The organism is Haloarchaeobius amylolyticus (assembly GCF_042678045.1).
GTDB lineage: Archaea > Halobacteriota > Halobacteria > Halobacteriales > Natrialbaceae > Natrinema > Natrinema amylolyticus_A.
Genome location: NZ_JBHUDI010000005.1, coordinates 221117 through 277938, shown reverse-complemented (window position 1 = coordinate 277938; position 56822 = coordinate 221117). Strand labels below are relative to the sequence as shown.

Annotated in this window: 50 protein-coding genes and 1 tRNA gene (1 of these 51 cut by a window edge); 20 read left to right on the top strand and 31 right to left on the bottom strand. The window is 63.6% G+C overall.

The window, feature by feature from the left end; genetic code table 11:
• Nucleotides 1–73: 73 nt before the first annotated feature.
• Nucleotides 74–1138, top strand: a complete 1065-nt coding sequence (locus tag ACFR99_RS10180; RefSeq protein ID WP_390286925.1) for a polyprenyl synthetase family protein — start codon at nucleotides 74–76, stop codon at nucleotides 1136–1138.
• A gap of 21 nt (nucleotides 1139–1159) precedes the next feature.
• On the opposite strand, the gene ACFR99_RS10175 is transcribed toward ACFR99_RS10180, so the two are convergent.
• The 17 genes from ACFR99_RS10175 to ACFR99_RS10095 all read right to left on the bottom strand — a co-directional run bounded on the left by ACFR99_RS10175 (nucleotide 1160) and on the right by ACFR99_RS10095 (nucleotide 18149).
• Nucleotides 1160–1867, bottom strand: a complete 708-nt coding sequence (locus ACFR99_RS10175; protein ID WP_390286923.1) for a DUF2270 domain-containing protein — start codon at nucleotides 1865–1867, stop codon at nucleotides 1160–1162.
• Between the two features lie 297 nt (nucleotides 1868–2164).
• Complete coding sequence (locus ACFR99_RS10170) at nucleotides 2165–2905, bottom strand: NAD(P)-binding oxidoreductase (protein ID WP_390286921.1); 741 nt, start codon at nucleotides 2903–2905, stop codon at nucleotides 2165–2167.
• A gap of 111 nt (nucleotides 2906–3016) precedes the next feature.
• A complete protein-coding gene (locus ACFR99_RS10165; protein ID WP_390286919.1) occupies nucleotides 3017–3844 on the bottom strand; it encodes a CBS domain-containing protein in 828 nt (275 codons plus the stop codon).
• Nucleotides 3845–3913: 69 nt separating this feature from the next.
• Nucleotides 3914–5407, bottom strand: a complete 1494-nt coding sequence (locus ACFR99_RS10160) for a DHH family phosphoesterase (RefSeq protein WP_390286917.1) — start codon at nucleotides 5405–5407, stop codon at nucleotides 3914–3916.
• Between the two features lie 45 nt (nucleotides 5408–5452).
• Nucleotides 5453–6979, bottom strand: coding sequence for an NADH-quinone oxidoreductase subunit N (locus ACFR99_RS10155; RefSeq protein ID WP_390286916.1), 1527 nt, complete (start codon nucleotides 6977–6979; stop codon nucleotides 5453–5455).
• Nucleotides 6979–8505, bottom strand: a complete 1527-nt coding sequence (locus ACFR99_RS10150) for a complex I subunit 4 family protein (RefSeq protein WP_390286914.1) — start codon at nucleotides 8503–8505, stop codon at nucleotides 6979–6981. Before ACFR99_RS10150 ends, ACFR99_RS10155 begins: the two co-directional genes overlap by 1 nt.
• The gene (gene nuoL / locus ACFR99_RS10145) at nucleotides 8502–10553 is read right to left on the bottom strand and encodes an NADH-quinone oxidoreductase subunit L (protein ID WP_390286912.1); all 2052 of its coding nucleotides are present in this window, start codon (nucleotides 10551–10553) and stop codon (nucleotides 8502–8504) included. Before nuoL ends, ACFR99_RS10150 begins: the two co-directional genes overlap by 4 nt.
• Before the next feature lies 1 nt (nucleotide 10554).
• Nucleotides 10555–10860, bottom strand: a complete 306-nt coding sequence (gene nuoK, locus ACFR99_RS10140) for an NADH-quinone oxidoreductase subunit NuoK (RefSeq protein ID WP_226005706.1) — start codon at nucleotides 10858–10860, stop codon at nucleotides 10555–10557.
• Nucleotides 10857–11309 carry a hypothetical protein gene (locus ACFR99_RS10135; protein WP_390286909.1) on the bottom strand — a complete coding sequence of 151 codons (453 nt, stop codon included), beginning with the start codon at nucleotides 11307–11309 and terminating at the stop codon, nucleotides 10857–10859. The genes nuoK and ACFR99_RS10135 overlap by 4 nt, the downstream gene beginning before the upstream one ends.
• Complete coding sequence (locus ACFR99_RS10130; RefSeq protein ID WP_092929210.1) at nucleotides 11306–11578, bottom strand: NADH-quinone oxidoreductase subunit J; 273 nt, start codon at nucleotides 11576–11578, stop codon at nucleotides 11306–11308. Before ACFR99_RS10130 ends, ACFR99_RS10135 begins: the two co-directional genes overlap by 4 nt.
• Before the next feature lie 41 nt (nucleotides 11579–11619).
• A complete protein-coding gene (locus tag ACFR99_RS10125) occupies nucleotides 11620–12081 on the bottom strand; it encodes a NuoI/complex I 23 kDa subunit family protein (RefSeq protein ID WP_390286907.1) in 462 nt (153 codons plus the stop codon).
• Nucleotides 12078–13193: a complex I subunit 1/NuoH family protein gene (locus ACFR99_RS10120; RefSeq protein WP_390286905.1), complete on the bottom strand. Its 1116-nt coding sequence runs from the start codon at nucleotides 13191–13193 to the stop codon at nucleotides 12078–12080. Before ACFR99_RS10120 ends, ACFR99_RS10125 begins: the two co-directional genes overlap by 4 nt.
• A gap of 1 nt (nucleotide 13194) precedes the next feature.
• Nucleotides 13195–14850: an NADH-quinone oxidoreductase subunit D gene (locus ACFR99_RS10115; RefSeq protein ID WP_390286903.1), complete on the bottom strand. Its 1656-nt coding sequence runs from the start codon at nucleotides 14848–14850 to the stop codon at nucleotides 13195–13197.
• Nucleotides 14847–15554, bottom strand: coding sequence for an NADH-quinone oxidoreductase subunit B (locus ACFR99_RS10110; protein WP_390286901.1), 708 nt, complete (start codon nucleotides 15552–15554; stop codon nucleotides 14847–14849). Before ACFR99_RS10110 ends, ACFR99_RS10115 begins: the two co-directional genes overlap by 4 nt.
• Nucleotides 15551–15955 carry an NADH-quinone oxidoreductase subunit A gene (locus ACFR99_RS10105; protein ID WP_390286899.1) on the bottom strand — a complete coding sequence of 135 codons (405 nt, stop codon included), beginning with the start codon at nucleotides 15953–15955 and terminating at the stop codon, nucleotides 15551–15553. Before ACFR99_RS10105 ends, ACFR99_RS10110 begins: the two co-directional genes overlap by 4 nt.
• 316 nt (nucleotides 15956–16271) lie before the next feature.
• Nucleotides 16272–16910 (bottom strand): AIR carboxylase family protein, encoded by a 639-nt coding sequence (locus tag ACFR99_RS10100; protein ID WP_390286897.1) that lies wholly within the window; start codon nucleotides 16908–16910, stop codon nucleotides 16272–16274.
• 75 nt (nucleotides 16911–16985) lie between these two features.
• Nucleotides 16986–18149, bottom strand: coding sequence for a 5-(carboxyamino)imidazole ribonucleotide synthase (locus ACFR99_RS10095; protein ID WP_390286895.1), 1164 nt, complete (start codon nucleotides 18147–18149; stop codon nucleotides 16986–16988).
• A gap of 227 nt (nucleotides 18150–18376) precedes the next feature.
• On the opposite strand from ACFR99_RS10095, the gene ACFR99_RS10090 reads away from it, so the two are divergent.
• The 10 genes from ACFR99_RS10090 (at nucleotide 18377) to ACFR99_RS10045 (ending at nucleotide 29774) form a co-directional block, all read left to right on the top strand.
• Nucleotides 18377–19204, top strand: coding sequence for a DUF4097 family beta strand repeat-containing protein (locus ACFR99_RS10090; protein WP_390286893.1), 828 nt, complete (start codon nucleotides 18377–18379; stop codon nucleotides 19202–19204).
• Nucleotides 19205–19319: 115 nt separating this feature from the next.
• Nucleotides 19320–19754: a 6,7-dimethyl-8-ribityllumazine synthase gene (ribH, locus tag ACFR99_RS10085; RefSeq protein ID WP_390286891.1), complete on the top strand. Its 435-nt coding sequence runs from the start codon at nucleotides 19320–19322 to the stop codon at nucleotides 19752–19754.
• Nucleotides 19751–20899, top strand: coding sequence for a pyridoxal phosphate-dependent aminotransferase (locus tag ACFR99_RS10080; protein ID WP_390286889.1), 1149 nt, complete (start codon nucleotides 19751–19753; stop codon nucleotides 20897–20899). Before ribH ends, ACFR99_RS10080 begins: the two co-directional genes overlap by 4 nt.
• Before the next feature lie 119 nt (nucleotides 20900–21018).
• Nucleotides 21019–21759 (top strand): HNH endonuclease, encoded by a 741-nt coding sequence (locus tag ACFR99_RS10075; protein WP_390286887.1) that lies wholly within the window; start codon nucleotides 21019–21021, stop codon nucleotides 21757–21759.
• A gap of 39 nt (nucleotides 21760–21798) precedes the next feature.
• Nucleotides 21799–21871 (top strand) — tRNA-Gln (locus tag ACFR99_RS10070).
• A 162-nt stretch (nucleotides 21872–22033) separates the two neighbouring features.
• On the top strand, nucleotides 22034–23371 hold the full coding sequence (gene glmM, locus ACFR99_RS10065) for a phosphoglucosamine mutase (RefSeq protein ID WP_390286885.1): 1338 nt from the start codon (nucleotides 22034–22036) through the stop codon (nucleotides 23369–23371).
• A gap of 174 nt (nucleotides 23372–23545) precedes the next feature.
• The gene (locus ACFR99_RS10060; RefSeq protein WP_390286883.1) at nucleotides 23546–25231 is read left to right on the top strand and encodes an alkaline phosphatase family protein; all 1686 of its coding nucleotides are present in this window, start codon (nucleotides 23546–23548) and stop codon (nucleotides 25229–25231) included.
• Nucleotides 25232–25415: 184 nt separating this feature from the next.
• The gene (locus ACFR99_RS10055; protein ID WP_390286881.1) at nucleotides 25416–26078 is read left to right on the top strand and encodes a helix-turn-helix domain-containing protein; all 663 of its coding nucleotides are present in this window, start codon (nucleotides 25416–25418) and stop codon (nucleotides 26076–26078) included.
• Nucleotides 26079–26489: 411 nt separating this feature from the next.
• The gene (locus ACFR99_RS10050; protein WP_390286879.1) at nucleotides 26490–27995 is read left to right on the top strand and encodes a right-handed parallel beta-helix repeat-containing protein; all 1506 of its coding nucleotides are present in this window, start codon (nucleotides 26490–26492) and stop codon (nucleotides 27993–27995) included.
• Between the two features lie 141 nt (nucleotides 27996–28136).
• Nucleotides 28137–29774: a flippase gene (locus tag ACFR99_RS10045; protein ID WP_390286877.1), complete on the top strand. Its 1638-nt coding sequence runs from the start codon at nucleotides 28137–28139 to the stop codon at nucleotides 29772–29774.
• A 158-nt stretch (nucleotides 29775–29932) separates the two neighbouring features.
• On the opposite strand, the gene ACFR99_RS20360 is transcribed toward ACFR99_RS10045, so the two are convergent.
• The 3 genes from ACFR99_RS20360 to ACFR99_RS10035 form a co-directional block, all read right to left on the bottom strand.
• Nucleotides 29933–30310, bottom strand: a complete 378-nt coding sequence (locus tag ACFR99_RS20360) for a DUF7344 domain-containing protein (RefSeq protein WP_465260897.1) — start codon at nucleotides 30308–30310, stop codon at nucleotides 29933–29935.
• Between the two features lie 220 nt (nucleotides 30311–30530).
• Entirely contained in the window at nucleotides 30531–31589 is a 1059-nt protein-coding gene (locus ACFR99_RS10040; protein ID WP_390286875.1) for a glycosyltransferase family 2 protein, read from the bottom strand.
• Nucleotides 31589–32854, bottom strand: coding sequence for a polysaccharide deacetylase family protein (locus ACFR99_RS10035; protein WP_390286873.1), 1266 nt, complete (start codon nucleotides 32852–32854; stop codon nucleotides 31589–31591). Before ACFR99_RS10035 ends, ACFR99_RS10040 begins: the two co-directional genes overlap by 1 nt.
• A 182-nt stretch (nucleotides 32855–33036) precedes the next feature.
• Here ACFR99_RS10035 and ACFR99_RS10030 point away from each other — a divergent pair, with 182 nt between their 5' ends.
• Complete coding sequence (locus ACFR99_RS10030; protein WP_390286871.1) at nucleotides 33037–34011, top strand: glycosyltransferase family 2 protein; 975 nt, start codon at nucleotides 33037–33039, stop codon at nucleotides 34009–34011.
• Between the two features lie 150 nt (nucleotides 34012–34161).
• On the top strand, nucleotides 34162–35337 hold the full coding sequence (locus ACFR99_RS10025; protein ID WP_390286869.1) for a PKD domain-containing protein: 1176 nt from the start codon (nucleotides 34162–34164) through the stop codon (nucleotides 35335–35337).
• Nucleotides 35338–35460: 123 nt separating this feature from the next.
• Here ACFR99_RS10025 and ACFR99_RS10020 read toward each other — a convergent pair whose 3' ends face one another.
• Complete coding sequence (locus tag ACFR99_RS10020) at nucleotides 35461–36789, bottom strand: polysaccharide deacetylase family protein (RefSeq protein ID WP_390286867.1); 1329 nt, start codon at nucleotides 36787–36789, stop codon at nucleotides 35461–35463.
• A 222-nt stretch (nucleotides 36790–37011) separates the two neighbouring features.
• Between ACFR99_RS10020 and ACFR99_RS10015 the strand changes: the two genes are divergently transcribed.
• Nucleotides 37012–38715: an asparagine synthetase B family protein gene (locus ACFR99_RS10015; RefSeq protein ID WP_390286865.1), complete on the top strand. Its 1704-nt coding sequence runs from the start codon at nucleotides 37012–37014 to the stop codon at nucleotides 38713–38715.
• A gap of 240 nt (nucleotides 38716–38955) precedes the next feature.
• Entirely contained in the window at nucleotides 38956–39351 is a 396-nt protein-coding gene (locus ACFR99_RS10010) for a hypothetical protein (protein WP_390286863.1), read from the top strand.
• A 56-nt stretch (nucleotides 39352–39407) separates the two neighbouring features.
• On the opposite strand, the gene ACFR99_RS10005 is transcribed toward ACFR99_RS10010, so the two are convergent.
• Complete coding sequence (locus tag ACFR99_RS10005) at nucleotides 39408–40019, bottom strand: DUF7344 domain-containing protein (RefSeq protein ID WP_390286861.1); 612 nt, start codon at nucleotides 40017–40019, stop codon at nucleotides 39408–39410.
• Nucleotides 40020–40408: 389 nt separating this feature from the next.
• On the opposite strand from ACFR99_RS10005, the gene ACFR99_RS10000 reads away from it, so the two are divergent.
• Nucleotides 40409–41398 (top strand): DUF1616 domain-containing protein, encoded by a 990-nt coding sequence (locus ACFR99_RS10000; protein WP_390286859.1) that lies wholly within the window; start codon nucleotides 40409–40411, stop codon nucleotides 41396–41398.
• Nucleotides 41399–41977 (top strand): metal-dependent hydrolase, encoded by a 579-nt coding sequence (locus tag ACFR99_RS09995; RefSeq protein ID WP_390286857.1) that lies wholly within the window; start codon nucleotides 41399–41401, stop codon nucleotides 41975–41977.
• Nucleotides 41978–42352: 375 nt separating this feature from the next.
• Here the strand turns inward: ACFR99_RS09995 and ACFR99_RS09990 are convergent, their stop codons facing one another.
• The 4 genes from ACFR99_RS09990 to ACFR99_RS09975 are packed head-to-tail and all read right to left on the bottom strand — an operon-like array spanning nucleotide 42353 to nucleotide 47806.
• The gene (locus ACFR99_RS09990; protein ID WP_390286855.1) at nucleotides 42353–44326 is read right to left on the bottom strand and encodes a hypothetical protein; all 1974 of its coding nucleotides are present in this window, start codon (nucleotides 44324–44326) and stop codon (nucleotides 42353–42355) included.
• Entirely contained in the window at nucleotides 44316–45278 is a 963-nt protein-coding gene (locus ACFR99_RS09985) for a glycosyltransferase (protein WP_390286853.1), read from the bottom strand. The genes ACFR99_RS09990 and ACFR99_RS09985 overlap by 11 nt, the downstream gene beginning before the upstream one ends.
• Nucleotides 45275–46348, bottom strand: coding sequence for a DUF354 domain-containing protein (locus ACFR99_RS09980; protein ID WP_390286851.1), 1074 nt, complete (start codon nucleotides 46346–46348; stop codon nucleotides 45275–45277). The genes ACFR99_RS09985 and ACFR99_RS09980 overlap by 4 nt, the downstream gene beginning before the upstream one ends.
• A gap of 57 nt (nucleotides 46349–46405) precedes the next feature.
• A complete protein-coding gene (locus ACFR99_RS09975; protein WP_390286849.1) occupies nucleotides 46406–47806 on the bottom strand; it encodes a nucleotide sugar dehydrogenase in 1401 nt (466 codons plus the stop codon).
• 358 nt (nucleotides 47807–48164) lie between these two features.
• On the opposite strand from ACFR99_RS09975, the gene ACFR99_RS09970 reads away from it, so the two are divergent.
• The 3 genes from ACFR99_RS09970 (at nucleotide 48165) to glmS (ending at nucleotide 51190) form a co-directional block, all read left to right on the top strand.
• On the top strand, nucleotides 48165–48797 hold the full coding sequence (locus ACFR99_RS09970; RefSeq protein ID WP_417398435.1) for a helix-turn-helix transcriptional regulator: 633 nt from the start codon (nucleotides 48165–48167) through the stop codon (nucleotides 48795–48797).
• A 444-nt stretch (nucleotides 48798–49241) separates the two neighbouring features.
• On the top strand, nucleotides 49242–49382 hold the full coding sequence (locus ACFR99_RS09965; RefSeq protein WP_390286845.1) for a hypothetical protein: 141 nt from the start codon (nucleotides 49242–49244) through the stop codon (nucleotides 49380–49382).
• Nucleotides 49382–51190: a glutamine--fructose-6-phosphate transaminase (isomerizing) gene (gene glmS, locus ACFR99_RS09960; protein ID WP_390286843.1), complete on the top strand. Its 1809-nt coding sequence runs from the start codon at nucleotides 49382–49384 to the stop codon at nucleotides 51188–51190. The genes ACFR99_RS09965 and glmS overlap by 1 nt, the downstream gene beginning before the upstream one ends.
• Nucleotides 51191–51966: 776 nt before the next feature.
• On the opposite strand, the gene ACFR99_RS09955 is transcribed toward glmS, so the two are convergent.
• From ACFR99_RS09955 to ACFR99_RS09935, 5 genes are all read right to left on the bottom strand, one after another.
• Nucleotides 51967–52899, bottom strand: coding sequence for a carboxypeptidase regulatory-like domain-containing protein (locus tag ACFR99_RS09955; protein WP_390286841.1), 933 nt, complete (start codon nucleotides 52897–52899; stop codon nucleotides 51967–51969).
• Nucleotides 52900–53462: 563 nt separating this feature from the next.
• Nucleotides 53463–53858: a helix-turn-helix transcriptional regulator gene (locus ACFR99_RS09950; protein ID WP_390286839.1), complete on the bottom strand. Its 396-nt coding sequence runs from the start codon at nucleotides 53856–53858 to the stop codon at nucleotides 53463–53465.
• A gap of 231 nt (nucleotides 53859–54089) precedes the next feature.
• Nucleotides 54090–54887 carry a 5'/3'-nucleotidase SurE gene (surE, locus tag ACFR99_RS09945; RefSeq protein WP_390286837.1) on the bottom strand — a complete coding sequence of 266 codons (798 nt, stop codon included), beginning with the start codon at nucleotides 54885–54887 and terminating at the stop codon, nucleotides 54090–54092.
• A 127-nt stretch (nucleotides 54888–55014) separates the two neighbouring features.
• The gene (locus ACFR99_RS09940; RefSeq protein ID WP_390286835.1) at nucleotides 55015–56571 is read right to left on the bottom strand and encodes a small ribosomal subunit Rsm22 family protein; all 1557 of its coding nucleotides are present in this window, start codon (nucleotides 56569–56571) and stop codon (nucleotides 55015–55017) included.
• Nucleotides 56568–56822 carry the end of a prephenate dehydrogenase/arogenate dehydrogenase family protein gene (locus ACFR99_RS09935; protein ID WP_390286833.1) on the bottom strand. It continues 513 nt past the right edge of the window, so only the last 255 of its 768 coding nucleotides appear in the window; the start codon falls outside the window, past its right edge; it ends in the stop codon at nucleotides 56568–56570. The genes ACFR99_RS09940 and ACFR99_RS09935 overlap by 4 nt, the downstream gene beginning before the upstream one ends.

Below are 56822 nucleotides of genomic sequence, written 5' to 3'. Positions count from 1 at the left end.
CTCGGCAGTTGTTCGCTGTTGCTAACAGGTCTAACTACGAATCTTTTTTACGCCGCTCCTGCTCGAAACTGGTATGCGGGAGACGCTTGCCGACTGGCGGCCGGCCATCGACGAGGCGATCGCCGACCTGGTCCCACGCGAAATCGACACGGACTATCTCGAGACGTTCTTCGGCCCGCCGACCTACGAGTACGATCCCACTGGTATCGAGTGTGCGCTGTCGACGCCGCTGTGGGACTTACTCGACCGTGGTGGGAAGCGGTGGCGTGCGATCCTCTTTCTGGTCTTCATCGAGGGCTTTGGCGAAGACCCGGCCGAGTACCTCCCCTATGCCTGCATTCCCGAACTCCTGCACAACGGGACGATCATCGTCGACGACATCGAGGACGGGGCGACGATCCGGCGAGGCGAGCCAGCACTGCACCACGTCTACGGACACGATATCGCGCTCAACGTCGGGAACGCGATGTACTTCCTGCCGCTGAAAGTCATCACACGAAATCCGGCCGCCCTGCCGGCCGATCGGCGGCTTGCCGCCTACGAGATGCTGATGGACGAACTCAACCGGACCCATCTCGGGCAAGGGATGGACATCTGCTGGCACAACGACCACGACCTTCAGGTCAGCACCGACGAGTACCTCGAGATGTGTGCGTGCAAGACCGGCTGTCTCGGGCGGATCGTCGCTCAGCTCGCCGCGATCATCACCGACCAGCCCGCCGCGATCGAAGAAGCCGTCGCCACGTACGCGGAGCTGACCGCCGTCGCCTTCCAGATCGGCGACGACATCCTGGACGTCGAACACTCGCTGGGTCGGGCCGGCGAGTTCGGCAAGGAGTTCGGCAACGACATCCGCGAAGGCAAACGGACGCTGCTGGTCATCCACGCACTCGAGGAAAGCGACCCGGAGCGTGCCCGACGGCTCCAAGCGATTCTCGAGGCCGATGAAAACACGGACGACGAGATCACCGAGGCCCTCACGATCCTCGAGGAAACCGGCAGCATCGAGTACGCCCGCGACTGTGCCCTCGAGCTGGCCGCCGACGCGCGGGCGGCGATCGACGGGCTGGCGTTCGACGCCGAGACGATCCGGAAGCTCGAGGAGTTCACGGAGTTCGTCATCGAGCGCGACGTGTAGTCGAGACCATCGTCGGTCCGCTTACTGCTTCCAGCTGCCGGACTCCTCCCCGTGGAACTCGCCTTTTGCCTCCCGCTGCTGTGGCCAGATCATGAACGCGGTCGCGACGAGGAAGAACACGGTGACGACGCTCGCGACGACGACACCCGGAACTCCGGGGACGGAAGCAGTTTGGGTCCACGGCTCCCCCGGCTCGTAGAGCGTGATCCGAAAGAGCCACGCGACACCCAAAAGCAGGTAGAGGGGATAGTAGATGCGGTGTAGTCGGCGTGAAAGCGCTTCCCAGTAGGACACCTTGAACGTCGGCATCCGTAGGTCGTCGCCGAGTTCGACGCGCCACGCTTCGAGTGGCGCGTCACTCGGCTCCAAGGCGTTCGCAAACAGGTTCTCCTCTAGAAGGCGAATCCTGGCTCGACTCGCGTCGTAGGCTCGGTACCGCCGAACGTCGAACAGGAGGAACAGCGAGACGCCGACGATACCGATCAGTAACAGATACGCGGAGACGTCACCGCCCTGAAACGCGAGCGCGAGGACGGCCGTAACGACGACGATAGCCCAGTCGGTCGTCAGATCGAGCCGCGAGAGGAGATTACCCGACTGGGACATCTCGCCGCGATAGTAGTGTGGTAGCAACGAGAGGAACTCTTCGTGGTCGGTCGCCGCGGCGGTGGCGACGTTGCGCTCGTCGGACGCAGTCGAGTCGAACCTCTCGGGGTCCGCCGCTTCCATTATCCGCTCCCTCCACCGTCCGCCGAACGCATCGGGTGTCGGCCTCGAGACCGGCAGGTATCGTCTCCAGTGAACACTGCATCCCGCATCAGCTCGTTATACGCAGCGGCCCTCACGAGCGGCGTCTCTGTACGGTGAGTGTCCAGCACGACGGACAAACGCGTTATCCAAAACATGTGGCTCATAGTCGCGCCACAAGGATGACCCTGTCGTCGCTGCGGGTCGACCGTTGATGCGATCCAGGTCGCGATCGTGCCCCTCATCGTGGCTCGAGCCTCGAGCGACCGATCCCGCCGATCAGATTCGGCTGTGTTCGCGTTCGATCGCAAGGTGGTCTTCGGCCCAGTCGATGTCGACAGGGTTGGTCGGCGCGCTCGTCAGGCCATCGCGGCTGACGATCTCGAGGGTTCGATTACGCGCATCTGGTGTGAACGGCGACACCGCCATCACCCGTGCGACGTCAGCCCGTGAAATCGACCCTGAAAAGGAGCCACCGCCCTCGTTGACCACGACCGCACCGCTCGGGAGGTCGTTCGTGAGTCTGCCAGGACGGATAATTGTATGCTCCAGGCCCGACCGGCGCAGCGCCGTTTCGGCGTCCTGCTTGGCCGACAGCGAGCCCCGAATCAAGAGCCGCGCTGGAAGCGACAACCCCGCTTTCGAGTTGCCGACGCCGATCGCACTCTCGAGAACGAAGTAGGAGACGCCGGCGCCGACGGCGGCGGTGATGAGATTGATCACGCCGGTTCGATCGACCAGTTTGGTGCCGATCGTGTGGCGAATCCCCGATGGCGTTCCGAGTGCACAGTAGACGATATCGCAGTCGTCGACCGCTGCGACGGCGTCGGCCGACTCGAAGAAATCGGCGACGAGCACGTCGTCCGCCCCGTGTCGCTCGAGCATGTCGACGTTCGCGTACGACCGCGTGGTCGCGCGTACCGAGAGGTCGGTCGGCCGCAGGACCGACAGGAGTTCCTGTCCGGTCTCCCCGCTGGCACCGGCAACGAGGGCTCGATCGAAAGTGCGTGAGCGAGTCATCGAGCGAGTTACTGCACGGACACTGAAAACGCTCACCAGCAGTTGCCGATCACGACTGTCCACGCACCGAATACGAACGGCTGTCGGCCGCTCGTGTAATCGATGTGGGTCCTATGCGTCTTTGTCGTCGTCACCGCCGTCGGACTGGAGTCGCTTCGTCGTCTGGACTAACGGATGTCGTGCGTAGTCGACGACGTCGATGTCGTCGATCTCCTCTAACTCCTCTTTTTCCGCCGTGCGTGCCATCCCGAGGTCGATCTCGTGGTCGATGACGATGACGTAGGCGTCCATCTCGTCGATCCCGAGCCGATCGGCCGCGAGCACGCGGTGGTGGCCGTCGGCCAGCAGCAGCGTCCCGCCGTTGTCGATGACGACCAGCGGCTCGGCCAGCCCGCGCTCGAGTTCGTAGCGCCGCCCCTCGAGCTCGTCGGCGTACACCCGGCCCTGCGTGGGTGTCAGATCCGAGAGGGGGACGGTTCGGCGCTCCTCGGTCAGCTCGATTTCGTGGATCTGTTCCAAGGTTCGAGTCAGTTTGCCTACCTTTTCGGGGGTCGCGCGTTCGATCTGACTGCGGATGACGTCGGCGTTCGAGATGATTCCCACGAGGTTGCCGGCGTCGTCGACGACGGGGAGTTTCTGGATGCCGGATCGGAGGATGACTCGGGCGGCATCGTTGACCTTCATATCGGGATGGGCGACCAGCAGATCCGTTGCCATGATCTTGAAGATCGGATCGTCGTCGTCCGCAAGCAGCAGATCGCGGGCGCTGATGAACCCCTCGACGCGGCGGCGTTCGCAGACTGGAAAGCCACTGTGTTCGTCGCTCTCGGCGATCCGCCGCGCGACCTCGCCGACGGTTTCGTCGGGCGATACCGTCGCGACATCGCGCGTCATGTAGTCTTTGACCCGGGGTTTGGTCCGGTCCGACACGACATCCATATCGGGATAGACGGGTGCCGCGCGCAAAAGCACTGTCACTGACGTCGATCGGGACGCCTCGCAGACCGCTTATATCGATTCGCCGTCGGGTTCACCGTGCTGGGTGAACAGCCACTCGCTGGTCTGCGTGTACGCGCCAACCGGAATCCCCGGCCGCGTCTCGAGCGCCTCGAAAAAGCGGTTGGTGATCACTTCCTCGACGATGCTGACGATCGATTCGACCTCCTCTTCGTCGTCTGCACTGCCCAGAATGCCGATCTCGAGTTGTGCACCGGCCATGTCGGCGTGGCCGCCGGCGCTGCCGATTCGATCGAACGCGTCTCGAAGCGTCTCGCCGAGATCGACATCCGCTGCTCGCGAGCGGGCCGACAGATACACCATCTCGTCGTCGAACCCGAAGACGAGCGTCGTCTCGATGCCTTTCATCGCCAGCAACTGGTCTGCCGCCTGTGGTAACGCGTCCCGGTTCCCGATCCGGCCGACGCTGGCGACGGCAACCGACTCCCGCTCGATCCGGTTTTTGATCGCCCGTGCGATCGTCTCGAGGGTCTCGCCCTCGAGCGAGGGCTGTTCGATCTGTCGCAGAGTCGAGTCGTCGACGTACGGAGAGAGCACCGACGCGGCCCGAAAATCGGCCGGCGAGACTTCCCGCGTGAAATCGCTCGTATCGACGCGAATGCCGTACAACAGCGCCGTCGCCGTCCGCGGATCGAACGCGAGATCGAAGTGCTCGAGGTATTCGGTCAGGACGGTGCTGGTCGCACCCGCACCCTGCCGGAGGTCGACGAACTCGCCGGGGACCGGCCCACGGGGCGGATGGTGGTCGATGACGACGTCGACGTGGAGGTCCGGCGGGAGCTGGTCGTTGACGCCGGGACGGGAGTGGTCGACCAGCGCGAACGCCGAATAGTCCGTCAGCGGGTCGTCGGGTGCCATGTTCCGCAGGTCCAACTCGAGCAAGTTGACCATCGCCCGGTTCTCCTGGTGGGAAATGGCTCCGAAGTAGCAGGCATCGGCGTCGACGCCGACGGACTCGGCGATGTCGACGAGTGCGACCGCGCTCGCGATCGCGTCCGGATCCGGGTTGTCGTGGGTCATGACTGCCAGCCGACCGTCGATCTCCGTGAGCTGCTCGCGCAGTTCGATCGCCGCTTCGGCCGACGGACTCGCCGTTCCCTCGAGTGCGTGCTCGGCCAGCGCCTCCGTCGGGTCGACGACGTGATCTGCAAGCTCCGTAAACCGGCTGCAGTCCGCAGCCGTCGCGTTCCCGCCCAGATAGGCTACGATCATCGTGTCAGGGAACCGCTCGCGCGCGGCCTCGAGCGTGGCCAGGTTGACGTCGGTCCGGTCGCCGGCGACGAACAGCACGTCCGGCTGATCGACGGTGGCGATAGCGTCGGGATCGGTCGGATCCGCGTGTCGAGCTGGCACGCTCTCGTCGCGCAACGTCTCGACAGCGCTCGCATCGTCGGTGATGACGAGCACGCGGCCGTCGCGCTCGGCGACCCGGTCGGTCACCTGTCGACAGACGGTCCCGCAGCCGAGCACGAGCCGGAAAACCATGTATCGCGGCTTGCGACCCCGAGCGGTAAAAACTACCGGCTCACCTCAGCCCACGATCGCGGTTGCCGCATCGAGTGCGGCAGATGCGATCGGATCGAACGCCGGCAGGATGACGACCGTCATCACGGCAGCGGCGATGATCGCCGCGTAGAGACCGGCCGGCTGGGCGAGACGATCCCGGTCGAGAATCGGCTCCTCGATCCAGAGGGCCTTGACCAGCCGTGAGTAATAGTACAGCGAGAGCGCGCTGTTGACGACGAGCGCGGCGGCAAGGACGAGCAATACCGTGTTGTCCGCGGCCGCGTTGAGCGTCTCAGTGTAGAGCAGGTACTTGCTCCAGAAGCCACCGAACGGTGGGACGCCGGCCAGGCTGAACATGAACACGGCCATCGCCGCCGAGGCGAAGGGTGCCTGTTTCGCGAGGCCATTGTAGTCTTCGAACGTGCGGCCGACGCCCCAGTACTCGGCCAGGCCGACGAACAGGAACGCGCCCGTGTTCATGAAGCCGTAGACCAGCAGGTGCATCATGGCCGCGCCCATGACGAGGTCACCGGCGTCGGTCGAGAGAGCCGCCAGCCCGATCAGCACGTAGCCAGCGTGGCCGATCGAGGAATAGGCGAGCATCCGCTTGACGTTCTCCTGGGTCGCCGCCGCGAAGTTACCAAGCGTCATCGTGATGATCGCGAGAACGACGAACGCCACCGTCCAGTCGACGCCGATGACGGCGGTCGTCGCCTCGAGCGGGAACGCCGTCGTGAACACACGGAACGCGAGCACGAAGCCGGCAGCCTTCGAAGCCGAGGAGAGGAACGCCGAGATCGGTGCTGGCGCGCCCTCGTAGGCCTCCGGCGCCCAGAAGTGGAAGGGCACGCTCGCCGTCTTGAACGCGACGCCGCCGATCAACATGAGGATGCCCAGTCCGAGCAGGCCACCCATCTCACTGGCTGCACCGAGGTTCGTCGCGACGGCCTCGAGTTGCAACGAGCCGGTCGCGCCGTAGACCAGCGAGACGCCGTAGACGAAGATCGCCGACGACAGCGCACCGATCAGGAAGTACTTGAGGCCCGCTTCGACGCTGCCGCGGTTGTCCTTCAGGATCGCGACCAGCGCGTACGACGGCAGGCTCGTCAGCTCGAGAGCGATGAAGATCGTCACGAGGCTGTTCGAGACCGCCATCATCGACATACCCGTCGCCGCGAGGATGACCAGCGAGTAGTACTCGGCCTGGTAGGTGTGATCGCGCAGGTAGTCGTAGCTCGCCACCGCGACGAGGGCGGTGACGATCGAGATGATGATCATGAAGTACAGCGCCAACTGGTCGACGATGAACTGGCCGTTCATGACGTCGACGACGCCGTAGTTTTCGATCCCGGTTGCACCGACGCCAGCGGCGGTAAACCAGACGGCGACGGCGAGCGAGGCCAGCGAGCCGGCGACGGCGGTGCCAGCAAGCAGCGCGCGGTTCGTCGACCCCGGATTGATGCTATCGAACAGGAACAGGACGAGTGCCGTCCCTGCCAGAAGCAACGCCGGGGCGAGTGCCGCCCACTCGGGAAGCTGGACGAGTGCCATCAGAGCCCACCTCCCTGGATGATCGGATCGATCGCATCTGTTATCATGGTGAAGATCAGGTCAGGGGCCACGCCGAGGGTGATGATCAGTCCCAGCAGGACGATCATCGACGCGACGTCGTGGACGGGGGCGCGGCCGACCTCGTAGTCGGTCTCGAGTCGATACGGCCCGAACACCGTCCGCTGGAGCGCGAACAGCAGGTAGCCCGCGACGATGACGATGCCGAACATCGCCAGCGAGGTAAACAGCGGCGCGTAATCGAGCAACTCGGAGCCGAAGGCCCCGAAGAAAATGAAGTACTCGGCGGCGAAGCCGGACATGAGCGGCAGCCCCATGTAGCCGAACGCGCCGGCGATCAACACGCCGACGGCGATCGGCATCCGGTCTGCCATCCCGGACATGTCGGTGACCATCCGGGTGTGGGTCGCGTTGTAGATGACGCCGACCGCCATGAACATCAGCCCGGAGATCAGCCCGTGAGAGACCATCTGGAACGTCGCGCCGCCGACCCCGAACTGGGTGTAGGCGACCAGTCCGAGGATGACGTAGCCCATCGACGACACGGACGAATACGCGACGATTCGTTTGAGGTCGGTCTGAGCCAGCGCCAACATCGCGCCGTAGATGACGCTGATGACGGCGATCGCCGCGATCGGGATCGCGTAGGCCTCGACCTGGTCAGGGAACATCGTGAAGTTGAACCGCAACAGGGCGTAGGTCCCCATCTTCAGCAGCACGCCGGCCAGCAGAATCGACGCCGGCGTGGGGGCCTCGACGTGGGCGTCCGGCAGCCACGTGTGGAACGGCACCACGGGCACCTTCACGGCAAAGCCGAGGAACATTCCAATGAACGCCAGCGACGCGAGCGTCGTTCCGCCCAGGCCGAAGAACCCTTCGGGGCCGCCGGCGAGCATCGCGGTCGCGATCTCGGGCAGCCCGAAGGATGTCACGGAGTCACCGAGCCCGAAGACGAGCGTGATGAACGACCCGAACATCACCAGCGACGCCACGTTCGTGTAGACGAAGAACTTGATCGCGGCGTACTTGCGACGTGGGCCGCCCCAGATCCCGATCAACAGGTACATCGGAATCAGGACTGCCTCCCAGAAGACGAACCACAGGAAGAAGTCGAGCGCCGAGAAGACGCCGATCAGCATCGCCTCGATAAAGAGGATCAGCCCGTAGAACTGCGACTCGCGCTCGTCGATCGGCGTCCACGAGCTGACGATCGCCAGCGTACAGAGGATCGTCGTCAGGACGACCAGTGGCAGGCTGATCCCGTCGAGCCCGACGAACCACGAGATCGAGTAGTCGCCGATCTCGAGCCACGCCGCCTGTGATTCGAACGCCAGTTCGCCGTCGAGTAAGGCGTTGCCGCTGCCGTCGAAGGCGGCGAACAGCCACAGCGACAGTGCCGCCGGCACGAGGCTGATAGCGAAGGCGAGTTTGCCAGCGATGCGATTCGGCGCGACGAACGTTACCAACGCGCCGACCAGTGCGACTGCGATAAGCGCTTCTAGCATCATGCGAACCACCCTCCGAGAGCGCCGAGAATCAGCAGTAAGCCGATGAACCCGGCCACCAGCAACGCCGCATAGTTAGTTACGATACCCGTCTGGATGCGTTTCACCCAGTTGCTACTGAACAGACTCACCGTCGACGTGCCGTTGACGAGCCCGTCGATGACCGTCTGGTCGAACCGGTCGGCGGCTCGAGCCAGCGGCAGCGTCAGGCCCTCCGCGAGCCAGACCTGGTACTCGTCCTGGTAGTAGTTCTTCCGCAGGAGGCTGTACGCGCCGCCCAGTTTCTGCGTGTGGCGGGTCGGCTCGGGCACGTTGTATAGCGTGTGTGCCGTGAGCGCGCCGGCCAGTGCGAGTCCAAGCGATAGCCCCGCACTCAACAGCATCGTGGTCGTCTCGGAGCCGCCGATGACGCCCTCTTCGAAGGCGACCGTCTCGTGGTACGCGTGGTAGGTCAGCCCCTCGACGGCGCCGTACTCGCCGTCGAGCCAGAACTCGAGATAGGTGATCTCGGCTCCGGTGAGCTTCGCGACGGGCGCGAGGTTGGCGACGCCGGCGACCAGCGCGAGGGTTCCCAGGACCACGAGCGGGAGCTTGATCGACCAGCCCACCGGGTGGGGGTCCTCGGCGGTCTCGGAGCGGGGCTCACCGTGGAAGGTCAGGAAGACCATCCGGAACGTGTAGAAGCCGGTGAAGAAGACGGCCACGAGCCCCATCGCGTAGGCCGCGAGAATGACCGGCTGCTCTAAGCCCACGATCAGGGCGTCGAACAGCACCTCGTCTTTCGACCAGAAGCCGGAGAACGGAACGATCCCCGCGAGCGCGAGCGCGCCGGCGAGGAATGTGTAGTAGACGACGGGCGCTTTGTCTTTGAGCCCGCCCATCTTCCACATGTCCTGTTCGTGGTGCATGAGGACGATGACGGCCCCGGCACCGAGGAACAGCAGCGCCTTGAAGAAGGCGTGGTTCATCAGGTGGAAGACCCCGGCGACGTAGCCGCCGACGCCGAGCCCGAGCATCATGTAGCCGTACTGGCTGATCGTCGAGTACGCCAGCACCTGTTTGACGTCGTCTTTGACGACGCCCATCGTCGCCGCGAACAGGGCGGTGAAGCCGCCGACGAAGGCGATGATCGAAAGCGCCGTCGGGGAAAGCGCGTAGTAGCCGAACATCCGCGCGACGAGGTAGACGCCGGCCGCGACCATCGTCGCCGCGTGGATAAGCGCGGAGACGGTGGTCGGACCTTCCATCGCGTCCGGCAGCCAGGTGTGGAACGGGAACTGCGCGGACTTGCCGAGCACCCCGCCTAACACGAGCAGTCCGGTGATCGTCACCCAGGTCTGGGCATCGAAGCCGAACAGCGTCGCGCCGTCGTCGATGGCCGCCTCGGCGGCAGTGACGAACGACTCCTCGCCGGCGAAGCCGACCGTGCCGAACGTCGCCGCGATGGCGACGACCCCGATCAGGAAGAAGTAGTCTCCGAAGCGGGTGACCAGGAACGCCTTCTTCGCGGCCGAGGGGGCCGATTCCGTGCGGAACCAGAACCCGATCAGCAGGTACGAACACAGTCCGACGAGTTCGAAGAACATGAACGCCATCAGCAGGTTGTCCGCGAAGACAAAGGCGAGCATGCTGAAGGTAAAGAGCCCGAGTTCGGCGTAGTACCGCGGGAGCCCGGTCTCGCCTTCGGCGTTCATGTAGCCGAGACTGAAGACGTGGACGAGCAAGGCGACCAGCGAGACGATCACCAGCATGAGCGCCGAGAGCGGATCGATCAACACGCCGAACGTGAAGGCGATCCCCTCGGCACCGGTCTCGCTTGCGGCCGCGCCGGCCGTCCACTCGTAGAGCGTCGTGTGATGAACCTCTCCGCCGCCGACCGCCGCGAACATCACGAGCGAGATCAGCAGCGAGCCTGCCGTCGCGATGATGCCCGGAAGCGCGCCTTTCTTCGGCAGATGCTTCCCGAACAGCAGCGTGACGACGAAGGCCACGAGCGGGAGCACTGCGATCGCCGGTGCGAATCCGAACGGTCCTGTTGCTGTTGCTGCCATCTTACCACCTCATCGTCGTCGGAACCGTGACGTCGACGTCACGGAAGTTGCGGTACAACACCAGGATGATCCCGAGTCCGACGGCCACCTCCGCGGCAGCCAGCGCCATCGTAAACAGCGCGAACAGCTGCCCGGTGAGGTTGCCGTGATAGAACGAGAACGCGATCAGATTGATATTGGCCGCGTTCAGCATGAGTTCGACGGACATCAGGAACAACAGTGCGTTACGACGCGTCAACACCCCGAACAGCCCGATACAGAACACTGCCATCGACAGCAGCACGTAATACTGCACGTCGACGGTCATCGGCTGTCACCTCCAGCGTCTGCGGACTGACCGGTCGTGTCGGCACTCGAGGCGTCGGTCCCACCGTCGGTGACTGCCGGCGCCGGGCCGCCAGTCGTGCTCGAGTCCTCGCCGGCGCTCGCGAGCGCGGCGACGGGTTCGCCTTCTTCCTCGCGTTTCGCGAGGACGAGTGAGGCGTCGAGTGCGGCGTCGAGTGCGACGGCGACGAGCAAGACGGCGGCGAGGAACGGTTCGGTGCCGCCGATCGTCTGGAGCTCGTCGAAGCCGAACAGCGCGTAGCCGAGTTCGGCCGTGATCGAGACGTCGTCGGGGAAGCCGGCCCCTGCAGCCGTTGTCATCGGCTCGAAGGCCGTATTCAGCGTGATCAGCGCCATCACGCCGAACAGCCCGACGGCGAGCAGTCCCGGGACCAGTGTCTTGCCGAGTCTGAGTTTCGGTCCGGTCGTCATGCCTGTACCACCTCGTCCGTGTCGGAATCGTCGCGCTGGGTCAGCATGACGGCGAACGTGATGAGAACGAGGACCCCGCCGACGTAGACGAGGACCTGCATCATGGCGACGAATTCGGCCGCCAGCATCACGTAATGGATTGCCACGCTGAGCAGCGCCACGCCCAGCAGGAGCGCCGAATGCCACGGGTCCTGCATGAGCACGACACCCACCGCGCTGGCAAGCGTGAGTAACGCAAACAGCGCGAACGCGATCAGCTCGTAGTTCATGTATTGGTAGTTACTGCCCGTTTGCGGGACGGGCGGACCCGTTACTGGTAATCGACCTCACCTTCTCCCTCTCCGACCCACGCGTCCCGATCGGGTTCGCGGGCGGCGAGCGGGTCGATGTCCTTGTACCACGGTACCGCTTTCAGCTGCTCTTTGTTGTAGACGAAGTCGTGTTTCGTGTCCGCGGTGAACTCGAAGTTTTCGGTGAGCAGGATGGCGTCGACGGGGCAGACCTCCTCGCAGAGCCGGCAGTAAATACACTGGCCGATGTGGAGGTTGTACTGTTCGCCCTGTCGTTGATCGTTCGTGACGATCTGGATCGTGTCGTTCGGACAGACGTTCTCACACTGGCGACACCAGATGCACCGCTCCTGGCTGAACTTGTGGACGCCGCGGAAGCGCGGCGAGATGTCGGGTGCGGTCTCCGGATACTCCACCGTGAACGTGGAGCCGTCCAGTGCGTGTTTCATCGTCGTTGCCATCGATTTGAGTATCCCGATCATGCTATCAGCCCCACGATTACCGCAGTCAGGACGAGATTGGCAAAGGCGAGGACGAGCAGTCCCTTCCAGCCGATCTCGATCAGTTGGTCGATCCGGACGCGTGGCACCGCCGAGCGCAGCCACTGCGTCGCGAAGAACACCGCCCAGATCTTGATGATAAACCAGACGATGCCCGGCAGGACGGGGCCTGCGGGACCGCCGAGGAAGATCGTCGCGATGATCGCACCACCGAGGAAGATGTGAAGGAACTCACCGAGGTAGATCAACACGAAGTAGACCGAGGAGTACTCGGTCTGATATCCCGCGACGATCTCGGTCGGTGCCTCCGGCGTGTCGAAGGGGTTGCGACCGACCTCCGCGAAATTCGCCACGAGAAACAGGACGAACGCGAAGGGGTTGACGAACGCGTACCACGTCGGAATCGAGATACCTGCGATCTCCACCAGCGTCTCGTGCTGGGCCGCGACGATCTCGCCCAGCTGTAGCGTGCCGGCGAAGATCACGACCGACATCCCGGTGATGACCAGCGGGATCTCGTAGGCGATGTTCTGTGCCACTGCACGCAGCCCGCCGAGCATCGAATACTTGTTCGCCGACGAGTAGCCGGCCATCACCAGCCCGAGGCTGGCGATCCCCGAGACGGCGAAGACGTACGCAAGGCCGACTTCAGGGTCCGCGAGGTGGATGCCGCTGCCCATCGGGATGACGGCAAAGCCCAGCAGTGCCGACCCCGCGACGACGACCGGCGCGAGGTCGTAGGCCGGCCGATCCGCGTTCTCGGGGATGACCAGCTCCTTCGAGAGGAGCCGGACGGAGTCGGCGAGGATAATAAAGAGGCCTGCCGGTCCGAGCCGGTTGACCGCGATCCGGTCGGTGAATGCGGCAGTGATCTTCCGTTTGGCCCACGGTCCCGCGACGCCGGTCATCGCGAGCATCAGATTGCCGACGATGAAGGCGGCAATAAACGTCGCGAGCAGCTCCCCGCCGAGTCCGAACCCGTCGAGGCCGGTCAGCTCGCCGATCCGCTCGGGGAGCAAAACCGTATCCTGCAGCGGTACCGTCGGCACCGCTGGCGTCGTATCGACCGGGGCCGCAAACTGCAGACCAGTCATACTAGCGGTCCACCTCCCCGAGCACGATATCGAGGCTGCCAAGCGAGGCGATCATGTCGGGGATGTACTCCCCTTCGGCCATCTCGGGCAGCGCCGAGAGATTGTGGAAACACGGACTGCGGATCTTGAACCGGCCCGGCTTGTCCGTGCCGTCCGCGCGGATGTAGATCCCGAGTTCGCCCTTCGCACCCTCGACAGCGCGGTAGATCTCGGTGTCTGCGTCGGGTTTCAGCGTCCGCGGGACGTTGCTCTGGACGGTTCGTTCGTCTTCCGGCCAGTCCTCGAGCAAGTCGAGACACTGCTCGATGATCTTCGCGGACTCCTCGACCTCCTGCATGCGCACGAGGACGCGGCTGTAGTTGTCGCAGCCGTCCTCGGTGACGACGTCCCACTCGAGGTTGTCGTAGTAGCCGTAGGGATCGTCCCGGCGGAGGTCGTAGTCGATGCCCGACCCGCGGGCGACGGGGCCGGTACAGCCGTACTGTTTGGCGACCTCGGGCTCTAAGATCCCGGTGTCGTGGGTCCGGATCTGGAAGATCTCGTTAGCGGTCAGCAGGTCGTTGTACTCGTCGACCTTCGCAGGGAGGCCATCGAGGAAGTCGCGTGTCTTCTCGATGAACTCCTCGCGGGGTTCGGGCAGGTCCCAGGCGACCCCGCCGAGCCGGAAGTAGTTGAACATGAGCCGCTGGCCGGTCAGGTCCTCGAGGATGTCCTGGACGACCTCACGATCGCGCATGCCATACTGGAAAATGGCGGTGAAGTCGCCGTAGACGTCTAGCGCGAACGTCGCGAGCGCGAGCATGTGCGAGGCGATCCGACAGAGTTCGGCACCCATCGTCCGGATGACCTGGGCGTAGTCGGGGACGTCGATGTCCGCGAGGTCTTCGGCCACACGCGCGTATGCCCACTCGTTCAGGAGGCCGGCCGAGACGTAGTCCCAGCGGTCGGGATACGGCATGATCTGGTGGCGATAGGTACCCTGCTGGCACATCTGCTCCTCGCAGCGGTGCAGGTAGCCGATGTCGGGGTCGACGTCGACGACCGTTTCACCGTCCAGCACCGTCTCGATGTGGAGCACACCGTGGGTCGCCGGGTGGTGTGGCCCGATGTTCAGGAACATCGTGTCCGACTCGTCGTCGTGGTGGTCGGGCTGGATCGGGTTGGCGTGTTCCGTCAGCGTCACCAGCTGCGGTTTCTCCTGATCGTAATCTCGCGAGAGGGGGTGTCCCTGCCAGGTTTCGGGCAGAAGGATCCGTCGCGGATCGGGATGGCCCTCGTAGTCGATGCCGACGAGGTCGAACGCCTCCCGTTCGTGCCAGTCGGCGGTGCGGAAGACCGGTTCGGCGGTCTGGCTGACCGGCTCGTCGGTCGTGGTCGGGACGACGACCGACACCTCCTGGGTCGGATCGGCGTACTTCCGGAGGTGATAGATCGATTCGTACCGGTCTGGATACTCCTGTGCGGTCAGATTGGCGAGGTGGTCGAAGCCGGCCTCGTCCCGGAGATCCGTGAGGACGTCCTGGACGTCGTCCGGCCGGATGACGAATCCGGGCGCGTTCAGGTGGTCGTCGCGTGCGAGTGCGCGATCACCGATCAGCGCTTCGAGTTCGTCTTCGGTGACCTCGACTGCCGGCTGTCGTTCGAGTCCCGTGCTCATGGTGAATCAGCCCAGTTATACCGCATCACGAGGTCGTCTTCGTCGATGTCGTCTGCGAGCTTCTGGACGAGTTCGTCTTTCGGCAGGTCGCCGAACTCCTCGAGCTCGTACGGCTTGACCACGACGGGCGTGGATTCGCCGTTGCGGATCCGCTCCTGGAGTTTGGCGATGCCGTAGACGAGCGCCTCCGGCCGCGGCGGGCAGCCGGGGACGTGGATGTCGATGGGGATGATCTCCTCGGCACCCTTGACGACGTTGTAGCCTTCCTGGAACGGGCCGCCGGAGATGGTACACGAGCCCATGCCGACGACGAACTTGGGTTCGGGCATCTGGTCGTAGACCCGCTTCATGCGGGGGCCGAACTTGGAGACGATCGTCCCGGGGACGATCATCACGTCGGCCTGGCGGGGCGAGGCACGCGGCACGCCGGCCCCGAAGCGGTCCAGGTCGTGTTTGATCGCGTACGTGTGCATCATCTCGATGCTGCAACACGCGATCCCGAACTGGAGCATGAACATCGAGTTGCCCCGCACCCAGTTCATGAACTTGTCGAACTTCGTGAGGATAAACGGGGTCGATCCGAAGGCCTCGCGAAGCTTGGAGTTGAAGCGGTCGTCGGCACCCTCACCGATTCGCGAGTCGCGGGTGTCCGTCGACGGTGCGGTGCTGTCGTAGATCTGTTTGCGTGGTTGTTCGCTACTCATGGTCTGTCAGCGTCCAGTTGGCGAGGTGTCCGTGCCCACTGTACCGCGCCTGTGCGCCACGCCCACGCGAGTCCGACGAGCAGGATGGCGACGAACGCGAGCATCGGCCCGAGCGCGCGGGCAAGCGGAATATCCGCCGCGAGCGCATCCTGATAGGCGACCGCCCAGGGGAACAGGAGGACGGCCTCGATATCGAAGACGACGAACAGCAGCGCAACCATGTAGTACTGAATATTGAACCGGATGCGCGTTCCGCCGGTCGGAATCTCGCCACTCTCGTAGGTGGCACGTTTACTCGTTTCGGGAACGGTGGGCCGCAGGAGATACGATACCGTCATCATCCCGAACGGTATCAGTACCCCGACGAGCGCCAGTGCCCCGATGGCGATCCAATCATTCATCTCGGTAACGTTCGGGGGTTCAAACCGCACGCACATAAGGGTTGATCCTTCGTTTTTCCGGGAAACACGGTCCACAACGGGATTTCAGCGTGAATAACTCCCATGTGAATAGTCACATGATCCTATATATAGGTACCTGGAGAGGAACCCGATCGGTAAAGCGATATTACTCGCCGTCGAACTGGCCGGTGTTTGGCACTCGAGCGGGCACCTGTCTACTATCCATCCGGCGTCGACAGCCAGAAACAGTCGTGGTAGCTGATATTCCACCGGACGTCGAGACGGTATCGTACCTGCCCCGAACGTGATCTCCTCGTTACTGCTCGCGCTCTCGGAACGCCGGCGTCCCCTCGTCGTGGAGTTCACGGGAGACAGCCCCGACGCCCTCGCGTAGCCCCTCGTGATAGTCGACCAGTCGGTCGCGAACCTCGTCGTGCTGGCGGGAAAGGATCTGAGCGGCCGACAGCGCGGCGTTGAACGACTTGCCGGCGTCGACGGCGACAAGCGGCGCGCCGGTCGGCATCCCGATGACGCTGTCGACGGACTTCTCCTGGACTGGGACGCCGATGACCGGCAGCGGGTACGCGATCGAGGCGGTCATGTTCGGCAGGTCTGCGGACTTTCCGCCCGCGCCGGCGATGATGACCTCGAGCCCGCGGTCTTCCGCGGTTTCGGCGTAAGCCGTCATTAAGTCGGGCGTCCGGTGGGCCGAGGTGACGTAGGTCTCGAACGTGAATCGCTCGTCGGGCGCGCTCTCGTAGTCGGTTTGCTCGGAGAAGCCGAGTTCGTCGACAAAGGCGTCGTAGGCACCCCGCCGCCGGCCGCCGGTCATCATCGTCTCGAGGTCGGAGTCGCTTCCCATCACGATCCCTACGTCGGGGGTCTTGGCAGCCGGGCGGTCCTGGTCGGCTTCGTCGTGCAAGCGGTCGATCAAGTCGCTGACGCTGTCGCTCATAGAAGAGGCTGGTCGGGCAAACGACTTGAAACGGTGGTAAACGAGATGAAGATCGGATCGGGTACAGCCGGACGACTACGACTGGAACGTCACGGCGGCCTCGAGGTCGCGGGCCGTCTTGAGCAATTCGTCGACCGACGTCTCCTCGTCGCGGGCCGACAGCGTCACGTGGCCCATCTTGCGCAGCGGGCGGGCCTGCCGTTTCCCGTACCAGTGGAGGTTCGCACCGGGTGTCTCGAGGAGCTCGTCGATGTCGCCCACCGCCGCCGCCTGCTCTTCGTCCACGTCGCCGAGCAGGTTCGTCATCACCGTCGGCGAGCGCAGGGCCGTCGAGCCGAGCGGCCAGCCCAGCACGGCACGGACGTGCTGTTCGAACTGTGAGGTCTGAGTCCCCTCGATCGTCCAGTGGCCCGAGTTGTGCGGGCGCGGAGCGATCTCGTTGAGCAGAATCTCGCCGGCACTCGTCTCGAAGAGCTCGATCCCGTAGACACCACGACCGTCCATCACCTCGAGGACGTCCCGCGCGACGTCGTACGCACGCTCGGTGACGGCCTCGCTCGAGCGCGCGGGGACGACCGTCTCCCGGAGGATCTCGTCTTCGTGGACGTTCTCGCCCAGCGGGAAGGTGGCGATCTCGTCGTCGCCCTTGACGGCGATGACCGAGACCTCGCGTTCGAAGTCGACGAACGACTCGACCATCGCGGGGCCAGCGACCGACTCGAGGGCGTCCTCGGCGTCGGCTTTGGACTCGACGGGGACGTTACCGCGCCCGTCGTAGCCGCCGGTGCGGGCTTTGAGCATCACCGGCGCACCGTAGTCGTCGATCGCCTCGCGGATGTCGTCGGCATCCTCGACCGCGCGGAACGGTGGGACCGGCACGCCGGCGGTCTCGAGTTCGCGTTTCTGGACGAGTTTGTCGTGGATCGTCTCGAGCGTCGATGGCTTCGGGTGGACGGGCGTGCCGGTCGCCTCACTCACCCGGTCCATGACGTCCTGATCCGCGAGTTCGATCTCGAACGTGAGCACGTCGGCGCGTTCGGCGAGGTCACGAATGCCGTCCTCGTCGTCGAATTCGGCGACGATCTGGTCGCGAGCGACCAGCGCGGCCGGACAGTCCGGCGTCGGGTCGAGGACGACAACTTCCACACCTAGCGGCGCGGCCGCTTCGGCGAGCATCCGCCCGAGCTGTCCCCCTCCGACTACGCCGATCGTCGGTCCCGGCGTCCGTAGCGTCGTCATTACATCGCGGTTGTCGTCGCCCGCGCTTAAGAATTCTCAAACAGCATGCGCGAGGGACGATTGCCGGTCACGCCTCACTGGGAGTCCCGATCGAGTGGGACTGGCACGTTACGAGACGACGGCGACTTCGGATGCTGCCGCTGTTTTCCTATAAAAATCTTCGTGGCGAACACCGCTGTTGGAAACTGGCTGGAACCACATATGCTGTCAAGTATATAACTACAAGTATGCGACGTGACGTTTCACGACGCCAGTTGCTTGCTGGGGGGAGTCTCGGCGCGCTTGGCGTGCTCGCTGGCTGTATCGCGACCGGACGGAGTGCAACAGCGACTGAGACGGAAACGTACGAGACCAACGCTCTCAGCGCACTCTCGCTTGTAACCGTCAACGGCTCGATTACCGTCGACGGCGACCAGGGCGACGCGATCGAGGTCCGGGCCCACAAGGCGGCACCGACCGAAGACGCTCTCGAGTCGGTGACCCTCGCGTCTAGCCGGAGCGACGGACACCTGACACTCGAGACGGACTCGGAAACGTCGGCGTTTCTGTTCGGTCCCGAGCCCAAAGTCGACCTCGAGGTGACAGTCCCGGCGGAGATCCGACTCGCGCGGGCGGAGACGACCAACGGCGACATCGAGATTCGGAACACGACCGGCGAGCTCGTCTCCGAGGCGACGAACGGTCGGCTCGACGTCGAAGGTGTCGACGGCGGACTGAGTGCCGAGACCACCAACGGTGAGATCCACGCTGCAGGCGTCAGCGGCGACGTGGTCACGGACACGACGAACGGGGATATCGACGTCGCGCTCGCGGACGACGGGGGCGACCTGACCGCCGAGAGCACCAACGGCGAAATCACGGTTCGGGCACCCGCGTCGCTCGATGCAACGGTCAGCATCTCGACGACCAATGGCGACGTGTCAGTCGACGGCTTCGGCCAGTCGAACGTCTCGGGCGACAGTTCGCTCGAGATGACGTTGGGTGAGGGGACTCGCCGCATCCGCGTCGAGACGACCAACAGCGACGTGACGCTTCGCAGCACCGACGCGTCGTAACGGGTCTGAGGCGGCGAGCGACGGACTCACTCGAGCATCGGGCCGACCCACAATCGATAACACACGGCCACCGTAGAACGGTACCTCTTTTACCCATCCACCCTACCGCTCGCCTATGACCACGCTCGGACTGGTGGTCGCGGAGTTCAACCGGCCGATCACCGAGCAGATGGAGCAGGACGCACTCGAGGCCGCGACCGCCGCGGGTGCCGAGGTGTACGAGACGGTCCACGTACCGGGCGTCTACGACGCGCCGCTGGCCGCTGACCGACTCGCACGCCGTGACGAAGTCGACGCCGTCGCCGTCGTCGGGACGGTCATCACTGGCGACACGGATCACGATCAAGTGATTACCGACGCCACCGCACAGCGACTCTCTGACGTGAGTCTCGAGCGCGATACGCCGGTGACCCTCGGCGTGACCGGCCCCGGTATGTCCGCGGCCGAAGCGCGCGAACGCGTCGAGAACGCATCCAAGGCCGTCGATGGCGCGCTCGACCTCGTCGACGAACTCCCGAATCCCAGTCCTGCAGCCGATTCCCAACAATGACCATGGAATTCACCGACCGCGTAACCCGAGTCGAACCGTCCGCGACGCTTGCTATCTCCGCGCTCGCGACCGAACTCGAGGCCGAGGGCGCAGACGTCGTCGACCTCTCCGTCGGCGAGCCCGACTTCCCCACGCCCGAGAACATCGTCGAGGCTGGCAAGGACGCGATGGACGCCGGCCACACCGGCTACACGACCTCTGCCGGTATCCTCGAACTGCGCGAGGCGATCGCCGACAAACTCGCTGACGACGGTCTCGAGCACACTACCGATGAGATCATCGTCACGCCCGGCGCGAAGCAGGCCCTCTACGAGATCGTCCAGGCACTGATCCAGGACGGCGACGAAGTCGTCCTGCTCGACCCCGCGTGGGTCTCCTACGAGGCGATGGTCAAGATGGCCGGCGGCGACCTGACCCGCGTCGACCTCTCCGAGTCGGACTTCCAGCTCGAGCCGGCCCTCGACGATCTCGCCGAGGCGGTCTCGGATGAGACCGACCTGCTGATCGTCAACTCCCCGTCGAACCCCACCGGCGCGGTCTACTCCGACGCCGCACTCGAGGGCGTCCGCGATCTGGCCGTCGAACACGACGTCACCGTCATCTCCGACGAGATCTACAAGGAGATCACCTACGGCGTCGAGCCGACGAGTCTCGGCACGCTCGAGGGCATGGCCGATCGCACCGTCACCGTCAACGGCTTCTCGAAAGCCTACTCGATGACCGGCTGGCGGCTCGGCTACTTCGCCGGTCCCGAGGACCTGATCGATCAGGCCGGCAAGCTCCACAGCCACTCCGTCTCCTCCGCCGTGAACTTCGTCCAGCACGCCGGGATCGAAGCGCTCGAGAACACCGACGAGGCTGTCGAAGAGATGACCGAGGCGTTCGAACAGCGCCGCGACCTCGTCGTCGACCTGCTCGCAGAGCACGATGTCGACGTCGCCGTCCCCGAGGGTGCGTTCTACATGATGCTCCCGGTCGACGACGACGATCAGGCCTGGTGTGAGGGCGCGATCGAGGACGCCCACGTCGCGACCGTACCCGGCAGCGCCTTTGGTACTCCAGGCTACGCGCGGATTTCCTATGCGGCGAGCGAGGAGCGACTCGAGGAAGGGATCGAGCGGCTGGCCGAGGAAGGCTACCTGTAAGCCGGACTCGTCGCGAACGGATTTCCTGTCGCTAATTTCGGTTCGGGTACTCGAACCCGTTCAAATTACTTTCACCCTGGTTTGTTATTATTTGTTTATACACGGGTTGTGTATCGGACATGGACTGCCCGACCTGTGGGAAGTCCCTGCCGACCGAACAGGGAATGCGCCAGCACCATACCAAAGTCCACGACGACCCGCTTCCCGATCGAACGTGTACGGGCTGTGGAGTCGAGTTCTACGACCCGAAATCCAGACGTGAGTTCTGTGATGACTGTAATCCAAACGGCGGAAAGCACAACGGAAACTGGAAGGGTGGAACGGAAACCGGGACGTGTGACCGCTGTGGGTCGACGTTCGACTACTACCCCTCGGACAAGCCGGGGGTGTACTGTTCAGAGTGTGTCGAGAACGCCGATGAATTCCTTGGTACACCGTACTACGAATATCACGATATCGGACGCGTAAAAAGAGTCTGCGAGTGGTGTGGGCGGATTTCGACTGTCCTCGAGTCGAAAGCGAAACGGGAGCCAGTTCGATTTTGTAGTCAAAACTGTCTCAGTCATTGGTTATCTGACCAGTGGGAAGACGCTGACAATGCATACAACGGCCAGTGGCGAGAGGTGAGACGGAAAGCGCTGGAGCGGGATAACCACACGTGCCAACACTGTGGTATCACTCGTGAGGAGATCGGACACGAACCGGATGTTCACCATATCACGCCAGTTCGGACGTTCAGTGATTCGCAGCTCGCACACACCCTCGATAACGTCATCTGTCTCTGTCGAAGCTGCCATCGGTATGCTGAAATCGAGGCAATCGATGCACTCTCCCCGTCTTCATCTCGACGGAAACAATAACTCATAAGCCACTCTATCGACTACCCGATAGTGACGGCAAGTCCCGTGGTGTAGTGGCCAATCATATGGGCCTTTGGAGCCCATGACGGCAGTTCGAATCTGCCCGGGACTATCATAATATTTCTTACATTTCCCCACGTGTCAGTGTGGATCGCAGTTACTGCTATGATTGCCACCAGTAGCACGCAGACGGTGAGCAGAAGCGGCTTCTGAACACCCGCTATCCTGCTCTAACAACTCCATAGTAATCCCTGCGTCCTCGAGAGCCCATCCTATGTTCGGAACGAGCGGTATCCGCGGCACTGTCGGCGAAGAAATAACGGCCGAACTCGCGCTCTCGATCGGGCGCGCCGTCGCGTCCGACGGCTACGATCGCGTCGTCGTGGGGCGAGACGCGCGAGAAAGCGGCGCAGTCCTGACCGATGCAGTGACCGCCGGACTGCGTGAGTGTGGCACGGACGTACTCGAGGTCGGCATCGCACCGACGCCGACGATCGCCAGAGCGGTCCCGCGAGCGAACGCGGATGCCGGCGTCGTCGTCACGGCCTCGCACAACCCCGCGCCTGACAACGGGCTCAAGCTCTGGTCGGCCTCGGGCAAGGCCTTCGACCCAGAACAACTCGATGCGATCGCCACCCGCGTCGAGGGAGACGAGTACGATCTGCGGCCCTGGGACGGACACGGTTCGCTCGAGTCGCTCGAAGACACGACGGATCGCCACGCGGCGGCGCTGGGCGAGGCCGTCTCGATCGACGAGCCGCCGAGCGTCGCAGTCGACGTCGGGAACGGAACCGGCGCGATCACCGCGCGCGTGCTCTCGAGCCTCGGCTGTGACATCGTGACGCTGAACGGACAACGAGACGGGCGCTTTCCTGGCCGGCCGAGCGAGCCGACACAGGAGACGCTTGACGACCTCTCGGCGCTCGTCGAAGCGACGGACGCCACGGTGGGGATCGCACACGACGGCGACGCCGATCGGATGCTGGCCGTCGACGAGACCGGATCGTTCGTCCCGAAAGACGTGCTCCTCGCGCTGTTCGCGCGCGAGACCGCGACCGACGGTGACGTGATCGCCGCGCCGATCGATACGAGCATGGCAGTCGACGACGCGCTGGCGACGGTCGGTGCGTCGGTGCGACGAACGCGAGTCGGCGACGGGTTCGTGGCCGACTGCGCCACGCAACCTGATGTCGTCTTCGGCGGCGAGCCCAGCGGGGCGTGGATCTGGCCGGACGAGACGCTGTGTCCGGACGGCCCGCTCGCGGCGTGCAAACTCGTCGAACTCGTCGCCGATCGTGGGCCGCTGTCCGACCTCGTCGGGGAGATCGAAACGTACCCCATCCGCCGGACGTCGGTCAAGATCGAGAACAAAGAGACCGTGATGAACCAGGTCCGCGATCGCATCCGTGAGCGCTACGACGACGTCGAGACGCTCGACGGCGTCCACGTCGACGTCGACGACGGCTGGTTCCTCCTGCGCCCGAGCGGCACCGAACCGGTCGTCCGCCTCACGGCCGAAGCTCGAGACGAGTTCCGGGCCGAGCAACTGGAAGCCGACGCCGTTGGACTCCTCGAGAGTGCGATTGCAACGGTCTCAGACATTCGCCCGTGACCGTCCGCAGATCAACCAGATCGGCGCAATTCGGGCGCTGTAGCTGTTTAACCTCTCGATAATGAAGTATCTCGTCTCCCACGGTAGGCGTAGAAACGTGGTGCAACGAACGACACCGCTGCCGCGGGCTATCGGCTGCGGTCGAACGGACCTACTGCGGAGACAACTGAAAGGATGACTCGGACGTTTCACCGTGATGATGCGACATCGAATGGGGGTACGACGAACGAATCGAACGGATTGGACACGCTGCTCATCGGAGTCGACGCGGGGAGTCTGTCGGTCTTCGAGCGATTGTCCGAAGCCGACCGAATTCCGACTATCGAGCGGCTCTGTTCGGAGGGGGTGGCCGCGCCGCTCGAGTCACAGATCCCGCCATGGACGCCGAGTGCGTGGCCGTCGATCTACACCGGGGTCAACCCCGGGAAACACGGCGTGGTCGGCTTCGTCAGCTACGACGGCTACGACTGGCACGTGACGAGCAACGACGACGTCCACGAACAGTCTCTGTGGACGCTGCTGGATCACCACGACCGCTCGAGTGTCGTCGTCAACGCGCCGGTCACCCACCCGCCCGACGAGTTCGACGGGGCGGTGATTCCCGGGTTCCTCGGCCCGGAAGATCCGCCGTGTCACCCCGCTGGACTCTTAGACGAGGTCCGTGATGCGATCGGAGAGTATCGCGTCTATCCGAGCTACACGCGGGACGACGACTCGCTCTCCGACGATTCGAAGATCGACGAGTATCGGAACCTCGTCCGGATGCGCGGCGAGGCGTTTCGCTATCTCGTCGGCGAGTTCGAACCGGAGTTCGGCTTCGTCCAGTTCCAGAAGACGGACACGGTCTTTCACGAGTTCAGCGGCGAACAGCGACACGTCGACCGCGTCTACGAGGCGACCGACGAACAGATCGGGAAGATCCTCGAGGCGTGTGATCCGAATCGCGTCTTCCTCGTCAGCGATCACGGAATGGGTCGGTACGACGGCTACGAGTTCCGGATCAACGAGTACCTCCGCGATATGGGCTACCTCGAAACGACGACCGGCGGCAAGGGGATGCCGTCGTGGACGCCGATGCGCAGACGGCTCCGCGAGGGTGAGGAGTACGACACCTGGGAGCCGGGGGTCGCTGCACGCACAGCGTCGATTGCCGCCCGATTCGGCATCACTGCCCGGCGTATCAGGACTGTCCTCGAGCGGGTTGGACTGGCCGACATCGCCATCGAGTATGCACCGAGTGGCATCTCCCGGACGGCCAACGAGCAGGTCGATTTCGCTGAATCGGAGGCGTACGTCCGTGCACGGACCGAACTCGGCATTCGGATCAATCTCGAGGGACGAGAACCGAACGGCGTCGTCCCGCCCGAGGAGTACGAAGAACTCCGCGAGAACCTCATCCGGGCGCTCCAGGCGATCGAGACGCCCGACGGTGAGCCGTTCTTCGAGACGGTCGCGCCGCGCGAGCAGTACTTCCACGGCGACGAGCTCGACGAGACGGTCGATATCGTTACGATCCCCGCTGACTTCGACCACATGCTCTCCGAGCAGCTGGGCGACGGCGACTACTTCGGCCCAGCCGAACCGTGGAACCACAAACTCGACGGGGTTTTCGTCGCGGCAGGCGAGGGAATCGACGAGACCGCCGCCCTCGAGCGGGCCCACCTCTTCGACGTCGCGCCGACGATCATGGCCGCGATGGGGGTCCCCTACAGCGACCGCATGGACGGCAGCATCGTTCCTGTCGTCGCCCCGATCGAACCGACGACCTACCCCGAGTACGACGAGCGGACCGACGGCCAGCGACCAGTGACGGACGACGCGGTGACCGATCGGCTGGCAGATCTCGGCTACATGAACTAGCTGCCGACTGATACGGTCTGCTGTAAGTCATTTCCGGCGGGACCGCGAGTCGTCCTGCGGTCCCACCGGTAAACAGTTACAGCAAACCGTATGACGCGGTCGGTTCGCATCGCTGCAACCCGCTTATCCGCGGTATAAGTATGCCTCGCCGGTTCCGACAGCCGAGTACGACATCGATCTCTCAATGGGATTTATCGCAGAAGTCCACCTCGTTCACGATGACCTTCCGCTGGTCCCGACGATAGCGCAGTGTCCCGGCGTGACGCTCAGCTACGAGTACGGGACGACGATCGACGAGCGACGCATCAGGTTCGTCTCGGTCTCCGGCGACACCGACGCGTCGCTCGAGGCGGCGATGGCTGCCGATCGGACGGTCTCGAACCCGACCCGCATCGCCACGTTCGACGGCCGAACGATCTACCGCGTCGTCGTCGACACGCCTCTCGAGCTCCTCCCCGCTCGCTGTGCCAAGCACGGGGTGTTCGCGTTCACGCTCACGAGCGGCGAAGGTGGCTGGATCGCACGGATCTATCTCCCCGACCGCGATGCATTGGCGGCGCTTCGATCCCAGTACCGCGATCACGGCGTCTCGTTTCGCGTAAACCAATTGTACGACTCATCAGTGTCCGACGAGCGGACGTACTTCCTGACCGACCGCCAGTACGAGGTCCTCACGACGGCATACGATGCCGACTACTTCGAGGTACCACGCGGCGTCACGCAGGACGACCTCGCCGATCGACTCGACATTTCGGATTCCGCGGTCTCACAGCGGCTTCGACGCGCCATCTCCGAACTGATCGCCGCGACGGTCGAAAACGGGCGCGCGCCCGATCGCTGTCGATGATCTGATCCGACGATGGCCAGTTACCGAAAAACACGGCTGTGACACGACGGCGACCACCGCCACCGAGGCTTATCCGGGTGTTAAACGGGCCTCTCGCACCGATACGAATCGGCCGCGTTCGCGACCGAACCGCCGAATTGTGTCCTCTGCAATCATTTCGAATCACAAAACTGCGCGTCCGTCTCCGTCGCGGCGGTCGGCGTTCGAACTTAAAAACTTGCCATCCGAATCCATAGCTACTGGACCCCGTCATCACTCACAACGACGTGTATTTCAATGTCGGATGGAAGTGATCTGCAGCGCTCGAATCGTGACGTTTCTCGTGGTTCTCACTCGACCGAGGGGGAGGGCGGTCGGCCAGCTCTCGACGGATCGATTTCACGGTCGAGGAGGGGGTTCTTGCGAGGAACTGTGGTGGCGTGTGCCGCCGGAATCGGACTGACGTCAACCGCCGCCGCGTCGTCGGACCCGTATGGACACTACTACGACGACTACGCGACCGTCGTGGACGTGACCGAGGCCGGCGCGGACGATACCGGCACCGAATCGATTACACCCGTGCTCGAGGATCTCCGCAGTGACGATACGCTGCTCGTGTTTCCTGAGGGGGAGTACTTCATGGACGAACAGTTCCGGTTTACGGGCTTCGACAACTTCGGCGTCGTCGGCGAGAACGCGACGCTGATCCCGGCGAACTTCCACGAGTTCGACGGCCCGCAGTATCGACTGTTCCGGCTCGGCGTCTCGTACAGTCCTGGGGGTCACCTTCGCTTCGAGGGGTTCGACGTCGATCAGTCGGCCCCCGACACCGGGATCCGGACGATCGAAGCCACCGCCGATCGATTCGAGGTGCGGGACGTGACGATCGACGGCTTCCACGACAGCGGCACGTGGGGGCCGGGACTGTTCAACGTCACCGACCCCGACGGTCACGGGATCGTCGAACGGTTCCGAGCGCCGGACGGGGGTGCGTGGGTCGACAATACGCCCAACGCCGGCAACCGCTGGCGCGGCCCGATCGGTATCGAAGCCAACCAGAACGTCGGGACGCTCGAGTTCAGACACTGCTGGCTCGGCGGCTTTCCGAACAACGGCCTCTACGCGGCGGGTGGCGATGGGAGGATCATTGTACACGGTGGCTGGTTCCGGAACAGCAACGGCGCGAACGTCCGTGTCGGCGGTCAGGGAAGCGAAATTCGGTGGCCGACCGTCGAAGTCGATTCGACGCGACCCGAGGATCGGTCTCAGCGCGGGATTCGGATCGAGAACGGTCGGAACATCGAGATCCACGGAGCCGCCATCGAGATCACGTCGCCGAAACCGACCAGCCACGCGATTTCGGTGATGAACACCTGTGAAAGCGCACGGATCGACAACACTCGTCTGGATGTACGAGGTGCGGACGTCAACCACGGGATCGTCGTCTCCCCAGATACGGGCGAGACGACGATCGTCGAGACGGAGATCACGCACGAAACCGCCGGCGGCTATCCGCTCTGGATTCGTGAGAGCGACCGGACCGAGCAGATACTCGCCGAGCACCTTACGATTTCGGGGCAGGCGGGCGACGCTGGCGGTTTCCGCGACGGGATTCGCTGCGAACGCGACAACTGTCGCTTTAGCAACGTCGACATCAGTCAGCGGGGTCGGGACGGCGTCGAGCGAAACGCCATCGTCAACACGGGCGCGGACCTGACGGTGTACCAGAGCGACCTGCGCGCCAGCCAGTACCCGTTCGTCGACCTCGGCGCCGACGTAGTCGTGCGTGACTCGACGCTCGAGTCGTCGGGCGGCCAGCAGGCAGTCTGCCTCTACGACGCATCGACGGGCGCGACGTTCAAGAAGAACCGGCTGGTCGACGGGATCCGTGACCTCGGAGCGAGCGACGTCACGACCTGGGAGAACACGTACGAGTAGTCGCGTCTCGCACCCGTTTAACCCCTGTATAATAACGCCGTACAGTCGCCACTGTCTCGCCACAGTGAGTACGTCGGATCGTGAACGAGCGTCGTCGATGGAGACTGTCGACTATCAGCGTGACTGTCAGAGGGTGAAACCGTGAATCGGAGTATCGCGAGCGGCGTCTTCTCGGTCGTCAGCGCGAAAGTCGTCGTGCTCGTCGTCACTGCGCTCTCGACGCCGCTTCTGTACCGGTTGCTCGGCGCGTCGGCGTTCGGCGAATACGCGTTTTTGCTGTCCGTCTTCGCGATCTACATGATCTTCGTCAGCTCCGGGATCACTGATGGGGTCCGAAAGTTCCTCGCGGAGGACCGCGCCGCGGCCAACTGGAGCGAACACGTCGTCGGCTTTTACTTCCGGCTGGCGATCGTGCTCTCCGTCCTCGGGGCGCTCCTGCTGGTGGTTGCGACGCAATCCGGACTCGTCGGTCGTGCGTTCGGGTCCGAGCTGACGAGTTACTTCTACGTCCTCGCCGCGCTCGTCGTAACGGCACAGTTTCGCGATTACGCGCGGAAGACGCTCATGGGATTCGGCCTCGAGCGGTATTCGGAGCCGCTGAAGATCCTCGACAAGGTCGGGTTCGTCGTCGTCGCAGTGCCGCTGGTGTATCTCGGGGCCGGTGTGATCGGCGCGCTTGCAGGGCATCTGGTCGCGAGTACGCTCGTCGCCGTGATCGGGCTGGCGCTCGTGCATCGTCGCGTGCCGCTGTCGTGTCTCTTCAGCCGCCCGACGAAGCGATTCCCCCGGAAACAGATGCTCACGTTCAACTCGATGAGCATCGCGCTGGTCTTCCTGCTGATGTCGCTCTATCACATCGACATCGTGATGCTCCAGCGCTTCCGGGAGAGCGCTGCAGTCGGCAACTACAAGGCGGCGCTCACGCTCGCCGAGTTCCTCTGGTTCATCCCGATGGCCCTCCAGACGGTGTTCGTCCACTCGACGTCGGAACTGTGGTCGCAGAATCGCCTTCGAGAAATCTCGAATCTCGCGTCCCGGACGACGCGGTACACGTTCCTGCTGACGGCCGTCATGGCGGTCGGGCTCGCGGCGTTGGCGGACGTCGCCGTGCCGATCTACTTCGGCAAGGATGCCATGCCGGCGATCACACCCCTGTTGCTGTTACTGCCCGGTGCACTCGGCTTCGCGCTCGCGCGCCCAGTTCTGGCGATTTCACAGGGGGAGGGAACCCTCCGATATCCGGTCGCGGCCACCGGTACTGCGGCCGTGATCAACGTCGTGCTTAACGTCGCTCTCATCCCTCGCTTCGGGATGCACGGTGCCGCCGTCGCGACCAGCATCGGATACGGGTCGATGTTCGTCTTCCACTGCTGGAGCGCTCGACTGGTCGGCTTCGATCCCCTCTCGGATGCACGACTCGGGCGTTCGATACTGACGACCGTCCTCGCAGCAGGGCCGATCTTCGCCCTCTCGACGGCCATCACGAACCCGTGGCTCGCACTCGTAGTCGTTCCGCCCGTGGGATTCGTGATCTTCGTCACATTCGCGCTGCTCGTCGGCGCACTGGATCCCGCCGACCCCTTCGAAGTGCTGTCGACGTTCCCCGATCCGCTCGGCGCGAAGGCGGACGCGATAGGCAGTCGGCTCGCAGCCAGCGGGACGAAGCGAGGGGAGCGGAACTGGCTCCATAGTTTGCTGTTCGTCGCCGGGCTCTCCCTGCTCGTCTCGGGGCTCACGCTGGGAATACTAGGATCCGGCATACAGAGTATCGCTCCCTGACCGAGTCGGCACTCGCTGCTGGTTCCCGTCTCATACGCGGATGACCGAAGAAACAGGATTGGTCAGTCTTCGGGCCGGACGAGCCACTCCTCACGGAGACTGCAATGACGCCGAAATCGAGGAAAACACCCAACAGCGGCTTCTATCTCGACCGGCTCTCACCTCCGCTGGGTTACGACGGGAGCTTTTGTACGGCGTCCCTCCTGCTGTTCAGCCAATAGTCTGAGCTGAGGTCTGATCTCGCCAAAACGGGGACCTTGTACGACGAGGTTGTCATCTCGATTCCACTCGATGAATCCGTACTCTGCTAATTTCGGAAGGTGGGTGTGGTGCATACTGACCGAGTATTCATCTACTTCTGCAATCGTTCGAGAACTGGATAGATGTCTCTGAAGGAGGTTCTCGTCCGCTACTGCAATCTCTCGAGAAATGCCAGACGGTTTTGAGACGTATTGGGGACTGGAGAGTAATTTTACTAGTAACTGTCGTCGGTGGCTGGCCGCCAATGCGTCAAATACATCATCATAATCGACCATTCCATATCCCACAGCTTCAGCTATCGTCCCACGTAACGTTAACTATACTACATTTTCACAGTCCACCGTTGTTTTGATTAACTGAGTGATTACGTGTGCCCCGTTCAGTTTGTACCAGTAGTTATCGGTTCGGGCCGTTCCAGTTTCGACCCGCTTCTGAATAACGAGATCGTATTACCAACCCGGACGACCATGCGAGTGACTGTGCGCTCGCATGGCGCTATCGTACCTGCCGCTCGAGCGATTCGCTTTCGGCCATATCGAACACCATCGCCAGCAGGAGGAACGCGGTGCCGGCGACGAACAACAGCAGGCTCGTCGCGCCCTGGACGGCCGGTGTGCCCGGACTCGAGAGCGCTCCAGCCGCCGTCACGCCGGTTCCGAGGACGCCAAGCACGGCCGTCGCTGCTCCAGCAAAGTAAAACAGGGCAAGCGGATGGAAGTCCAGGACGAGATACTTCGTTTTCAGCCGCCACAGGAAGTTACGAAGCAGCATGAGCGAGACCTTCGGGATGTATTCTGCGTACGCGATGCTCGACTCCTCGTCGCCGTAGACGGCCGGCATCGCCACGTCAGCCACGCGCATCCCGTGGACGTTCAGTTTCACCAGCAGGTCGTTACAGTAGCCGTAGTACTCGTAGAGGTTCTCTACCTCGATCGCGGCGAGCGCGTCGTGGGAGATCGCGGTGTAGCCGTTCTGGGGATCCATCGTCTTCCAGTAGCCGGACGCAATCTTCGTCAGAACGGAGAGGATCGCGTTGCCGACGAACCGGAAGCGCGGCATCGCCGCCCGGTACTCCGCCGAGAGGAGCCGGTTTCCCTTCGCGTAGTCGGCCTGCCCCTCGACGATCGGGTCGAGCAGCCGGGGCAGCTGCGTGAGGTCCATCTGCCCGTCAGCGTCGACGGTGACCGTCGCGTCCACGCCGTCCGCGAGCGCGGCGAGATAGCCGGTCTTGATCGCGCCGCCGGCACCGCGGTTCTCCCGATGCTCGATCGGGACGACCCGCCCGATGGCGTCGCGGACCGTCGCCCGGTTCGCCAGCGCGGTCGCGCCGCCGTCGGCCACGAGTTGCTGGACGGTCGTGCCGTCGTGACTCCCGGTCTCGCTGGCGTCCGCCTGCGCGGCCTCGAGGATTTCGTTCCAGGTGTCGTCCGTCGATCGGTCGTCGATCACGTAGATCCGATCGACGTACGCGGGCATCTCGCGGATGACGTCACCGACGAACCCCTCCTCGTTGTAGGCGGGGATCACGACGCCGACGCTCGATCCCCGGTACATCAGCGGTCACCCAGGAGGTCGGTGGCGGTGACGACATCGACGTTCTGCGCGTCGATATACTCGAGCAGGCCGTCGAACGCCCGCTCGCTCATGCCGTCGTCCCCGATGTATTCGAAGTGCAAGACCGCGAGTTGTCCGTACGTCGCGGCGTAATCGACGTACGTTCTCGTCTCGTCGCCGGCATCGCCGGCGAAGAAGCCGACGTTGTGCGGGTCCGTCAGCGGGAGCCCGGTCGGGCCGCCGCCGAACCGGAACGCCTGCTCGTGATACTCCCTGACGAGGTCGTTGGCCGTCGAGCCGAGCACGTTCCGCGGCGTGACGAAGTGCTTCGCGCCGTCTTCGAAGCCGCGATTCTCGAGATACGCTTTCGTCCGACGGATCATCCCTTCCTGTTGCTCGGGGGTGAACTCGTGGAGGAACTTCGAGCCGGTTCGCGGCCGAGCTGCGAGGTCCCAGCCCGCGTCGTCCAGTTCGATGAGTTTGTCGAGCGTGAGCCGGCCGCCCTCGCCGACGGCTTCGGGGATGACCGCCTCGACGCCCGCAAAATCGTACGCCTGCATCCGGTCGAAGGCGGCCGTGTAGTGGCTCTCGAGTGTCCCATCGAACAGGAGCATGACGCGGCCCGTGTCGGGCCGGTCGACCGCCCGGAGGTCGTCGACCTGACAGTCGATCGAGCCGGTCGTGTCACCGCGACGGCGAGCGATCAGCCGAATCTCGCGCACGTCCGAGAGTTCGGGCTGGGTCTCGATCCGATCGGTGCCGAAGTCGACGCGCACCCACCGATCGGCCGGCCCGGTGAGCGTGCGTTGCATGGCGTGGACGTTGCGCGAGTTCGGCGCGAACAACTCGAGCGTGAGGTGCAGCTGGTCGCGCCCGGTGAAGTTGACTGCCAGCGAGAGGTTCTTGTTGCTTAAATCCAGTCCATCCGGGATCGTCCTGTAGACGGCCGCGTACTCGGCGTTCTCTGACGCGGTGAGGTGTGCCGACTGCGACCCGGCATACGGATCGTCCGTCCCGGCCTCGAGGTCGCCAGCGTCGATCATCGCCGACCACTCGCCGAGGTCCTCGAAGCGATCGATCGGCTCGCCAGGGAGGTCCAGGCGGTCTCTGCTTCCGGAATCGGTGGTGTCACCGCCCGACTGGGCCGATGTCGGCTTGCCGTCCGCGCCACGCCATTCGCGCACCTGCGAGAGGCAGCCGGCGAGTCCGAGCGTTCCGGCCGCTGCAACCGTGGTTACGAACGATCGTCGGTTTCGATTCGTCATCGACCGCGTCGACGAACCGTCCGCCCTTCCTTATACGGTCGTTAGCGGGTTCGCCGCCGACGGATTCCGGATGACTCGAGACCGTCGCGCCGCCGCCCGCTCGGGTCATCGCAGCCGCTGCTGGCAGGCGCAGCCGTTTACCCACGCGATAATAATCCGGATCGGGCCGGAAGCCCAGGAAAATGACTCGCGTCAGCGTTATCATCCCGACGTACAACAGAGCGGCGACGCTTCCGCGCGCGATCGATAGTGCGCTCGCACAGACAATCGACGACCTCGAGGTGGTTGTCGTCGACGACGGCTCGACCGACGACACCGAGTCGGTGCTGGCCGCCTCCGAGGACCCGCGGGTTCGGCCGGTCGTCCACGCGACCAACCAGGGTGCGAACGCCGCCCGGAACACGGGCCTTGAGCACGCACGCGGGGAGTACGTCGCCTTCCTCGACTCGGACGACGAGTGGCATCCCGAGAAACTCGAGCGCCAGCTCGCGGCGCTCGAGGAGCGCTCGAGCGACTGGGTCGGCGTCTACTGTGATACGGGCTACGACCTGTCCGGGGCGGACGGACGGCTCCGGTCGGCCGCCGCGTCCGTGCTCGCCCGCCTGGACGACGAGCCGACACGGGAGGGGAACGACGAACTGGTCGGCGAGATCCTCGCAGATAACGTCCAGCCGGGTGCCGGCTCGACGCTGCTCGTTCGGACCGACATCGCCAGGGAAACCGGCGGCTTCGACGAGGACCTCGACCGGTTCCAGGACCCCGAGTTCTGCCTGCGCGTCCTCGAACACGGAAAGCTCGCCTACGTCGACGAGGAACTCGTCGTTCGCGAGGAGACCGGCAGTCCGCCGGCGGACGTCGTTGCGGCCGCCAGCGACCGATATCTCTCGGCGTACGAGTCCGAGGTCGAGCATTTCGAGGAACAGGGCTACGAGATCCGCTCGAGCCACGCACTCGTCCTCGCGAAGCAGTACTTCGCGGAGGGGCGGTTCCTGCGAGGGCTGTGGCACCTCCGTGCGGCTTCGGTGTCGGCGCGGACGTATCCCGGCGTCTGCTGGGTCGCCGGGACCGGCATCCGGCGGCGACCGATTCCGATCGTGGTGGCGCTCGTCCTCTTGCTCGTCACCGCGACGCTCGGCCGGCGCGCACTTACTCGGTGAGGCGGCCGTTTCGGCCGTCCTGATCGGGTTCAGTCTCTACGCTCGCATGCAAGCGTTCTCTCGACGCGGACCGTTGCAGAAACGAAAGTATTCCGTTTCTATCGTTATCTCACCTGTAGTAAAACCGACCGACGCCGACGGGATGGACGAATGAGGCGCGATATCCTCTCACGGCGGCACGTATTGACTCTGGCAGCCGGATGCACGCTCACGAGCGCTGGCGTCGCCAGCGTGGTCGGCGACACGGCTGGCACTGACGAAGAGATGGTCTCTCGTGCGTCGTTCCCCATTCGTGAGGGAACGGCCGAGGAAACGACCGTCTTTGTGACGACAGCGGCCGCCGAGGGACCGACGGCGGTCGTCGTCGGCGGCGTTCACGGAAACGAGGACGCAGGGTACACGGCGGCAGGCCAGATCGCCGACTGGCCGATCGACGCCGGGACGCTCGTCGTTATTCCCGAGGCGAACGCCGTCGCAGTCGAACGCGGGACCAGAACCGACGAGGAGGGGACCAACCTCAACCGGCAGTTCCCCGAAGGGGAGACGCCGGAAACGGAACTCGCACGGGCCATCTGGGACGTCATCAGCGAGTACGATCCAGACATCCTGATCGATCTCCACGAGTCGACGGGCATCTACGCGGGCGATCCCACGGACGGCGTCGGGCAGGCAATCTTCCATTCGGACGGCGGCGAAGCGACTGCTGCCGCCGCCGATGCCGCCACGTACGTCAATCGAACGTACGTGGACGATCCCGACCGCGCGTTCCAGCTCGGTCCCTTCTCTAACCCCGAAAACGATCCATCTGGGCTGCTCGCTCACAAAGCTGCTCGCGATCTGGGTGCCGACGCGTTCCTTGCCGAGACGCTCTCGACCGACATCGAACTCGAGACCCGCGTCCAGTGGCATCGGGCGATCGTCGAACGGCTCTTCGAGGACGAGCTCCTGCTCGACGGCACCGATGCCGGCAGCGTCCCTGACGAGGAGGTAACAGAGCCCGAGCCCGATGCATCCGATGACGACGGTGACGAGCCGTCGGGTACTGAGCCACCGGTCGCACGGATCGAAACGCGACCGAGAGGACTGGCCGACACGACGCTCGAGCCGGGTCAGACGGTGACGCTCGATGCGTCGCAATCGTCCGATCCGGACGGCGACCTCGTCCGCTACGAGTGGCGCGTCGGTGCCAACGGCGCGTTCGACCGGACCGGCGAGACGATCGAGGTGACGATCAGCGCGCCCGGCAACCATCCGATCGCACTCCGCGTCGTCGACGACGATGGTGCGACCGACACCGACCGGGTCACGCTCTCGGCGGGCTGTTGATCGATTCGTCGTCGACTACGCTTCCCGACTGCGGCCGATAATCGCTACCCTACTGGGTCGTGAACGGCGATACGTCGGTAAGCGGTTACGTCGAGAAACAGGCCTGGGGCAGGTCGCTCCGAATCAGTCGTTGCTCGTCCGCAGCTTCCAGAGGTCGTCGAAGGTGATGACCTCGACGTCGGCGCCGTCGATGTACTCGAGCAACGCCTCGTAGTCGACTTTCGGCATCGTGTTGGTTGCTTCGAACGTGTGGAAGTTGAGAATCGTACACTGGTTGTGCTGGGCGGCGAGGTCGACACACCGTTTCGATATCTCGAGGTCGTGTCCGATCGTCCGCGGTAACGCCAGCGGATCGAAGCCGTAGACGCTCGTCGTATTGACGTTGCCGGCCTGATTGAAGCCGCCGCAGTAGTGGTAGTCGGTCGCCTGCTCGAGGCTCGTCTTGTCGAAGCTGTTGTGCGGGTGGACGATGTAGTTCGCACCCTCGAACCCGTTGTCGATGAACCACTGCTTGTCCCGCCTGAGCCGTTCTTTGATCGCCGTTTCGTCGTCGAGTTCGTGAATCGGGTCGTGGGTTCCGTGGACGACGATCTGATCGCCCGCCTCCTGCCGGTCCTGCAGCTCCGAGATCGACATGTGTCCGTCCCGTCCCTGTTCGGCCCACCGCGGCACCGGCGCCTGAACCGCCGGGACCTCGTACTCGTCGTGGAGCGGCGCGGCCGTCTCGTAGTAGTCGAGCGTTCCGTCGTCCCAACTCAGCATGACGTACCCCTGATCGGGCGTCGGATGTGTGCGCAAGTCGTCGATCCAGACCTCCGCCTCCGGCATTGAGTGAAGCACCTGAATCTCGAGCCGATCGAGCTGATCGAGTGCGGGCTCGTACTCGCTCTGCTGGAAGACGCCGGGACTCGTTCGGAACCAGCCGACGTCGGGTGCACGGTACCGGATCTGCCGCAGTGAGTATACTTTCGAGCCCCCGAACTGGTCGACGACCCGCAGGTTGACCGTGATGCTGTCGGGCGTCGTCGTCCGCACCGCGAACGACAGGTCCGTTTCCGTCAGGTCTTCGCCCTCGAGGCTCCGTTCGGCGATGACGTTCTCGCTGCCGTTCGACCGGAGTCTGAAGCTCTGCTCGCCGTCGAACACGACGTCCTCGTCCGCTCCGCCCGACCCCTGAACGACGGTCCAGGCATCGAGATCGCTGAAGTCGTCGAGCGAGTCGCCCGGCTGGCGGTACTGTTCTCGGCTGTCGAACTCGGTCTCGAGCGGCGGAACGCCGTCGGTGAGTCCCGGGGTAGAGCCGTCCGAACTGTCTGGTGTCACGGCTGACGACTTCTCGCGGAGCTTGTTGGCTGTAGACTCGAGTTGCTCTGCACAGCCGGCTAGACCCGTAAGTCCGGCGGCGCCGGACAGTGCGAGGAAACGACGTCGCGTCGCGCGTTTCTGTGACATCGGTGGGCCGGAGGTACCGACAGTGAGACCATTATTATAGATCGGATAGGCTGGCTCGGCGACCGCTCGAGACGGCTGGTAGCGGCCACTGTGGCACTTAACGGTCGCATAGTAATTGAGTAGCCGTTCGAGCGTTCCACGAAGACGTACGCGAACGGAAGTCGGGCGGCGCTCGGCGTTTCCACGCTGTGATCGTACGTCGTCTGCAGGTGGTCTTCGACGATGAACAGGGAACTCTTCGGTGTAATCGGCGGTATCGACACGTTCGAACGGTTCAGATCCAGCGACGAATTCGACGAAGTGCTCGCCGGATCGACCTTCACAGTCGGTATCCGGGATGCAGATCTCGGGACGCCCGGCTGGAGCGCCACGTACTTCGGCGACGAGGGGTGCTGTCTCGTCTGGGGAGAGGCGTACGTTCCAGACGACGACCCGAACGCCGCGCGCTGGCTTCTCAAACGCTACGAGACGATCGGAATCGAGGCACTGCGAGAACTCAACGGATCGTATCTGGTCGTGATCGACGCCGACGTGAGCGGCGACGCGTTCGTCGCCACGGACCCGGTCCGCTCCAGGGAGTGTTTCTATACCGACGACCCCGGGGTTCGCGTCTTCGGAACGGACGCCGCCGCCGTCGGCCGCACGATCGCGGAGCCGACGCTCGACCGGGATGGCGTCCTCGAGTTTCTGCATCTGGGCGTGATACTCGGCGAGAAGACGGCCGTTACGGAACTCGCTCGACTCCCGCTGGACAGCCGGCTTACACCCACGTCGGTCGATTCGTTCGACCGGTTCGTCTACGATCCGCAGCCGTCCCGGGCGTTCGATCCCATCGACGAGCTCGCCGACCGCCTCGATCGGGCGTTCCAGCGGCGGTCGTCGCTGCCCGGACGAACGGGCGTGCTCCTCTCGGCGGGCTACGATTCACGAATCATCCTCTCACAGGTCGACGACATCGACCGGAGTTACACGGTCGGCTCGCTGGACGCCCAGGAGGTTCGCGGTGCGAGAGCGCTTGCCGCCCAGTACGGCGCGAGCCACACTGCCTTCCCACCGGACGAGCGATATCTCCGGCCCGACGAGTCGAAGATCCGCTACTCACAGGGGATCAAGGAGTCACTGCACATCCACCACGCCGGCTACACGGACGAGATCGACGTCGATACGATGTTCCACGGCCTCCTCTGTGACACGTTCTTCCGGGGCCATTTCACCGCCTCGGAGACCGTCGATGTGCTCGGGAAACGCGTGCCGACTGGCCGACTCAAGGCCGATCCGGATCCCGTCGAGTCGCTCCTCGAGAAGTTCGGCTACAGCCGCGAGGCGAGCCTCGAACTCACAGAGCGGACGTCTTTCGATGTCGATCCGGAAGCGTTCGTCAGAGAGGCAGTCGCCGACGAGTTCGAGACGCGATGGGACCGTGCGGATACGGTCCAGAACGCGCTCACCTGCTGTGGCATCGCGAACCAGCCGTCGATACCGTTTCACAACCACCTCTCCGATCACTTCGTCACGTCGTTTCTCGCGACGGATCGCGAGCTGATCGACTGGCATCTCCGAACGCCACCGAAACACCGAACCACGGAAACGTTCCTCCGCGCGTGCGAACGACTCGACGATGACATTCTGCGACACAGACCGCCCGATCGACCGCACGACGCGCGGCTGTTCAACGAAGTCGAGGGATTCGTCCGTCGGAAGACGCCGTTTCTCCCGTCGTTCGAGCCGCCGTGGCCGGACCGAGAGACGTTATTCGAGCAACACGACTTCGATCGACGGTTGTTGGGCGACCTCGAGCACGTTCACGACCTCTCGGCCAGACACAAACTCAGGCTCACCGACCTCCGCGGGTGGTTCGGATGCTGGTCAGCGTTACCGGATCAGCTGCACCCGTGGCTTCGTCCGTCGGACCCTGTAATCGCGTAGCTCACTCGTTCTACATCGGAGGTCTTACAGGAACCTCGAGGCGATCTGTGACGATTATCAGCCGTGAAACCGACTCTCGCTGCGGTTTATTCAGTTCATTATCGGTAAACCGTGAGAAACCTTATATACCAAGGAGTTTTACCGCGGAATATGCGTCTGACGCCGTCTTGGTTGCGCTCTTCGTCGGAGGGGGACGTCGAAGAACGCTCGGGGGATTCGGGGACGACTTCTGGATTCACGATGGTCTATTCCCCGGAGAGCGATCGTTCGACGAACGAGGGGGACGAGACGCGAGCGAGGGAGTTCGTTCCGGAATCCGATGCTGCTCTCGTGTCCGTTCTCGACGAAATGAACACGCCTGTCACCGTCGACGAGGTCGCCGATGAACTGGTCGAACCGGCCCGACCGACGATCGAAACGTGGGCAGCCGTCCACGAACGACTCCATCAGGATCGCCTGCCGGTACTCGACGCGGCCGACACCATCGAGTTCGACGAGACACAGGGTTTGATCGAGCGGTCTACGGGTCGCACGAACGAGGATCGGTTGATTTCACCGTCCGTGCTCGTAGCGCTCTCCCTCGGGTTGCTGTGCATCGTTATCGCGCTCGTCTTGGTTACCATCCTGATTTCCTAGACACGCATTGTCGCTCTTGTAGTATCGTCGTTCGTCGAGAGGCGTCCACTCTGTCGTCAGTTGATGAGGCGACTGATCGTGAGTACCGTAAAGACCGACAGAATGAGCGCGCTCAGACCGATTCCAGAGAGGAACGAGATGACTGGCAGTTCCATTACTGCGCCGATGAGGATCGCATAGGAGAAGACCGTCGCACCGATGTAGTAATCTTCCCACCCGGGGCTCTCAGCGTGCTGCTCGTCGGTCGAATCGTCGGTCGAGTCGAGATGGAGGTATTTGTCGACCTGGTCGGCGAGGGGCTTTCGTTCGACGATGCCGCGGTTCTGCTGGTACTCGATGAGACCCGCCTCGTCGAGCTTCGAGAGATGCGACTGATACAGCGGGATATAGACCCGCTGGCGCTGTGTCGAAGTGAGTTCTTCGACAGTGGTGTCGTGTTCCCATGCTGCGACCTGCTCTGCGATGTCGCGCATGCGTACGGGACCTTCAGTGTCCCGGAGATAGCGGAGGACCATCCGACGGCGTTCGTTTTGCAGGAGATGAAAGATTTCGTCTTTCGAAAACGCAGGCTCCTCGGAGGAACGATCAGCTACAACATCCGCGTCCTGACCGTCGTCAGTCACACCCTGATCGTCTGTATCATTGGAGCTGATATATTTCGCTTTCATTGCACCAGTCTTCCCTATTCAGAAGTGGGTAATAAAGGATAGAAATCGTGTATTCGTGAACGACACAGTTTAGATAGTTTCACAGAAGCTGTCTTCTTTTTGTGCCATTTTAATATTGCCAAATGCCGATTTAGAAGGACTGATACACCAGATTTTCAAATCGAACTGGAAATTTATTTCGACCAGATCATACACGCTGCTTTCAAACACTCTATCCGAATTTTAGATCGTTCACGCTTCTATTACACTCAATAGCGAGGGAATGTAGCTCGAGCGAATTCAGTGTCGAGATCGTTATATGATGTCGTCAGACGGCCGTCAGACCGACCCGTTAGATCGAGGCTTATCTGGGCGATAATAAACCGCCACCGACCCCTAGCGACGACGAAATGAGCGATACCAACTGGTGGTTTTTGGATCTAGCGGCCGTTATCGCAGTCACTGGCGCTCTCACGTTCGGAATCGTGTCCGGGATCACCGGGAGTGGACGAATCGTGCTGACGATCCCGCTCGTTCTGTTTCTTCCTGGGTATGCGCTCGTCTCGGCCCTCTTTCCAGACAAACCGAACGACGACTACCAGTCGTTCGACGACGAAAAAACGGGACTCGGAAATCCGTTGCTGGTCAGTGGCGGACTCGAGGCGATCGAACGAACGATCCTGTCAATTGTTTTTAGCGTCGCGCTCGTTCCCGCGATCACCCTTTTCGCGACCGTAACCCCGGGGGGAGTGGCGCTAGAACCGGTACTCCTTGGGCTCTCAGTGCTCACCGTTATCCTCGCAATCCTCGCAATCGGCTCACGCTACCGCTGTCCGGCCGATCGACGATTCGTTCCGGCGAGCTCATCGATCTCCCCGTTTTTCACTCGGAGCCGACTGAGTCCGTACGATCGAGTCAACTGTCGGCCGTACAACATCGCCATCGCGGCTGGACTGCTCCTGTTGCTCGCGAGCGGCGGATTCGCCCTGGCGAACCCACCCCAACACGATGGGTTCACAGAGCTGTCAGTCGAGACGGAAAACGTCTCCGGTGACATCGAAACGATGTACGAGTCGACCTATCCCGCGGGCGAGTCCCAGGAACTGGCAGTGACGATCACGAACCAGGAACACGAAGAGCGACGCTACACGGCCATCGTGCTGCTCCAGCGGGTGAGTTACGAGGGTGACGACGTGACCGTTCGCGAATCGACCGAGTTAGACAGGACGACAGCGACGGTTTCCGACGGTGAATCGACGCGGCAGCCCCTCGAGATCACGCCGACGATGCGGGGAAGTGACCTGCGACTGACGGTGTTGCTCTACGACGGCGACCCTCCGGCGGAGCCGACGGTCGACAACGCCTATCGCGTCGCTCGGCTGCCGATTGAGGTGGAATAGATGTTGCCGTGGGAGCATCTCGCGTTCGCGTACGTCCTGTACTCGCTGACGATGAACGTGGCGTTTCGAGCGTCTCCCTCTGGTCGTGAAACGATCGCCGTCGCCGTCGGGTCGCAGTTCCCCGACCTCGTCGACAAACCGCTCGGGTGGACGGTCGAATTCGCGGAGACCGGCTACTCGATCGGGCACTCGATCTTCGTCGCGCCGGTCGTCTGTCTCGTCGCGTACGCGGTGGCCATCCGAGGAGGGAATCGAGCGCTTGCGGGTGCATTCTCGATCGCGTATCTCTCACACCCGATCGCAGACGTGCTCAGTCAGTTGCTCAGAGACGGCGTCGTCGACGTTCGAATCGCTCTCTGGCCGATCGCATCGCCGCCAGGAACCGATCACGGCGGGTTCCTCGACCACCTGCTCCTGTACCTCGCTCGGTACGTGTATCAGCTCCTCGCCGGCGGACTAACGATCGAGCTTGCGGTCCAGTTGCTGCTTGGCCTCGCCGTCGTGGCGCTGTGGCTGTTCGACGGTGCACCGCCGGCCGCCGACATCTGGCGGTTCCTGCGGACCCGAAGCCATCAGTGACCAGCGTCCGACCGCTGTCGAACTGAGTAGCCTTCCCCTTTTGCCGGGCGGAAGTGCCCTGTGTCGCTCTCGCGGTTGGGCTGGCGAGCAATCACATGGGAATACTCCGAACTGCTGACGGGGTCACGACAGTTGTCTCCTCGAGAACGAATCGATCGTCGGCTCGATCACGGGCAGTGTCGTGGTCGTCTCGGGCTCGAGGCGACGCTGTGATCGATTCGTAGATTTCGCCTTCCGATTGGGTCGCCCATATAGAGAGACGGATGAGAAGGTCACTCGCCGGCTCTGTCGATCGTAGTCGAGCGCGGCCCGCAACGCTGTCCGTTGGGTCAGGTTACAAGGGTTCGAAAAAGCGATTGGACGCACCGTCGACGATCAGCGACCTGCCGGCGAGGGAGTACACATCGTCACGTCTCCGTTCGTGTAGACCGTCGCCTGGTCCGGGCGACAGAGCTGTGTCGGAGAGAGGTCTTCGGTCCGCGCAGTTCCGTTCGGGTCCGTCACGTACGTCGCGTCGGTCGATTGGGCTGATCGATAGACCGTATAGTCGTGGTCCGCGACGCCGCCTTCCGGCACCGTCGCGGTCGTCGTTGACGGATACGCGCCGGTCCGACTGAACAGCGTCTGATAGGGGTGATCGGTGTGGAGTTGCTGGTCGGACCGGATCTCCTGGCCGTCGGGCGACCCGGTAAGTTCGGCGATCGACTCGGCCGCGGCGAGTTCCGTCTCGTCGTACGCGAGGCGCTCGTGGTGGTCGTCAAAGACCGGATTCTCGACGTTGCTCTCGACGGCGAGGACCATCGCGCCCGGATACACGAGCGTCCCCACCAGCAACACGACGACGACGATCGACGGCGTCAGGTTCCCTCGAAGCGTCCGCAGCCCGATCGCACCGAGGATCGCCATCGGCGCGTAGAGGAACGCAAACCAGCGCGTCGGGATGAACGTCCGGATGCCGAACATCGGGAACCCGAGGATGAACACCAGCATGAACGCCGCTGCCAGCAGAAGCGTGAACACCGACTGTTCGGCACGTCGCCGGTGGACGACGTACAGACAGCCGGCGAACGTGGCACCGAGCAACAGCAGGAAGCCGAGATTGTCCACGTAGGGAACGACCTGTTCGATCAGTGTCGGTACGGCTTCGGCCCCCGCTTCGGCCGTCTCGGGTTCACCTGCGGTGTTGAGGAAGCCAGCACTGTCCTCGAGCGTCTGCGCGAAGTAGCTCAGGACCGTCCCCAGGAACGAGTCCTGATTGTACGGCGTCAGCGACCAGACGAAGATCGTCAGCCCGAGGTTGAAGACGACGAGTCCGACGAGGTTGACCGGCTTCTTCGTCCGGAAGACGCTCGCGTCGAGTCGCGTGAGTCCGAACGGGCCGATCACGAACACGAGCTGTGCGAGAAATGCTGCGAGCAACAACACGAGCATGATGAACGTCGACACCTGGTGTGTGAGGATGACGGCGACGCTCAACAGGAGCAACAGTAGGAAGTCCCGGATCGTGTACTCGATCCGCATCACGCGGATCAGCGCGTACAGCATCGCGAGAAAGAAGACCAGCCCCAGGCTTGTGGGGATGATATGTATTCCCCACCGCGCGACGTGGTTGCCGAACGCGTAGAGCGCCGTCGCCAGCACTGCCCACCGCGTCGTGACGAGTAGGTTCGTCGTCGCGTAGACGAGCAGGACCGACAGGGGCATCACGAGGCCGACGGAGAGGTACAACGCGGCGCGGATCGGGACGTCGTACAGCAACGACGAGGCGGCCACCAGCAGGTGGTAGAACGGCGAACCGTAGTGTTTGTTATCTGAGATCGCGCTCAGCGACTGCTCTGTGAGAATCGCGTCGACGAGCTCGCGGTGGGTCCAGATGTCGATCCCGATGTAGCCCGGCGTCGTATAGAGCGCAGCGAACCGGAAGACGAACGCGAAGCAGACGATCTGGAGCAACAGCAAACCGGGATGGAGGTCGCGATCGCTCGCGAAGACGATCTGGCCGATAACGAGCGTGCCGACCACACCCGCCAGCCCGAAGAAGGGAAGCGTTCGTTCCCCCTGGACGACCGCTAACACGACGAGGCCCGACAACCCGGCGAAAACGACGCTCGGAAGCGCCATCGACACCGTCGACGGAAGGGTCGGGACTGCCCGCGCGTCGTCCCGCTGATACAGGGAAACGATATACAGGACGCACGCGGTGCCGAGGATGACCGGAACGGTATTGATGTAGATCTGCGACGTGAGAAATCGCAGCGGGAACATCGCCAGCGCGAGCACGAGCCCGCCGATCGCCGCGACGGTATCAAGTCGCAGCGGCCGCAGCTCCGACAGTGAGCTATACTTCATGACTGACCCCCGTCGGATAACTCATTCCGTCATCTCGGTCGAGCACTCGGCGATACAGTCCGTAGAGACGCTCTCCAAGCGAGTCGACGGAGAGTCCGTCGATCGACTCGCGCCCGTCGGAACGGCCGCCGTCTTCGATGGCTCGCTCGAGTCCGCCGAGAAGCGCCCCGTCGTTGTCGCTGACGGTGCAGTTCGTCAGGCCACGAATCGTCTCGCGGACGAAGCCGACGTCGGTCGAGACGACTGGCAGATTGCATGCGGCGGCTTCTTTGACGACCATCGGGCCGCTCTCGCGCTTCGAGGTGACCAGAAGGACGTCGCTCGCGTTCATATAGTAGGGCATCTCCTCGTGATCGACGCCGGAGACCGTCCGCAGTTCGAGGTCGACCTCGGTCTGCTCGACGAGCCGGCGGGCCCGCGGATAGTCCTTCACCGAACGGGTCCGGTCGTACGGAAAGAGCGCGATCGGCCGGTCGGTTTCCCAGCCGAGGTACTCGCGCGCGTCCGCCCGCGGCAACGGCCGAAACAGGTCGGTGTCGACGCCGAACGGAATCAGTTCGTGGTCGGTCTCGAGGTCGCGTGACATGACCCGGCTCGGCACGATCGCGGCGTCCGCCCGGCGGGCACCGTACCGACTGCACGATCGCAGCCACGTCCGGTCGCTCATGAGGTCCGTTCCCCACAGCGTCAGTACCACCGGGCGAGTCGGCTGGGCGAGCGCGAACGGGGCGACGAGCCCGTAGTTCGCGTGTACCAGATCGTACGACGACGATCGGACCGCCGAGAGCACGGTCGCGTAGTATCGCGCGTAGTCCGTCGGCGTCCGACCCGAATCGCCGCTGTGTTCGCCGGGCACCTCGAGCACCGTACAGTCGACGCCGCGCTCTTCGAGCGCCGAGACTTGCTGTTCGAAAAACGGCCGTGACGACGTGACCAGTTGGAGTACCTTCATGGATGATCCGGATTCGCCGCAGGAGTCGCTCGATCCGGCGTGTGCGCCCGTGCGAGCGTCTCGATCTGTCGAACGACGAGTTCCGTCACGTCGATCCGATCCGCCAGCAGGCGCTCCCGACGTCGTGCCCACGTTTCGTCGGGTTCCTCGGCGATCGAGACGGCTTGCTCGAGTCCTCGGGCGTGTCTCGCCTCGCCGGAATATTCGAAGAGGAGACCGTACTCCGCATCGAGTTCCGTCGTGTAGCCGAGCGAGAGCGGGTTCACGTAGACCGCCGGTGTACCGAGCACGGCGGCTTCCGCCGCCGTCGTCGCGCCTTCGCTCAACACGACGTCGGCGTATGCGAGCAGGTCGTGCATCCGGTCCGGCGAGGTCTCGAACTGGTACGACGCGAGCTCGGCCGGCGGCTCTCCTTCGGCCGTCAGCAGGACCTGTAGACCTGCATCTTCGAGCCGATCGACGACCGTTCGGGGATCGTCGAACCCGCCGTGACCGACGTCGTGGGAGGCGTCCCAGCTGCTGAGCCGAACGACGGTGAACGACGCATCGGAGTCCAGCCCGACCTCCTCGAGAACGGTCGGATCGGGTTCGAACCGATCTGGGTGGAGATAGGCGAGCTCGTGATACCCCGGATACGTCACCTGTTTCGCGCCGATCTCGTCGCGATAGCACGCCGGCGTACAGATGACGTCCGCGAACGGATAGCCGAGTTTCGTGATGAGGGTCGCGTGTTCGGTGTCGTAGAAGACGAGGCTCTTCGCACTCGTTACCGACGCGACGTGGGCGGCGGCCACGCCACCGATCGCCGTGATCACGTCCGGCTCGATCCGCCGTGCTCGCCGGAGGAGTCGCAGTTCGTAGGTCGCCTGCACCGCTGCCAGCGAGACCAGCGAGTCCGACTCGCCGGCGAGCACCTCGTGATCGATATCGTACGCCTCGAGGAGCCGAACGGCGACGTCGCTCTCGCGAGCGAAGACGTGGACCTCGTGCCCGCGCGCTTCCAGTTCGGCGATCGGGTGCCGGAAGAAGTGGACGTGTCCGGGATGCTGGATCGTGATCATCACTCGCATCGTCGATCCACCTCCGTGGAACGGTCGTTCGAGCGGTGTCGCTGGTCTCGCATCCCCTCACAACCTCCGGTAGACGAATCCCGCATCGACGGCCGCGTCCTCGTCGATCGAGCCGGTCACGTCGACCAGCGCGGGGTCGTCGGCGAGTTGGCTCGCGACCGCCTCGAGATCCAGCTGTTCGAACTCCGCGTGGGGCGTCGCGAGCAAGACCGCGTCGAACCCCTCGAACGAGAGTCGATCCTGGACGTCGATCCCGAACGAGTCGCGGGCAGCGTCGTCGTCGGCGAACGGGTCGAAGCCCTCGATTTCGATGTCGTACTCCGAGAGCGCGTCGATGACGTTGCCGATCTTCGAGCTGCGAATGTCCCCGACGCCCGGTTTGTACGCCAGACCCAACACCAGCACGCGGCTCTCGCGGAGCGTCTTGTGACACTGGTTGAGGGCCTTGATCGTCAGCTCGGCGACGTGGTCGGGCACTGACTCGTTGACCTGCCGGCCCGTCTGCATGAGTTCTGGCTCGAAGCCTTCCTGAGCCGATCGGTACGCGAAGAAGTACGGATCGACCGGGATGCAGTGGCCGCCGACCAGTCCCGGTCGGTAGTCGTGGAAGTTCCACTTCGTGCCCGCGGCCTCGAGGACGGCCTGCCCGTCGACGTCCATCGACTCGAGCGCCATCGAGAGCTCGTTGACGAACGCGATGTTGAGGTCGCGCTGGGCGTTCTCGACGACCTTGCAGGCCTCGGCGACCTCGATCGATGGTGCGCGGTGGACGCCCGCATCGACGACCGACTCGTACAGCGTCGCCACGTCCTCGAGGACCGTCTCGTTCTGTGCGCTGACGACTTTGGTCACGTCCGCGAGCCCGTGTTCCTCGTCGCCCGGCGTGGCGCGTTCCGGCGAGTAGCCGACGAAGAAGTCCTCGCCTGCCGTCAGTCCGGACGCGTCCTCGAGCGCCGGCACGAGAACATCGCGCGTCGTACCTGGGTAGACCGTCGACTCGAGGATGACCGTCGTCCCGGGATCCATCTTCGATCCGACGGTGGTCGCCGCGCTCTCGACGTAGCCGAGGTCCGGTCGTTCGTCGTCGTCGATCGGCGTCGGGACGGCGATGACGACGTAGTCGGCCTCGCCGATCGCGGCCGCGTCGGTCGTGTAGGAGATGTCGCCCTCCTGAATTACGCCGTCGGAGAGGTCACCGGTCGTATCGATACCCTCCTGCAGTCGGTCGACCGTCACGTCGTCGACGTCGTATCCGATCACGCGGTAGTCCGACTGCGCGAACCCGACTGCGAGCGGCAGTCCAACGTAGCCCAGTCCGACGACGCAGATCGTTGCTTCACGCGTGAGTTGCTCCGTCGCCTGCTCGAGGCTGGTCTCCTCACCGCTCGGTTCGGCCTCGTACTGGCCGCTCGCTCGCTCGTCCGATTGCTTCTCCGTATCGCTGATTATCGTGGTCATGGGTGGTGCGTTATGGATGAACCGTCACACGACCGAGTGCGACGGTGACTGTCCGGAACTGTCGGGCCCGCAATCGGCGGGCCGTGCTACAGAATCGGCAAGACGGTGTCGGGGGATTACTATACCGCGAATAAACGGGTGCAAGAGTATCGCATGGCGAAACCGAGCGGCGAATGGCGCTGCCGGCAGCATTGACCCGGTCGACGGCTGAACGCCAGGATGAGCGCTTAAACCGTTGTTAAACGCTCCTATACGGATTCATAATGAAGGTCCAGGGAGTCGCACCTCCAGTGCGGTCGGCACGGTCACGTCCACCGTGACTCGGTCATGCACCGACCGCAGCAGAACCGCGTCAATCATGGTGTCACATTCCCCGATCGGAGTCAGAGCCCAGCTCGCATCGATTCATAGCACCATCTCGATCGATACGGGTCTGACTTCGACCCACCAGGGCGTCCATGCGATTCCCCTGCCGGTTCGTGTCGCCATCGGCGGTCGATCCGGCGAACCGTTACAACTGCTTCGCACGGCGTCGTTCGGGGATGTGGTCCTGGTCGCGGTTCTCTTCGTGCTCATCAGTGTACTCATCGGGATTCGCACGGCGGCCGTGTTGTCGGAACGCGACCTCGAGATTTCGTCGCTCCCGCTCGTCGCGAATGCGGCAGGCGATACAGCGGAATCAGCTCACGCACGCACTGATAGTCCTCGGGCGTACGAAACGTATCTGTCGCCCGAGACGCCACCGAGACTCCTGAGTGACGAAGGGAAAGTCGTCCGGCTGCTTGTCGCGAATCACGGTCGCATTCGCCAACACCGGATCGCAGACGAGACCGGCTGGTCGAAGTCGAAAGTGAGCCGGATCTGCTCACAGATGCATGCCGACGGCACGATCGAAAAGCGATCGGTGGGTCGGGAGAACGTCATCGTCTTCGCCGACCGACCGAACGACGACGAGACGCAGTCGGACGACGTCGAAAACCCGCTTCCGTAAGCACCCGCTCCGTCGACAGCAACATTGCACCACCCGGAACACGGTCGGAGTCACCGAGCCATTGGGCGACGATGGCGACCGGTTTCGCCGATCGCGTTTCGACTTTCAGTGACAAAACAGCGTTTACTCCCTTCGTAAACCGATCAGCGACGCGTCTATCGGACGTTTTGTACTCCGTCGTCGAACACCGGTCTGGCGTTTTACCGGATCGAACCGCTCGCTCAGACGGTCTCGATGTGCTCACGCGACCACTCTGTGCTGGTGTGGCGGGGAGCGAACGAACCGTGACACTGCGAGTGTGAAAACGAACGCGTCTTACACAGTCGATAGCTCACGTCGCGTTCGTCGTACCGTCTTATTCGTGGTATAGTAATGGCCGCTGTTGTCCGTGGTCAGAGTGAAGCCCGATCCGACAGCAACGCGCGGACGGGTTCGACGATACCAATGACACGGAACAGGACTGCATTCACGGCAGCGATCTCGAGCCGACTCGATACGTCCGTCACGACCGTCGATTGCCCCGCCGCACACGACACAGCCGATGCGACGTGGTCGCCGGCGACTCGGCTGGAGGTGATCGGCTGATGTGTGGTATTATCGCACGGATCGGTCACGGAAACGCGGCGGAGACGCTCCTCTCGGGACTCGAGAACCTCGAGTACCGGGGCTACGACTCGGCAGGCATCGCTGTCCAGAACGGCTCCGGCGTCAAGGTACACAAGTGCTCGGGTGAAGTATCCGACCTCAAATCGGCGTTGAATACGCAGCCACACGGAAACATGGGGATCGGCCACACCCGCTGGAGTACCCACGGGCCACCGACCGACGAGAACGCCCATCCGCATACGGACACGGCGGGCGACGTCGCGGTGGTTCACAACGGCGTGATCGACAATTACGACGAGCTCCGAGCGGATCTCCAGGGGAAAGGCCACGAGTTCGACAGCGACACCGACACGGAGGTCATCCCACACCTCATCGACGAGTACCGGGAGGCGACCGGCGACACCGAACGAGCGGTCCGCCGGGCTGTCGAGACGCTCGAGGGAAGCTACGCGATCGCTGCGATCGTCGACGGCGAAGAGGCAGTCTACGCTGCACGGAAGGGGTCACCGCTCGTCCTCGGACTCGACGAGGAGGAGTGGTTCCTCGCCAGCGACGTCCCGGCGTTCCTCGATCACACCGACGAGGTGATCTACCTCGAAGACGGCGATCTGGTCGTCCTCGAGCCCGATTCCTACCGGATCACTGACCTCGCCGGCAATCCGGTCGAGCGGTCGGTCGACACCGTCGACTGGGACCCGGAGGATGCGGGGAAAGGCGAGTACGATCACTACATGCTCAAGGAGATCAACAATCAGCCGACCTCCCTCGCTAACACGATCGAAGGCCGGGTCGAGGACGGCGATGTCGCGTTCGAGGATCTTTCGCCAGGGACGTTCGACGGAATCGAGTCCGTTCAGTTCGTCGCCTGCGGGACGTCGTATCACGCGGCGATGTACGGCAGCCAGCTGGTCCGCGAGGCCGGACTCAGGACCGAAGTGCTTCGAGCCAGCGAGTACGAGGCCACGACCGGGCCGGTCGACGAAACCACGCTCACCGTTGCGGTTACGCAGAGCGGCGAAACCGCCGACACCCTCGATGCGGTCCGAACCGCGGCAGACCGCGGCGCGCGGACGCTCGCCGTCACCAACGTCGTCGGTTCGACGGCCGCGCGCGAAGCCGACGACGCGGTCTACATCCGCGCTGGCCCGGAAGTCGGCGTCGCCGCAACGAAGACCTACTCCTCGCAGGCGGTCACGCTCGCGCTCCTCTCCCAGCGCCTCGCCGGGGACGTTCCGGACGCGACCCCCGCCGCCGATCGAGCGGCGATGCTCGAGGCGCTCACGGACCTGCCACAGCACGTCGAAGCCGTCCTCGAGTCGACCCGGGCCGAGACGCTCGCTCAGGACACCCTCGACAGCGAGTCGTTCTTCTTCATCGGCAGCGGGCTCGGCCACTCCGTCGCACTCGAGGGCGCGCTGAAGTTCAAGGAGATCACCTACGAGCACGCGGAAGGGTTCGCGGCCGGCGAGCTCAAACACGGGCCGCTCGCCCTCGTGACCGAGGAGACGCCGCTGTTCGCGGTCTACACGAGCAACGGCGACGAGAAGACGAAGACGAACGCGATCGAGGCCCAGTCCCGCGGGGCGCCGATCGTCGCCGTCGGACCCGACGATAACCCCCTCGTCGACGTCGCCGACGCACACCTGTCGGTCCCCGAGACCCATCCCGTCTGGGCGGGCCTGCTCGCGAACGTCCAGTTGCAGCTGCTGTCCTATCACGCCGCGAAGCAACTCGGGCGGCCGATCGACAAACCGCGCAATCTCGCGAAGAGCGTGACCGTCGAATGATCGCCCAGTCTCACAGCTAACGTTTTTTCGCGGTCAGTTCGACGCCGCCGGCTCACGTCTCGAACCTGCGCTTAGCGCACCATCACACGGCCAGTAGAGACTGCGGTGTGCCTCGAGCTATAGTCACAGCGATTCGCATCGCTCGAGTGACACGGCGGGATCGACGCGATGGTCTGACTGCTCTCGAGCCACGTTCGGTCCGTTCCGTCTCTCATCCCTCGCTGGATAGTCCACCCCTCATCCCGACCAGCACCTGGCGATACAATCCAGGGCTCCTTGGCAAGTCGTCAAAACGGCAGTCGATCGGCTCACAGCCGTCGGATCGGCCGCGACTCCGATGCTCTGGCTCGCCCGAGGCCGGCGAAGCGTACGCCATCGATGTCGCTGACGGCGTCGTTCGTCAGGCTGTGGATCGTCTCGCAGACGAAGCCGACAGCGATCGAGACGAGCGGCGGGTTACAGCGGTCGCTTCACTGAGTCAAGAACCACTGTCTGACTCTCGATCTCCGCCACTGATCCAGACGAGATCGACGACAGTCCGGATGTGTCGAGACCGATCGTACAACAGTCCGCTCACGACACGGCCGCTCCAGCGCACTCGAGTAATCGATCAGACTGTCTCGAACACGGGATGCGCTGCAGTCTTCCGCCTCGAGAAACGGGTATCGGACGAGTTCGAGACTGGGCTCGACGCCCGATTACTGGCCACGTGCAAAACGAGCCCCTTCTCTCAGGAGGAACGATCGCCGACACACCGCGACCGGCAGCGGCCGCAGTTAGTTGTCCTTCGGCTCGAGCGTCAGCGTGATCTCTTTGTCGTCGCCATCGATCGTGACAGTGTCGTTCTCGGATGTGTATCCGTCCACATCATCCGCGACGACCGTGTACTCGCCGTCCTCGAGATCGAACGTCGCCTCGCCGTCGTCGTCGACTTCCTTCTCCTCGCTCGAGCCGAGGAGGGCGGTGTCCTCCGTGACCTCGACGGTCGCGTTCTCGATCGCGGTGCCGTTCTCGTCTTCGACAGTCACTGCTAGTGAGCCGCCACTGTCGTCGTTGCTATCGTCGGTCGATTCCTGCGACTCGAGCGTCAGTGTGATCTCTTCGTCGTCGCCGTCGATCGCGACAGTGTCGTTCTCGGATGTGTATCCGTCCACATCATCCGCGACGACCGTGTACTCGCCGTCCTCGAGCTCGAATTCGGTCTCACCGTCGTCGTCGACTGAATTCGAGACGGTCGACCCGGACTCGGACTCGACGGTGACGGTGGCGTTGTCGATCGCATCGCCGTTCTGCGATTCCACGACCGCCGTCAATACGTTCGAGTCGTCGGTACTGTTCTCGTCGTTTCCGTTCGTGTCGTCGGTCCCGTCCGTCTGAGAACCCGAGTCATCGGTTCCGTCCGTCTGGGAATCCGTGTTGTCGGCATCGTTCGTCTCTCCCGTTTCGTCGTCCGTTCCGCCGGAGCCGTCGGTGTCGGTCTCACCGCCGGCGTCTGCGGAGTCGCTGTCGGTCGCGTCGTCGTCGGTCGGCTGTCGGGCGTCGTCTATCCTGTCGCTGACCGAGCCGACGGCGCTGCTGACGGAGGCTCCGCTCACGGCGAGTACCATGCCGGCCAGCAGGAATGCGATGCCACAGACGGTAAGCAGGATCTGGACGCTGCGCTGAATCGATCGAGTCTCCGTTCGGTGGTGTTGGGCACTGCGGCGCATTATCGATAGGTTTTGAATTGAGATCCAGTGTCGGTGCGTTACACACCCACCGGCTCGCCGACTGTCGATGCCGATCGGAGGCGGTCAGCGGGCGACAAGCCGGTCGTCTCCATACTCCGGGAATCGATCACTGCTGTCGGAACTGGGACACTGCCCGGTCGAGACCAATCTGGAAGTCCGCTCGAGGGGCGGTGCTGGCTCTGCCGTTCGTCATACATTAGTCTGCGAGATTTCATTAGACAACGATTCCACTGTTGGGGGGATCACTATACAGATCATAAAGCCGTTTCAGTCGCGCAATCGAGAGTCGTCACGCACTGACGGACGCGAAATTTCGACTCTACTGTTGCTCCGTCGCGCTAACCCGAGCGCACTGCCAGGACCCGTCTCGTCGGACGCCGCGACGGCACGCTATCCAAGATACAGTATCAGGAAACACCGCCGGACACCAGTCAGGGTTGACCGGGCACCGTCGGAACGAACCTGAAGGTACACCGCGACGTGGTGGCGCTGGGGGAGCGAAGTGCCGGTGGTCAGGTGACGGTAGCGGAGAGACAGCGGGCCTACTCGTTGAGATGCGATCGATACCCTTTGGGCTCGAAGCCGCGACGACAGATCACGCGCTTGCGACCGACGGTAATGGCGCTGATCTGATCGTCGGTTTCCATGCGATCGATGACGTCCTCGAGGTGATCCTGTGACCAGCCGGTTTCGTCGAGAATGGTCGATTGGTCGACGCGGCCGCCGCGTTTGACGAGCAGCCTGAGAACCTTGTCTTCGTCCGGGAGGTCGCGTTCGTCGACGCCGTACTCGATTTCTTCGGCATAACTCAGCGTTTCGTCGTCGGGCGCTGAACTCGAGTCTGCGTCCGCTGTCGTCTCGGACGAGTCCGATTCGGAGTCGTCGGTCGAACTGTGCCAGAGAGACGAGAGACGGGCCCGGAGTGTATCGAATACCATCTATTGATCACCGTTCATGGGGACTATCACAACTTGTACGCCCACCTACCTTGATTTTATGTTTTGTGAATGGCATGGGTAGTGTCCGTCGGGAAGGTCGTAGCTATCGTGACGGGACGGGTATCAAATAGCGGCCGCCTTGCGACCCGCAAGTCAGTTATCACTTTCGGCGACCGACAGGATCGCCGACATCGCGGCACTGCCGGTGTATACGGGGTACGATCGGCCGTCTCACTCGTGGCGCGACCCCTCGTAGTCGTCGGCGAGCGCATCGAGGGCCTCGTGGTGGTTCGTCGAGTGAGGCGCGGTCAGCGGCGAGACGCTCACCTTTCCCTCGACGACGGCCCGGCGATCCGTTCCCGGCGGGTCGGGGAGCGCCTCGGGCGTCATGTCGTCCCAGACGCGGTCGTGCAGCGTGACGTGTGCCCCCTCGCGTTCGGCGTCCATCTCGTAGCGTTTCGAGGGCCGCGTGATCTCGATCGACGCGGGGTCGCCGTCGGGCAGCGGAACGTTAACGTTGAGGTAGGCGGCGTGCTCGAAGACGCCGGCCTCGAGCGCGCGGTCGACGAGGTAGGTCGTGACGCGGGTCGCTTCGGCGTAGTCGTCGGCCGTCACTTCGGTCTCCTCGAACGGCGTGTCGTCGACAGGGACGTACAGCGACGTCGCGATCGCGGGGACATCGAAGAAGGCGGCTTCGACGGCCGCGCTGATCGTCCCCGAGCGCCCGAGGACGTACTCGCCGAGATTCGCACCCTTGTTACAGCCCGCGACGACGAGGTCGGGAAACGGGCCGAGTTCCGCGAGGCCGGCGACGACGCAGTCGGCGGGCGTCCCGTGGACGGCGTAGCCGAGTTCGTGGTCGTCGACCTCGACTTCGTGGGAGATCGACCGCCCACAGGCACTCTGGTCGCCGGCGGGCGCGACGACGGTCACGTTAGCGTGTTCGGAGAGGGCGTCGTACAGCGCCCGGATGCCGGTGCTGTCGATCCCATCGTCGTTGGTCAGTAGGATCTCGAGGTCGTCGCTCATGTCACGCCGGTCGGCCGGCGGCGCGAAAAGCCCACCGCTTCCGGCACTCGACACAGCCGCTCGGGTGGCCGTCAGCGTTGGGTACCGCACCCTGCTCAGTGTGCGCGTGCGCGGAATCTATGCAGGGTCAGGCAAGTCGGTCGACGATCGTCTCCTCGTCGACGACCAGATTGTAGGCTTCCTCGTCGTCGTTCCAGAGCGCGAGGATCCGCTCGAACGAACAGACCTCGCCGTAGTCGGCCTCGAGCAGCGCTCGGTTGAGCGACGTTTCCTTCGTCACGACAGCGTAGTGGTCGATCTTTTCGCTGCCGTCGCTGATCTTGAAAAGCGGGTTCGATCGGCCGCCGCGGCCGCCATCGCCGTCCTCGCTCAGTGATCGGCTGAGCTTCGCCGCGACGAGGTCGATCCGATTAGTGACGTGGCGGTCCATCTCGGCCATCTTCGCCCACTCACTGGTCTCGAGGGCCATGTCGATCCGCCGCCGACCGTCCAGCCGCAGCATGGAGTAGGAAAACTGGACGTCGACGTTGACGAACTCGCCGGGTGCGTGCTCGGCGTCGTCGGTCGGCGTGGCCTCGTCGAGGCGACGCTGGAACCCAGGAACGGCAAGATCTGGCCGCACGTCGAACGACCAGCCGCGATCCGACGGGGTTTCGTTGGGCCAGAGCCGAACGGTTGGCCCGTAGACGGTCACCTCGCCGAGCCGGTCGTCGGCCACGTCTGTGCCATTGTCGGCGCCCCCATTGCCACCGATGTCTACCGCATCCCGGTCCCACAGCCGCTGGCCCTCAAGCTCGCGCTCGACTTCACGCAGCCCTACACTGGTGTTCTTGTCTGCGGGAGCCATCGCGAGCAACGTCCCGTCGGGTGCGAGCGTCTCGAGGAACGACCGCGTCACTGCAGCGGGCTCGTCGAGTTCGCTCAATACGTTACAGGCGAGGACGAGGTCGAAACCGTCGTCGGGGGTAGTCGGATCGAATCCGTCGCTGGCGGCGTCACTCGGGTCGAATTCCTCCGCGGTCGTCCGGTGGATCGTCGTGTGGACGTTTCGCCCCGTTTCACCGAGTAGGTCTTCGAGGACGTCCGCGGCCGCGCTGGGTTCGATCGCGTGATAATCGACCAGCGCGTCGTCGGGAAGGTAGTCACAGAGCCCGAGCGCGGGGCCGCCGACGCCAGCGCCGACGTCGAGGACCCGTAGCTTCCGGCCCAGCAACCCCCGATCAGCGAGATCGTCGAGCGCATATTGGATCGCTGCGTAGTAGCCCGGCAGGTGGTAAATCGCGTAGCCTGCCGCCACGTCGTCGTCGTACTCGACGGCGCGACCGTCGAGATAATCGGCTTTGAACCGGCGGATCGTCGACCGGAGCAAGTCGCCCGAGGCACCATCATACCAGTTCGGGCCGTAGCGATCGGCCAGCAGGTCCTCGAGCCGGCGTTCGTAGCCGGCGGGGAACTCCTCGACCGGCCCGCGACGGGGCCGCACCGGGTCGTCGTCGACGGGGACGAACGTCCCGTCGTCTCGCTCGCGCAAGCCGAGATCGACGGCCTCCTCGCGGAGGAGCTGTTTGACGACCGCTGGATGTGGCGCTCCTTCGATGTAGTCGGCGATCTCGTCCGGGTCGATCGGTCGGACGTTACGCAGATACTTCGCGTTCGATCGAACGGCCTCGCGGTGGTCACTCACGTCGTCTCACCTCCGCTGTCGTCGCGGTCGTCGTGCCAGTTCGCGGCCGCGTCTCGGTACAGTGCCTCGAGTTCGTCCGGGTCGGCGGCAGCGATCTCGCCGGCGGCGTCGGCGACGGCGTCGGCGCCGTCGAACGTCGCCTGAATGTCGGCGTAGACCCGCGGCGTGCCCGCTGTCACCTGTGTGGCGAGTCGTTCCATCGTCTCGTAGATCGGCGTCTCGAAACCCTCGGGTACCGACTCGGCTGCGAG

What these genes read in the sequence shown, in the direction of transcription:
- ACFR99_RS10060 (WP_390286883.1), top strand. Translation starts at nt 23,546, where the DNA reads ATGACTCGGACGTTTCACCGTGATGATGCGACATCGAATGGGGGTACG.
- ACFR99_RS10005 (WP_390286861.1), bottom strand. Translation starts at nt 40,019, where the DNA reads ATGAAAGCGAAATATATCAGCTCCAATGATACAGACGATCAGGGTGTG.
- ACFR99_RS10155 (WP_390286916.1), bottom strand. Translation starts at nt 6,979, where the DNA reads ATGGCACTCGTCCAGCTTCCCGAGTGGGCGGCACTCGCCCCGGCGTTG.
- ACFR99_RS10100 (WP_390286897.1), bottom strand. Translation starts at nt 16,910, where the DNA reads ATGAGCGACAGCGTCAGCGACTTGATCGACCGCTTGCACGACGAAGCC.
- ACFR99_RS10080 (WP_390286889.1), top strand. Translation starts at nt 19,751, where the DNA reads ATGACCATGGAATTCACCGACCGCGTAACCCGAGTCGAACCGTCCGCG.
- ACFR99_RS10010 (WP_390286863.1), top strand. Translation starts at nt 38,956, where the DNA reads ATGGTCTATTCCCCGGAGAGCGATCGTTCGACGAACGAGGGGGACGAG.
- surE (WP_390286837.1), bottom strand. Translation starts at nt 54,887, where the DNA reads ATGAGCGACGACCTCGAGATCCTACTGACCAACGACGATGGGATCGAC.
- ACFR99_RS09965 (WP_390286845.1), top strand. Translation starts at nt 49,242, where the DNA reads ATGACACGGAACAGGACTGCATTCACGGCAGCGATCTCGAGCCGACTC.
- ACFR99_RS09980 (WP_390286851.1), bottom strand. Translation starts at nt 46,348, where the DNA reads ATGCGAGTGATGATCACGATCCAGCATCCCGGACACGTCCACTTCTTC.
- ACFR99_RS20360 (WP_465260897.1), bottom strand. Translation starts at nt 30,310, where the DNA reads ATGGTCGATTATGATGATGTATTTGACGCATTGGCGGCCAGCCACCGA.
- ACFR99_RS10035 (WP_390286873.1), bottom strand. Translation starts at nt 32,854, where the DNA reads ATGACGAATCGAAACCGACGATCGTTCGTAACCACGGTTGCAGCGGCC.
- ACFR99_RS09985 (WP_390286853.1), bottom strand. Translation starts at nt 45,278, where the DNA reads ATGAAGGTACTCCAACTGGTCACGTCGTCACGGCCGTTTTTCGAACAG.
- ACFR99_RS10055 (WP_390286881.1), top strand. Translation starts at nt 25,416, where the DNA reads ATGGGATTTATCGCAGAAGTCCACCTCGTTCACGATGACCTTCCGCTG.
- nuoL (WP_390286912.1), bottom strand. Translation starts at nt 10,553, where the DNA reads ATGGCAGCAACAGCAACAGGACCGTTCGGATTCGCACCGGCGATCGCA.
- ACFR99_RS10075 (WP_390286887.1), top strand. Translation starts at nt 21,019, where the DNA reads ATGGACTGCCCGACCTGTGGGAAGTCCCTGCCGACCGAACAGGGAATG.
- ACFR99_RS09950 (WP_390286839.1), bottom strand. Translation starts at nt 53,858, where the DNA reads ATGGTATTCGATACACTCCGGGCCCGTCTCTCGTCTCTCTGGCACAGT.
- ACFR99_RS10110 (WP_390286901.1), bottom strand. Translation starts at nt 15,554, where the DNA reads ATGAGTAGCGAACAACCACGCAAACAGATCTACGACAGCACCGCACCG.
- ACFR99_RS09975 (WP_390286849.1), bottom strand. Translation starts at nt 47,806, where the DNA reads ATGACCACGATAATCAGCGATACGGAGAAGCAATCGGACGAGCGAGCG.
- ACFR99_RS10025 (WP_390286869.1), top strand. Translation starts at nt 34,162, where the DNA reads ATGAGGCGCGATATCCTCTCACGGCGGCACGTATTGACTCTGGCAGCC.
- glmS (WP_390286843.1), top strand. Translation starts at nt 49,382, where the DNA reads ATGTGTGGTATTATCGCACGGATCGGTCACGGAAACGCGGCGGAGACG.
- ACFR99_RS10180 (WP_390286925.1), top strand. Translation starts at nt 74, where the DNA reads ATGCGGGAGACGCTTGCCGACTGGCGGCCGGCCATCGACGAGGCGATC.
- ACFR99_RS10095 (WP_390286895.1), bottom strand. Translation starts at nt 18,149, where the DNA reads ATGACGACGCTACGGACGCCGGGACCGACGATCGGCGTAGTCGGAGGG.
- ACFR99_RS09990 (WP_390286855.1), bottom strand. Translation starts at nt 44,326, where the DNA reads ATGAAGTATAGCTCACTGTCGGAGCTGCGGCCGCTGCGACTTGATACC.
- ACFR99_RS10020 (WP_390286867.1), bottom strand. Translation starts at nt 36,789, where the DNA reads ATGTCACAGAAACGCGCGACGCGACGTCGTTTCCTCGCACTGTCCGGC.
- ACFR99_RS10125 (WP_390286907.1), bottom strand. Translation starts at nt 12,081, where the DNA reads ATGATCGGGATACTCAAATCGATGGCAACGACGATGAAACACGCACTG.
- ACFR99_RS10040 (WP_390286875.1), bottom strand. Translation starts at nt 31,589, where the DNA reads ATGTACCGGGGATCGAGCGTCGGCGTCGTGATCCCCGCCTACAACGAG.
- ACFR99_RS10135 (WP_390286909.1), bottom strand. Translation starts at nt 11,309, where the DNA reads ATGACGACCGGACCGAAACTCAGACTCGGCAAGACACTGGTCCCGGGA.
- ACFR99_RS10170 (WP_390286921.1), bottom strand. Translation starts at nt 2,905, where the DNA reads ATGACTCGCTCACGCACTTTCGATCGAGCCCTCGTTGCCGGTGCCAGC.
- glmM (WP_390286885.1), top strand. Translation starts at nt 22,034, where the DNA reads ATGTTCGGAACGAGCGGTATCCGCGGCACTGTCGGCGAAGAAATAACG.
- ACFR99_RS10120 (WP_390286905.1), bottom strand. Translation starts at nt 13,193, where the DNA reads ATGACTGGTCTGCAGTTTGCGGCCCCGGTCGATACGACGCCAGCGGTG.
- ribH (WP_390286891.1), top strand. Translation starts at nt 19,320, where the DNA reads ATGACCACGCTCGGACTGGTGGTCGCGGAGTTCAACCGGCCGATCACC.
- ACFR99_RS10090 (WP_390286893.1), top strand. Translation starts at nt 18,377, where the DNA reads ATGCGACGTGACGTTTCACGACGCCAGTTGCTTGCTGGGGGGAGTCTC.
- ACFR99_RS10105 (WP_390286899.1), bottom strand. Translation starts at nt 15,955, where the DNA reads ATGAATGATTGGATCGCCATCGGGGCACTGGCGCTCGTCGGGGTACTG.
- ACFR99_RS10015 (WP_390286865.1), top strand. Translation starts at nt 37,012, where the DNA reads ATGAACAGGGAACTCTTCGGTGTAATCGGCGGTATCGACACGTTCGAA.
- ACFR99_RS10175 (WP_390286923.1), bottom strand. Translation starts at nt 1,867, where the DNA reads ATGGAAGCGGCGGACCCCGAGAGGTTCGACTCGACTGCGTCCGACGAG.
- nuoK (WP_226005706.1), bottom strand. Translation starts at nt 10,860, where the DNA reads ATGACCGTCGACGTGCAGTATTACGTGCTGCTGTCGATGGCAGTGTTC.
- ACFR99_RS09970 (WP_417398435.1), top strand. Translation starts at nt 48,165, where the DNA reads ATGGTGTCACATTCCCCGATCGGAGTCAGAGCCCAGCTCGCATCGATT.
- ACFR99_RS10160 (WP_390286917.1), bottom strand. Translation starts at nt 5,407, where the DNA reads ATGGTTTTCCGGCTCGTGCTCGGCTGCGGGACCGTCTGTCGACAGGTG.
- ACFR99_RS09995 (WP_390286857.1), top strand. Translation starts at nt 41,399, where the DNA reads ATGTTGCCGTGGGAGCATCTCGCGTTCGCGTACGTCCTGTACTCGCTG.
- ACFR99_RS09955 (WP_390286841.1), bottom strand. Translation starts at nt 52,899, where the DNA reads ATGCGCCGCAGTGCCCAACACCACCGAACGGAGACTCGATCGATTCAG.
- ACFR99_RS10130 (WP_092929210.1), bottom strand. Translation starts at nt 11,578, where the DNA reads ATGAACTACGAGCTGATCGCGTTCGCGCTGTTTGCGTTACTCACGCTT.
- ACFR99_RS10150 (WP_390286914.1), bottom strand. Translation starts at nt 8,505, where the DNA reads ATGATGCTAGAAGCGCTTATCGCAGTCGCACTGGTCGGCGCGTTGGTA.
- ACFR99_RS10165 (WP_390286919.1), bottom strand. Translation starts at nt 3,844, where the DNA reads ATGGATGTCGTGTCGGACCGGACCAAACCCCGGGTCAAAGACTACATG.
- ACFR99_RS10115 (WP_390286903.1), bottom strand. Translation starts at nt 14,850, where the DNA reads ATGAGCACGGGACTCGAACGACAGCCGGCAGTCGAGGTCACCGAAGAC.
- ACFR99_RS10000 (WP_390286859.1), top strand. Translation starts at nt 40,409, where the DNA reads ATGAGCGATACCAACTGGTGGTTTTTGGATCTAGCGGCCGTTATCGCA.
- ACFR99_RS10030 (WP_390286871.1), top strand. Translation starts at nt 33,037, where the DNA reads ATGACTCGCGTCAGCGTTATCATCCCGACGTACAACAGAGCGGCGACG.